This is a genomic window from Xanthomonas sp. NCPPB 2866, from assembly GCF_041475745.2.
In the GTDB taxonomy this organism is placed as follows: Bacteria; Pseudomonadota; Gammaproteobacteria; order Xanthomonadales; family Xanthomonadaceae; genus Xanthomonas; species Xanthomonas arboricola.
On the sequence record NZ_CM192975.1, the window covers coordinates 229,013 to 283,295 of the forward strand.

Annotated in this window: 55 protein-coding genes (2 of these 55 cut by a window edge); 38 read left to right on the forward strand and 17 right to left on the reverse strand. The window is 66.8% G+C overall.

Going from position 1 to position 54,283, the window contains the following annotated elements; all coding sequences use genetic code 11:
- A protein-coding gene (locus ACCQ04_RS00915; RefSeq protein WP_102255369.1) for a YbhB/YbcL family Raf kinase inhibitor-like protein crosses the window boundary here: on the forward strand, window positions 1-89 show its 3' portion. Its footprint begins 523 nt before the window's first position; 89 of the gene's 612 nt are visible here — the last part of the coding sequence; its start codon lies off the left edge, out of view; it ends in the stop codon at window positions 87-89.
- Window positions 90-197: 108 nt separating this feature from the next.
- Here ACCQ04_RS00915 and ACCQ04_RS00920 read toward each other — a convergent pair whose 3' ends face one another.
- Together ACCQ04_RS00920 and ACCQ04_RS00925 are read right to left on the reverse strand one after the other, a co-directional pair.
- The gene (locus ACCQ04_RS00920) at window positions 198-1,010 is read right to left on the reverse strand and encodes an META domain-containing protein (protein WP_226427066.1); all 813 of its coding nucleotides are present in this window, start codon (window positions 1,008-1,010) and stop codon (window positions 198-200) included.
- A 136-nt stretch (window positions 1,011-1,146) separates the two neighbouring features.
- On the reverse strand, window positions 1,147-1,941 hold the full coding sequence (locus ACCQ04_RS00925) for an undecaprenyl-diphosphate phosphatase (protein WP_016903412.1): 795 nt from the start codon (window positions 1,939-1,941) through the stop codon (window positions 1,147-1,149).
- A gap of 221 nt (window positions 1,942-2,162) precedes the next feature.
- Between ACCQ04_RS00925 and glnA the strand changes: the two genes are divergently transcribed.
- From glnA to ACCQ04_RS00960, 7 genes are all read left to right on the forward strand, one after another.
- Window positions 2,163-3,572, forward strand: coding sequence for a type I glutamate--ammonia ligase (glnA, locus tag ACCQ04_RS00930; protein ID WP_016903411.1), 1,410 nt, complete (start codon window positions 2,163-2,165; stop codon window positions 3,570-3,572).
- 276 nt (window positions 3,573-3,848) lie between these two features.
- Window positions 3,849-4,187, forward strand: coding sequence for a P-II family nitrogen regulator (locus ACCQ04_RS00935; RefSeq protein WP_002808480.1), 339 nt, complete (start codon window positions 3,849-3,851; stop codon window positions 4,185-4,187).
- A gap of 22 nt (window positions 4,188-4,209) precedes the next feature.
- On the forward strand, window positions 4,210-5,652 hold the full coding sequence (locus ACCQ04_RS00940; protein ID WP_024940499.1) for an ammonium transporter: 1,443 nt from the start codon (window positions 4,210-4,212) through the stop codon (window positions 5,650-5,652).
- 264 nt (window positions 5,653-5,916) lie between these two features.
- Window positions 5,917-6,972, forward strand: coding sequence for a two-component system sensor histidine kinase NtrB (locus tag ACCQ04_RS00945; RefSeq protein WP_016903409.1), 1,056 nt, complete (start codon window positions 5,917-5,919; stop codon window positions 6,970-6,972).
- Complete coding sequence (ntrC, locus tag ACCQ04_RS00950) at window positions 6,965-8,395, forward strand: nitrogen regulation protein NR(I) (RefSeq protein WP_102255371.1); 1,431 nt, start codon at window positions 6,965-6,967, stop codon at window positions 8,393-8,395. The genes ACCQ04_RS00945 and ntrC overlap by 8 nt, the downstream gene beginning before the upstream one ends.
- Before the next feature lie 403 nt (window positions 8,396-8,798).
- Window positions 8,799-9,398: a superoxide dismutase family protein gene (locus tag ACCQ04_RS00955; protein WP_039516513.1), complete on the forward strand. Its 600-nt coding sequence runs from the start codon at window positions 8,799-8,801 to the stop codon at window positions 9,396-9,398.
- Window positions 9,399-9,447: 49 nt separating this feature from the next.
- Window positions 9,448-10,095 carry a superoxide dismutase family protein gene (locus ACCQ04_RS00960; protein ID WP_024940497.1) on the forward strand — a complete coding sequence of 216 codons (648 nt, stop codon included), beginning with the start codon at window positions 9,448-9,450 and terminating at the stop codon, window positions 10,093-10,095.
- 253 nt (window positions 10,096-10,348) lie between these two features.
- On the opposite strand, the gene ACCQ04_RS00965 is transcribed toward ACCQ04_RS00960, so the two are convergent.
- Together ACCQ04_RS00965 and ACCQ04_RS00970 are read right to left on the reverse strand one after the other, a co-directional pair.
- Window positions 10,349-10,786, reverse strand: a complete 438-nt coding sequence (locus ACCQ04_RS00965; RefSeq protein WP_226427065.1) for a VOC family protein — start codon at window positions 10,784-10,786, stop codon at window positions 10,349-10,351.
- The gene (locus ACCQ04_RS00970) at window positions 10,783-11,667 is read right to left on the reverse strand and encodes a hypothetical protein (protein ID WP_184515371.1); all 885 of its coding nucleotides are present in this window, start codon (window positions 11,665-11,667) and stop codon (window positions 10,783-10,785) included. The genes ACCQ04_RS00965 and ACCQ04_RS00970 overlap by 4 nt, the downstream gene beginning before the upstream one ends.
- Window positions 11,668-11,755: 88 nt before the next feature.
- On the opposite strand from ACCQ04_RS00970, the gene ACCQ04_RS00975 reads away from it, so the two are divergent.
- Both ACCQ04_RS00975 and ACCQ04_RS00980 read left to right on the forward strand, forming a co-directional pair.
- Complete coding sequence (locus ACCQ04_RS00975) at window positions 11,756-13,051, forward strand: acetyl-CoA C-acetyltransferase (protein ID WP_226427064.1); 1,296 nt, start codon at window positions 11,756-11,758, stop codon at window positions 13,049-13,051.
- A 123-nt stretch (window positions 13,052-13,174) separates the two neighbouring features.
- Entirely contained in the window at window positions 13,175-13,717 is a 543-nt protein-coding gene (locus ACCQ04_RS00980; protein WP_226427063.1) for a hypothetical protein, read from the forward strand.
- A 184-nt stretch (window positions 13,718-13,901) separates the two neighbouring features.
- Here ACCQ04_RS00980 and ACCQ04_RS00985 read toward each other — a convergent pair whose 3' ends face one another.
- The 3 genes from ACCQ04_RS00985 to ACCQ04_RS00995 form a co-directional block, all read right to left on the reverse strand.
- Complete coding sequence (locus tag ACCQ04_RS00985; protein WP_226427062.1) at window positions 13,902-15,167, reverse strand: heme biosynthesis protein HemY; 1,266 nt, start codon at window positions 15,165-15,167, stop codon at window positions 13,902-13,904.
- Window positions 15,164-16,141 carry a uroporphyrinogen-III C-methyltransferase gene (locus tag ACCQ04_RS00990; RefSeq protein WP_065033162.1) on the reverse strand — a complete coding sequence of 326 codons (978 nt, stop codon included), beginning with the start codon at window positions 16,139-16,141 and terminating at the stop codon, window positions 15,164-15,166. The genes ACCQ04_RS00985 and ACCQ04_RS00990 overlap by 4 nt, the downstream gene beginning before the upstream one ends.
- Before the next feature lie 103 nt (window positions 16,142-16,244).
- Window positions 16,245-17,021 carry a uroporphyrinogen-III synthase gene (locus tag ACCQ04_RS00995; protein ID WP_255618496.1) on the reverse strand — a complete coding sequence of 259 codons (777 nt, stop codon included), beginning with the start codon at window positions 17,019-17,021 and terminating at the stop codon, window positions 16,245-16,247.
- Window positions 17,022-17,233: 212 nt separating this feature from the next.
- On the opposite strand from ACCQ04_RS00995, the gene ACCQ04_RS01000 reads away from it, so the two are divergent.
- The 6 genes from ACCQ04_RS01000 (at window position 17,234) to ACCQ04_RS01025 (ending at window position 21,284) form a co-directional block, all read left to right on the forward strand.
- Window positions 17,234-18,043, forward strand: coding sequence for a glycosyltransferase family 25 protein (locus ACCQ04_RS01000; RefSeq protein ID WP_226427060.1), 810 nt, complete (start codon window positions 17,234-17,236; stop codon window positions 18,041-18,043).
- A gap of 138 nt (window positions 18,044-18,181) precedes the next feature.
- The gene (locus tag ACCQ04_RS01005; RefSeq protein ID WP_024940488.1) at window positions 18,182-18,652 is read left to right on the forward strand and encodes a YiiD C-terminal domain-containing protein; all 471 of its coding nucleotides are present in this window, start codon (window positions 18,182-18,184) and stop codon (window positions 18,650-18,652) included.
- A gap of 28 nt (window positions 18,653-18,680) precedes the next feature.
- Window positions 18,681-19,103, forward strand: a complete 423-nt coding sequence (locus tag ACCQ04_RS01010) for a hypothetical protein (protein ID WP_039518349.1) — start codon at window positions 18,681-18,683, stop codon at window positions 19,101-19,103.
- A gap of 76 nt (window positions 19,104-19,179) precedes the next feature.
- Complete coding sequence (locus ACCQ04_RS01015; RefSeq protein WP_016903395.1) at window positions 19,180-19,617, forward strand: rhodanese-like domain-containing protein; 438 nt, start codon at window positions 19,180-19,182, stop codon at window positions 19,615-19,617.
- Between the two features lie 110 nt (window positions 19,618-19,727).
- The gene (gene secB / locus ACCQ04_RS01020; protein WP_016903394.1) at window positions 19,728-20,243 is read left to right on the forward strand and encodes a protein-export chaperone SecB; all 516 of its coding nucleotides are present in this window, start codon (window positions 19,728-19,730) and stop codon (window positions 20,241-20,243) included.
- A gap of 15 nt (window positions 20,244-20,258) precedes the next feature.
- Complete coding sequence (locus ACCQ04_RS01025) at window positions 20,259-21,284, forward strand: NAD(P)H-dependent glycerol-3-phosphate dehydrogenase (protein WP_026064544.1); 1,026 nt, start codon at window positions 20,259-20,261, stop codon at window positions 21,282-21,284.
- Between the two features lie 272 nt (window positions 21,285-21,556).
- On the opposite strand, the gene ACCQ04_RS01030 is transcribed toward ACCQ04_RS01025, so the two are convergent.
- The gene (locus tag ACCQ04_RS01030; protein ID WP_016904049.1) at window positions 21,557-22,153 is read right to left on the reverse strand and encodes an OmpO family porin; all 597 of its coding nucleotides are present in this window, start codon (window positions 22,151-22,153) and stop codon (window positions 21,557-21,559) included.
- 364 nt (window positions 22,154-22,517) lie between these two features.
- Here ACCQ04_RS01030 and poxB point away from each other — a divergent pair, with 364 nt between their 5' ends.
- From poxB to ACCQ04_RS01045, 3 genes are read left to right on the forward strand one after another with little or no spacing between them, the layout of a single operon-like run.
- Complete coding sequence (gene poxB, locus ACCQ04_RS01035; RefSeq protein WP_226427154.1) at window positions 22,518-24,227, forward strand: ubiquinone-dependent pyruvate dehydrogenase; 1,710 nt, start codon at window positions 22,518-22,520, stop codon at window positions 24,225-24,227.
- Window positions 24,228-24,273: 46 nt separating this feature from the next.
- On the forward strand, window positions 24,274-25,716 hold the full coding sequence (locus ACCQ04_RS01040) for a sensor histidine kinase (RefSeq protein ID WP_065033157.1): 1,443 nt from the start codon (window positions 24,274-24,276) through the stop codon (window positions 25,714-25,716).
- Entirely contained in the window at window positions 25,701-27,047 is a 1,347-nt protein-coding gene (locus ACCQ04_RS01045; protein ID WP_226427059.1) for a sigma-54-dependent transcriptional regulator, read from the forward strand. The genes ACCQ04_RS01040 and ACCQ04_RS01045 overlap by 16 nt, the downstream gene beginning before the upstream one ends.
- Window positions 27,048-27,180: 133 nt before the next feature.
- On the opposite strand, the gene ACCQ04_RS01050 is transcribed toward ACCQ04_RS01045, so the two are convergent.
- Window positions 27,181-27,315 (reverse strand): hypothetical protein, encoded by a 135-nt coding sequence (locus ACCQ04_RS01050; protein WP_255618495.1) that lies wholly within the window; start codon window positions 27,313-27,315, stop codon window positions 27,181-27,183.
- Between the two features lie 167 nt (window positions 27,316-27,482).
- Between ACCQ04_RS01050 and ACCQ04_RS01055 the strand changes: the two genes are divergently transcribed.
- The 3 genes from ACCQ04_RS01055 (at window position 27,483) to ACCQ04_RS01065 (ending at window position 30,375) form a co-directional block, all read left to right on the forward strand.
- On the forward strand, window positions 27,483-28,280 hold the full coding sequence (locus ACCQ04_RS01055) for a hypothetical protein (protein WP_102255380.1): 798 nt from the start codon (window positions 27,483-27,485) through the stop codon (window positions 28,278-28,280).
- Window positions 28,281-28,414: 134 nt separating this feature from the next.
- On the forward strand, window positions 28,415-29,047 hold the full coding sequence (locus ACCQ04_RS01060; protein ID WP_226427058.1) for a hypothetical protein: 633 nt from the start codon (window positions 28,415-28,417) through the stop codon (window positions 29,045-29,047).
- Between the two features lie 104 nt (window positions 29,048-29,151).
- Window positions 29,152-30,375, forward strand: coding sequence for an MFS transporter (locus tag ACCQ04_RS01065; protein WP_046345326.1), 1,224 nt, complete (start codon window positions 29,152-29,154; stop codon window positions 30,373-30,375).
- A 159-nt stretch (window positions 30,376-30,534) separates the two neighbouring features.
- On the opposite strand, the gene ACCQ04_RS01070 is transcribed toward ACCQ04_RS01065, so the two are convergent.
- Window positions 30,535-31,011 (reverse strand): tRNA (cytidine(34)-2'-O)-methyltransferase, encoded by a 477-nt coding sequence (locus tag ACCQ04_RS01070; RefSeq protein WP_039517704.1) that lies wholly within the window; start codon window positions 31,009-31,011, stop codon window positions 30,535-30,537.
- A 25-nt stretch (window positions 31,012-31,036) separates the two neighbouring features.
- Entirely contained in the window at window positions 31,037-31,498 is a 462-nt protein-coding gene (locus ACCQ04_RS01075) for an XAC0231 family protein (RefSeq protein ID WP_102250741.1), read from the reverse strand.
- A 395-nt stretch (window positions 31,499-31,893) separates the two neighbouring features.
- Here ACCQ04_RS01075 and ACCQ04_RS01080 point away from each other — a divergent pair, with 395 nt between their 5' ends.
- The 4 genes from ACCQ04_RS01080 to ACCQ04_RS01095 all read left to right on the forward strand — a co-directional run bounded on the left by ACCQ04_RS01080 (window position 31,894) and on the right by ACCQ04_RS01095 (window position 35,647).
- Window positions 31,894-32,214 (forward strand): DUF4156 domain-containing protein, encoded by a 321-nt coding sequence (locus ACCQ04_RS01080; protein ID WP_016903993.1) that lies wholly within the window; start codon window positions 31,894-31,896, stop codon window positions 32,212-32,214.
- A gap of 101 nt (window positions 32,215-32,315) precedes the next feature.
- Entirely contained in the window at window positions 32,316-33,332 is a 1,017-nt protein-coding gene (locus tag ACCQ04_RS01085; protein ID WP_016903994.1) for a 3-oxoacyl-ACP synthase III, read from the forward strand.
- A gap of 115 nt (window positions 33,333-33,447) precedes the next feature.
- The gene (locus ACCQ04_RS01090; RefSeq protein ID WP_181141022.1) at window positions 33,448-34,617 is read left to right on the forward strand and encodes a Fic family protein; all 1,170 of its coding nucleotides are present in this window, start codon (window positions 33,448-33,450) and stop codon (window positions 34,615-34,617) included.
- A 127-nt stretch (window positions 34,618-34,744) separates the two neighbouring features.
- A complete protein-coding gene (locus ACCQ04_RS01095) occupies window positions 34,745-35,647 on the forward strand; it encodes an alpha/beta fold hydrolase (RefSeq protein ID WP_226427057.1) in 903 nt (300 codons plus the stop codon).
- Between the two features lie 145 nt (window positions 35,648-35,792).
- Here the strand turns inward: ACCQ04_RS01095 and ACCQ04_RS01100 are convergent, their stop codons facing one another.
- Window positions 35,793-36,176, reverse strand: coding sequence for a YkgJ family cysteine cluster protein (locus tag ACCQ04_RS01100; protein WP_226427153.1), 384 nt, complete (start codon window positions 36,174-36,176; stop codon window positions 35,793-35,795).
- A gap of 312 nt (window positions 36,177-36,488) precedes the next feature.
- Here ACCQ04_RS01100 and oleC point away from each other — a divergent pair, with 312 nt between their 5' ends.
- Together oleC and ACCQ04_RS01110 are read left to right on the forward strand one after the other, a co-directional pair.
- Window positions 36,489-38,141 carry an olefin beta-lactone synthetase gene (oleC, locus tag ACCQ04_RS01105; protein ID WP_226427056.1) on the forward strand — a complete coding sequence of 551 codons (1,653 nt, stop codon included), beginning with the start codon at window positions 36,489-36,491 and terminating at the stop codon, window positions 38,139-38,141.
- A gap of 14 nt (window positions 38,142-38,155) precedes the next feature.
- Entirely contained in the window at window positions 38,156-39,703 is a 1,548-nt protein-coding gene (locus ACCQ04_RS01110) for a winged helix-turn-helix transcriptional regulator (protein ID WP_226427055.1), read from the forward strand.
- A gap of 374 nt (window positions 39,704-40,077) precedes the next feature.
- Here ACCQ04_RS01110 and ACCQ04_RS01115 read toward each other — a convergent pair whose 3' ends face one another.
- A complete protein-coding gene (locus ACCQ04_RS01115; protein WP_226427054.1) occupies window positions 40,078-41,259 on the reverse strand; it encodes a serine hydrolase domain-containing protein in 1,182 nt (393 codons plus the stop codon).
- Window positions 41,260-41,457: 198 nt separating this feature from the next.
- Here ACCQ04_RS01115 and oleD point away from each other — a divergent pair, with 198 nt between their 5' ends.
- On the forward strand, window positions 41,458-42,468 hold the full coding sequence (oleD, locus tag ACCQ04_RS01120; protein ID WP_226427053.1) for a 2-alkyl-3-oxoalkanoate reductase: 1,011 nt from the start codon (window positions 41,458-41,460) through the stop codon (window positions 42,466-42,468).
- A 64-nt stretch (window positions 42,469-42,532) separates the two neighbouring features.
- Window positions 42,533-42,691, forward strand: coding sequence for a DUF1328 domain-containing protein (locus ACCQ04_RS01125; protein ID WP_003468167.1), 159 nt, complete (start codon window positions 42,533-42,535; stop codon window positions 42,689-42,691).
- Between the two features lie 117 nt (window positions 42,692-42,808).
- Here ACCQ04_RS01125 and ACCQ04_RS01130 read toward each other — a convergent pair whose 3' ends face one another.
- Both ACCQ04_RS01130 and ddlA read right to left on the reverse strand, forming a co-directional pair.
- The gene (locus ACCQ04_RS01130) at window positions 42,809-43,291 is read right to left on the reverse strand and encodes a GNAT family N-acetyltransferase (RefSeq protein ID WP_184609805.1); all 483 of its coding nucleotides are present in this window, start codon (window positions 43,289-43,291) and stop codon (window positions 42,809-42,811) included.
- Window positions 43,288-44,394, reverse strand: a complete 1,107-nt coding sequence (ddlA, locus tag ACCQ04_RS01135) for a D-alanine--D-alanine ligase (RefSeq protein ID WP_226427052.1) — start codon at window positions 44,392-44,394, stop codon at window positions 43,288-43,290. Before ddlA ends, ACCQ04_RS01130 begins: the two co-directional genes overlap by 4 nt.
- 193 nt (window positions 44,395-44,587) lie before the next feature.
- Between ddlA and ACCQ04_RS01140 the strand changes: the two genes are divergently transcribed.
- From ACCQ04_RS01140 to ACCQ04_RS01155, 4 genes are all read left to right on the forward strand, one after another.
- A complete protein-coding gene (locus ACCQ04_RS01140) occupies window positions 44,588-45,232 on the forward strand; it encodes a ubiquinone biosynthesis accessory factor UbiJ (RefSeq protein WP_226427051.1) in 645 nt (214 codons plus the stop codon).
- Entirely contained in the window at window positions 45,229-46,902 is a 1,674-nt protein-coding gene (ubiB, locus tag ACCQ04_RS01145) for a ubiquinone biosynthesis regulatory protein kinase UbiB (protein WP_065033144.1), read from the forward strand. Before ACCQ04_RS01140 ends, ubiB begins: the two co-directional genes overlap by 4 nt.
- A gap of 98 nt (window positions 46,903-47,000) precedes the next feature.
- The gene (locus ACCQ04_RS01150; protein ID WP_226427050.1) at window positions 47,001-47,588 is read left to right on the forward strand and encodes an O-methyltransferase; all 588 of its coding nucleotides are present in this window, start codon (window positions 47,001-47,003) and stop codon (window positions 47,586-47,588) included.
- 76 nt (window positions 47,589-47,664) lie between these two features.
- Window positions 47,665-48,435 carry a pseudouridine synthase gene (locus ACCQ04_RS01155; RefSeq protein WP_345778021.1) on the forward strand — a complete coding sequence of 257 codons (771 nt, stop codon included), beginning with the start codon at window positions 47,665-47,667 and terminating at the stop codon, window positions 48,433-48,435.
- Window positions 48,436-48,671: 236 nt separating this feature from the next.
- Here the strand turns inward: ACCQ04_RS01155 and ACCQ04_RS01160 are convergent, their stop codons facing one another.
- Window positions 48,672-49,256 (reverse strand): DUF2059 domain-containing protein, encoded by a 585-nt coding sequence (locus ACCQ04_RS01160; protein WP_039529037.1) that lies wholly within the window; start codon window positions 49,254-49,256, stop codon window positions 48,672-48,674.
- Window positions 49,257-49,312: 56 nt separating this feature from the next.
- Between ACCQ04_RS01160 and arfB the strand changes: the two genes are divergently transcribed.
- The 4 genes from arfB (at window position 49,313) to dcp (ending at window position 53,768) form a co-directional block, all read left to right on the forward strand.
- Window positions 49,313-49,744 carry an alternative ribosome rescue aminoacyl-tRNA hydrolase ArfB gene (gene arfB, locus ACCQ04_RS01165; protein ID WP_006449817.1) on the forward strand — a complete coding sequence of 144 codons (432 nt, stop codon included), beginning with the start codon at window positions 49,313-49,315 and terminating at the stop codon, window positions 49,742-49,744.
- Window positions 49,745-49,746: 2 nt separating this feature from the next.
- Window positions 49,747-50,376 (forward strand): lysophosphatidylcholine acyltransferase, encoded by a 630-nt coding sequence (locus tag ACCQ04_RS01170; protein ID WP_024939028.1) that lies wholly within the window; start codon window positions 49,747-49,749, stop codon window positions 50,374-50,376.
- A 98-nt stretch (window positions 50,377-50,474) separates the two neighbouring features.
- Entirely contained in the window at window positions 50,475-51,491 is a 1,017-nt protein-coding gene (locus tag ACCQ04_RS01175; protein ID WP_226427049.1) for an isoaspartyl peptidase/L-asparaginase family protein, read from the forward strand.
- 108 nt (window positions 51,492-51,599) lie between these two features.
- Entirely contained in the window at window positions 51,600-53,768 is a 2,169-nt protein-coding gene (gene dcp, locus ACCQ04_RS01180) for a peptidyl-dipeptidase Dcp (protein WP_226427048.1), read from the forward strand.
- A gap of 119 nt (window positions 53,769-53,887) precedes the next feature.
- Here dcp and ACCQ04_RS01185 read toward each other — a convergent pair whose 3' ends face one another.
- Window positions 53,888-54,283, reverse strand: the 3' portion of a protein-coding gene (locus ACCQ04_RS01185; RefSeq protein WP_226427047.1) for an MBL fold metallo-hydrolase. The gene runs 660 nt beyond the window's last position; only the last 396 of its 1,056 coding nucleotides appear in the window; its start codon lies off the right edge, out of view — the gene reads right to left on this strand; its stop codon occupies window positions 53,888-53,890.

Below are 54,283 nucleotides of genomic sequence, written 5' to 3' on the forward strand. Positions count from 1 at the left end.
CAGCCGATGTGCTGTCGGCGATCCAGGGCCACGTGCTGGCCGAGGCGGCGTTGCACGGCACCTACACGCTGAATCCGGCGCTGCGCTGACGGCAACGCACGGTCCTGCGCCACCGGTCAGGTCGGCGCGGGGCCGGTTGTGGCCAACGGCGACCTTGGTGCGTGCTGCGTCAATCGCACGATCGCCGCCACACCGGGTCAACCGTTGGCTTCGATCATCTGCTCGAGCACGTACACCGGCGCGCCGTCCGTGCCTGCGGCGGCCGGGTAGCGGGTGACGCGCAGCAGGGTGCGGATGCCGGCCTCGTGCTCGAAGCCTTCGATCTTGCCCTCGAAGACTTGCCAGGTCTGGGTGACAGGCTGCCCTGCCGCATCCTGTTCGCGCAGTTGCAGGCATTGGCGCGCCGGGTCGGACCCGCATGCCACGGTATCGGCCGCCACTTCGATCAGCAGCGTCTGGCCGCGGCCGCCGTAGCGGGTGTCGGCCGTGGCGACACCGCCGAACACCAGCCGGGTGCCGTCGCTGCGGGTCAGGGTCAGCTGCGGCGAGGTCTGCGCGGTGTTCAGCGCCACCGCGAAGCGGCCGGACAGCAACTCGCTGGCAGCGCGCTCCTGGGCCATCCGCCGCGGTTGCGCGCACAGGCGTTTGCTCGACACCACCCGGCCGATCTGCAAATGCGCCTGCGCCACGCTGTAGTCGGCGCCCAATGCGTTGCAGGTCTGGCTGACCTGGATGCGGTGATCGCTGAAATCCAGCTGCAAGGGCGGTGTGCCGGCGACGAACAGGCTGCGCAAGGCAGTGCCGTGCGCATCGCTGGCCTGCTGCAGCTGCCAGTGTTGCGCCCGCAACGCGGCCTGCAGTGGCGCGTTGTCGGCGGCGATTGAGCTGGTCGTGGCCGGCTCGGCGGCAGCGGCGTCGGCGCTGGATCCGGGCGCCTGCGGCGGCGCGCTCGACCCGCAAGCCGTCACGCCCGCTGCCAGCAGTGCAGGGGCAAACAACACGGCACGCATGCGGCGGCTCCCGGTGATCGATATGTCAGTGATACCGCCACCGCGCGGCCAGGGCAATGACGCAAGTCACTGCCCGGCCATGTGCCTCGCATGCCGCGCCGGCTCACCCGGCACGACACGCGACCGCGTGGCCGTCTCAGGCCAGCGCCGGCAGCCACAGCAGCAGGGCCGCGCCCAGCACGATGCGGTAGACCGCAAACACCGTGAAGCGGTGCTTCTTGATGTAGCCCAGCAACCACTTCACCACCACAAAGCCGGTGATGGTCGCCGCCACGAAGGCCACCGCCACATCGGCCCAGTTCTCGCTGCCGAAGCCGCCTTCCTTGTACATCTCCAGCAGGGCATACCCGCTGGCCGCGAACATGGTCGGGATGCCCACCATGAACACGAAATCCGCCGCCGCCGAGCGCTTGCTCAGGCCCAGCAGCATGGCCAGGAAGATCGCCGAGGCCGAGCGCGAGGTGCCGGGGAACACGCCGGCGACGACCTGCGCCAGACCGACCGCGATGGCCACTTTCCAGGTCACCACATCGCGCTCGGGCAGTTTGCCGGCAAAGTGCTCGGCCACCAGCATCCACAGCCCGCCGATCAGCAACGCCCAGGCCACCGGCTGCACGGTTTCCGGCAGCTGCCAGCCGGCCTTGCGCACGATCAGCCCGACCACCGCGGTGACCAGGAAGGCCACACCGATCTTGAGCACGTAGTCGCGGTTGTCGCGCTGGCCCAGGCCGGTGGCCAGGGTCCACAGCTTCTGCCGTAGCGCCAGGCAGATCGCCAGGATCGCGCCGGCCTGGATGACGATGTTGAAGAAGTCAGAACGGCGTCCGAGCCATTGTTCGGCGATCAGCAAGTGGCCGGTGCTGGAGATCGGCAGGAATTCGGTGAGGCCTTCGAGAATGCCCAACAGCAGGGCGGAAATCAGATCGGACATCGGACTGGAGAGGGGATGGGGGACGCGTCAGGATAGTGCATTGCGGCATGCACCATATCGGTGCACCATGCGATTGCTTAGCACCTAAAAGGTGCTAGCTAGACGTGAGCGGCCTCAAGCGATGCAAGCAAAATCAAGGACTTGTGAAGATCCGGCGCTTGGCATGGTCCCTGCTGTAGTTCCGCTCACGAGCCACTTAACTCCTGCAGAGGTTTCTTCCGATGTCCGTGGAAAATGTTGAAAAGCTGATCAAGGACAACAAGGTCGAGTTTGTCGACCTGCGCTTCGTCGATATGCGTGGTGTACAGCAGCACATCACCTTCCCGGCCAACATCATCGAGCCGGCGCTGTTCGAAGAAGGCAAGATGTTCGACGGCAGCTCAATCGCGGGTTGGAAGGGCATCAACGAGTCGGACATGGTCCTGCTCCCGGACGCCGGCACTGCGTATCTGGATCCGTTCTTCGCCGATCCGACCATCGTGCTGACCTGCGACATCCTCGATCCGGCCACCATGCAGAGCTATGAGCGCGACCCGCGCGGTATCGCCAAGCGTGCCGAGGCCTACCTGAAGTCCTCCGGCACCGCCGACCAGGCGTTCTTCGGCCCGGAGCCGGAATTCTTCATCTTCGATTCGGTGCGCTTTGCCAACGACATGGGCCACACCTTCTTCCAGGTCGGCTCGGAAGAGGCTGCCTGGAACACCGGCGCCAAGTACGACGGCGGCAACAGCGGCTACCGTCCTGGCGTGAAGGGTGGCTACTTCCCGGTTCCGCCGACCGACACGCTGCACGACCTGCGCGCGGAAATGATCAAGACGCTGGAACAGGTCGGCATCGAGACCGAGGTGCACCACCACGAAGTGGCCACCGCTGGCCAGTGCGAGATCGGCACCAAGTTCAGCTCGCTGGTGCAGAAGGCCGACGAACTGCTGACGATGAAGTACATCATCAAGAACGTTGCCTACCGCAACGGCAAGACCGCGACCTTCATGCCCAAGCCCATCGTGGGCGACAACGGCTCGGGCATGCACGTGCACCAGTCGCTGACCAAGGGCGGCGTCAACCTGTTCTCCGGCGACGGCTACGGCGGCCTGTCGCAGATGGCGCTGTGGTACATCGGCGGCATCTTCAAGCACGCACGTGCGATCAACGCCTTCTCCAACTCCGGCACCAACAGCTACAAGCGCCTGGTCCCGGGCTTCGAGGCGCCGGTGATGCTGGCCTATTCGGCCCGCAACCGTTCGGCCTCGTGCCGCATTCCGTGGGTCACCAACCCGAAGGCGCGCCGCATCGAGATGCGCTTCCCCGATCCGTTGCAGTCCGGCTACCTGACCTTCACCGCGCTGATGATGGCCGGCCTGGACGGCATCAAGAACCAGATCGACCCGGGCGCGCCGAGCGACAAGGACCTGTACGACCTGCCGCCGGAAGAAGAGAAGCTGATCCCGCAGGTCTGCTCCAGCCTGGATCAGGCGCTGGAAGCGCTGGACAAGGACCGCGAGTTCCTCAAGGCCGGCGGCGTGATGAGCGACGACTTCATCGACGGTTACATCGCGCTGAAGATGCAGGAAGTGACCAAGTTCCGTGCTGCGACCCACCCGTTGGAGTACCAGCTGTACTACGGCAACTGAGTTCCACCGCGGTGATGGCGGAGGCCCCCCCTCCCACCTCCGCCATCGCCGCACATGTTTGATCGCTCCACGGCACCGGCCGGGGAGCGAAGGGGTATTGAGAGAGCACACAGTTCGCGACGCGCGGGCCTGACCTCTCCCACGGGGCGGATGCATCTGCATCGGCCGAGGTCTGCGTAATCGCGAACGCGCGGATGCCGGGGTTGGCATCCAGGTGAATGACACCGCCGGGCGGCGCAATGCCGGCCGGTCTTTTCCACCATTCGGGGTATGCGCATGAAATTGATCACCGCCATCATCCGGCCGTTCAAGCTCGACGAGGTCCGCGAGGCCCTGTCCGCAGCAGGCGTGTCGGGCATCACCGTGACCGAGGTCAAGGGTTTCGGGCGCCAGAAAGGCCACACCGAGCTGTACCGCGGCGCCGAGTACGTCGTCGATTTCCTGCCCAAGATCAAGATCGAGACGGTGGTGACCGACGACCGGCTGGACGCAGTGGTCGAGGCGATCCAGAACGCCGCCGGCACCGGCAAGATCGGCGACGGCAAGATCTTCGTGACCGCGATCGAGCAAGTCGTGCGCATCCGCACCGGCGAGATCGGCGCCGATGCGCTCTGAGTCCCCCACCCCCGGAGTTCTTATGAAGACAGCCCTTTTTGCCGGGTGGAAAGCCCGGTTCTACAGTGTCTGCATGCTGATGCTGTTCAGCGCGCTGGTGGTGGGCGGCATGGGCAGCGCGCACGCGCAGTCCACCCCGCAGGTCACCCCGCTGCCGACCGAACCGGTCACCACCGAACCGCTGCCGTCGGCGCAGCCGCCCGCCGCACCGGTGGCCGCCGCCGAAGCCGCGCCGGTGGTGGAGAAGGGCGATGTCGCCTGGATGCTGACCTCCACGCTGCTGGTGCTGCTGATGGTGGTGCCGGGCCTGGCGTTGTTCTACGGCGGCATGGTGCGCGCCAAGAACGTGCTGTCGGTGCTGATCCAGGTCGCGGTGGTGTTCTCGCTGCTGACCATCCTGTGGGTGGTGTACGGCTACAGCCTGGCGTTCTCCGGCGAAGGCCCGTGGATCGGCAATCTGGACAAGGCGCTGCTCAAGGGCGTGACCATCGAGACGCTGGCAGCCACCTTCACCAAGGGCGTGAGCCTGCCGGAATACGTGTTCGTGGCGTTCCAGGCGACCTTTGCCGGCATCACCGGCGCGCTGATCGTCGGCGCCTTTGCCGAACGCGCCAAGTTCGCCGCGGTGCTGCTGTTCTCGGTGATCTGGTTCACCTTCGGCTACCTGCCGCTGGCGCACATGGTCTGGGCCACCGGCGGATACCTGTTCGGCCTGGGCGCGCTGGATTTTGCCGGCGGCACCGTGGTGCACATCAATGCCGGTATCGCCGGCCTGGTCGGCGCCTACTTCGTCGGCAAGCGGGCCGGCCTGGGCCGTGAGGCGATCAAGCCGCACAACGTGACCCTGACCTTCGTCGGTGCCTCGCTGCTGTGGGTGGGCTGGTTCGGCTTCAACGCCGGCTCCAACCTGGAAGCCAATGCCGGTGCGGCGCTGGCCTTCCTCAACACCTTGCTGGCCACCGCGGCCGCCATCCTGGGCTGGTCGCTGACTGAGAAGATCATCAAGGGCAAGTCGTCGGCGCTGGGTGTGGCTTCGGGCATGGTCGCCGGCCTGGTCGGCATCACCCCGGCCTGCGGCACCGTGGGTCCGTTCGGTGCGATCGTCATCGGCCTGGCCGCCGGCGTGCTGTGCGTGTGGGGCGTCACCGGCCTGAAGCGCCTGCTGGGCGCCGACGACAGCCTGGACGTGTTCGGCGTGCATGGCCTGGGCGGCATCATCGGCGCCATCCTGACCGGCGTGTTCTCGGCGGCCTCGCTGGGCGGCCAGAAGGGCGGCGATTACGACATCGTGCATCAGGTCGGCATCCAGGCGCTGGGCGTGGGCATCACCCTGGTGTGGATCGGCGTGGTGTCGGTGGTGGGCTTCCTGGTCGCCAAGCTGGTGTTCGGCCTGCGCGTCACCGAAGAAGCCGAGCGCGAGGGCCTGGATATCACCTCGCACGGCGAAGCGGCATACGAGTCCTGAGCATGCACACCCGCGGCCACGCTGCCGCGGGTGGCGCAACGACCCGGCCGGGACAGCCGTGCCGGGTCCGTTTTCCCCGTTGCCCGACTGGGCGCGGACCAACTGCCGAGGTGCCTGCATGACCAGCCCCACGCCTGTGACTGTCGGCGCGGATGCCCGCTGGATCGGTGCGACCTGCTGCCATCCGGCCCCGATTCCTTGCCTGCATGCTTCGTTCTGCGCGCCATATGCGCAGGCCGATCGTGCTTGCACTAAATTGGTGCAATGCTGATGTCGTCCATTCTCCCGTCGCTGGACAGCCTGGGCACACCGGTGGCCTGGGCCGACCGCGAGGGCCGCGTGCTGGGCGTCAATCCGGCCTTCGCGCGCTGGCTCGGGGTCAGTGCGCGGCGTCTGGTCGATCAACCGCTGGCCGCGCTGGAAGTGCAGGGCGATGCGCTGGCCCGTTTCCTGCTCAACGACGAGCGCGACGTGCTGCGCCTGCATCGGCTGGCATTGGGCCTGCCCAATGACGCGCCGCGCTTTGCCGAAGGCTGGCTGTCGCGGCTGGACGACGGCGGCTGGCTGCTGGAAACCCATCCGGTCGACGAATTCCCCGCGCTGGATCCCACCCACGCGCTGCCCAATGCCTTGAGCGCCGCGCTCAAGGGGCTGGCGCACGAACTGCGCAATCCGTTGGCCGGGCTCAAGGGCGCGGCGCAGTTGCTGGCGCGGCGCTCGGCCGGGCGCGACGAGGACGAGCGCGAGCTGATCGAGTTGATCGGCACCGAGATCGAACGCCTCAATACCTTGCTCGAACGCCTGCTCTCGCCCACGCCGGCGCGCCCGCACGACCGCCTCAACATCCACGTCGTGCTCGAGCGTGTGCTGCGCCTGGCCGAGGCCGAGGGCGGCTGGTCGGTGCAGGTGCAGCGCGATTACGACCCCAGCATTCCCGACATCCTCGGCGATGGCGACCGCCTGACCCAGGCGGTGTGGAATCTGGTGCGCAATGCGTTCCAGGCCGGCGCCACGCGGGTGACCCTGCGCACCCGCGTCGAGCACGGCCAGCGCATCCGCGACCGCGTGCATGCGATGTCGCTGCGGCTGGAGATCATCGACGACGGCGGCGGTGTGCCGGAGGAACTGGCCGAGCACCTGTTCCTGCCGCTGGTCAGTGGCCGCGCCGAGGGCAGCGGCCTGGGTCTGGCGCTGGCCCAGCAGGTCTCGCGCGAACACCACGGCACGCTGACCTACCGCTCGCGGCCGGGACATACCGTTTTCACCCTGCTGTTGCCCGAGCTGGCCGGCGATCACGACAAGGAGCATCTGCATGGCTGAGGCCGCCGCCGCATCCCACCACATCTGGGTGGTCGACGACGACCGTTCGGTCCGCTTCGTGCTGTCCACCGCCTTGCGCGATGCCGGCTACGCCGTGGATGGCTTCGAGAGCGCCGCCGCCGCACTGCAGGCACTGGCCATGCGGCCCACCCCGGATCTGCTGTTCACCGACGTGCGCATGCCCGGCGAAGACGGCTTGAGCCTGCTCGACAAGCTCAAGTCCAGGCACCCGCAACTGCCGGTGATCGTGATGTCGGCCTACACCGACGTGGCCAGTACCGCCGGCGCCTTCCGCGGCGGCGCGCACGAGTTCCTGTCCAAGCCCTTCGATCTGGACGATGCGGTGGCCTTGGCCGCACGCGCGCTGCCGGATGCCGATGCCGGTGTCGAGGAGATCATCGGGACGCCCTTTGCAGAAGGCTCGGCCTCGCTGATCGGCGACACCCCGGCGATGCAGGCGCTGTTCCGCGCGATCGGCCGGCTGGCGCAGGCACCGCTGTCGGTGCTGATCAATGGCGAGACCGGTACCGGCAAGGAACTGGTGGCGCGCGCGCTGCATAACGAATCGCCGCGCGCGCGCAAGCCCTTCGTCGCGCTCAACACCGCCGCCATTCCCGCGGAACTGCTGGAAAGCGAATTGTTCGGCCACGAAACCGGCGCCTTCACCGGCGCCACCAAACGCCACATCGGCCGCTTCGAACAGGCCGACGGCGGCACGCTGTTCCTGGACGAAATCGGCGACATGCCGCTGCCGCTGCAGACCCGTTTGCTGCGCGTGCTGGCCGAGAACGAATTCTTCCGCGTCGGCGGGCGCGAGTTGATCCGCGTCGATGTGCGCGTGATCGCCGCCACCCACCAGGACCTGGAGGCGCTGGTCGAACAAGGCCGCTTCCGTGCCGACCTGTTGCATCGCCTGGACGTGGTGCGCCTGCAATTGCCGCCGCTGCGCGAGCGCCGCGGCGATATCGCGCAGCTGGCCGAGAATTTCCTGGCCATGGCCGGGCGCAAGCTCGACATGCTGCCCAAGCGGCTGTCCTCGGCTGCACTGGAACAACTCCGCCAATACGATTGGCCCGGCAACGTGCGCGAGCTGGAAAACGTCTGCTGGCGTCTGGCCGCCCTGGCCACTGCCGACATCATCGACGTGGTGGACGTGGAATCGGCACTGGCGCGCGGCGGCCGCCGCCAGCGTGCCGGCCGCGGCGACGGGCAATGGGACGAGATGCTCTCCAGCTGGGCTGCGCAACGCCTGAGCGAAGGCGCCCAGGGCCTGCATGCCGAAGCCCGCGAACGCCTGGACAAGACCCTGCTCGAAGCCGCCCTGCAACTCACCCAGGGCCGCCGTGCCGAAGCCGCCGCCCGATTGGGTCTGGGCCGCAACACCGTCACCCGCAAACTCGGCCCAGGCCGCAAACGCCGCTGATCTGGCGCTAAAGCCCCTCTCCCATGGGAGAGGGGGTGGGGTGAGGGTCGCTGTGCCGATGGAAGCGCTACTGCACGCGCATCTATCCCAACGATGCCTCGATCGAGCTGAGGCTGCCCGACATTGCCTGCGGCAAGCGTTGCTGAGTGGCACGCCGCCGCATCCTTGCGCTCGATGACGCCATCGCAGTTCTAACGTGCCGACGCCATCGTCCAAGCAGCTCACGACACGTGTACTCGGCGCCTCGCACACCATCCCAACAACCTGCGTCCCATCGACCCGCACCTCCAACAACCCGAGCATCCACACCAACCCCGTAAACTCCTGTGCTGCCAGCGGCGCATTTCATGACATGTGAACATGCGCCCGCATAGGTTTTCAGCCTGATCAGGAGAACAGCTCGATGCGTTACCGGTCGTCCACGATCGTTGCCCTCACCGCGCTGGCGCTTGCCGCCTGCAGCAGCACGCCACCGCCTCCGCCACCACCGCCCCCGGCGGCGCGGGTGGTGCCCGTGCGTCCGGTCCAGCAGGCCGAAGCGGCGCTGGCATCGGCATCGGGCAGCCTGGTCAGCGGTCGGGTGGTGCTGGTCCCTGCGCTGCAAGGCATCCGTATCACCGGCACGGTCGGTGGTCTGCGCCCGGGCGGCGTGGCCGGTTTCCATGTGCACGAACGCGGCGATTGCAGCGCCGCCGACGCCAGCAGTGCCGGTGCGCATTTCAATCCGACCGGTGCGGCGCACGGACGTGCCGGCAACACTCCCCACCACGCCGGCGACATGGACAATCTGCGTGCCGATGCCGAAGGTGTCGCACATCTGGACATGATCGTTGCCGGCATCACCCTGGGCGATGCCGCGCCCACCGACGTGGTCGGCAAGTCGCTGGTGGTGCATGCCGACGCCGACGACTATCGCAGCCAACCCAGCGGCAATGCCGGCGCACGTCTGGCCTGCGGCGTCATCCGCGTCACCCAGTGGCGCACACCCCCTTCGCAGCCCTGAGTCGGGGCACCCCTGGCTGCAGCTGCGGCCTTTCCACAGGAGTTTTCTCATGCGCATTCTTCCAACGACGTTGTTCCTGGCCACCGCGCTGGTGCTGACCGCGTGCAAGCGCGACGAACCCGCTCCGGCCGATCCTGCACCCGCACCGCAGGCCGGCGCAGCGGCCGAAGCGGCGCATGGCGGTGAGCACGCCGCGTCCATGGTCACCGAAGCGGCGGCCACCACCACCGCCACCGCCGAGCTCAAGCCGACCAAGGGCAGCGACGTCAAAGGCACGGTGAGCTTCAAGATCGTCGACGGCGCGCTGCGCGTCACCGGCCAGCTCAGTGGCCTCAAGCCCGACAGCGAACACGGCTTCCATATCCACGAAAAGGGCGATTGCAGCGCACCGGACGGCAGCAGCGCCGGCGGCCACTTCAACCCGGCCCAGTCCGATCACGGCGCCGTCAGTGCCGATCCGCACCACGGCGGCGACATGCCCAACATCAAGGCCGATGCGCAGGGCAATGCCAGCATCGATGGCCCGGTGTCGAGCAACGTCAATCTGGGCAAGGCCGACCAGTTCGATATCGCCGGCCACGCGGTGATCGTGCACGCCGATGCCGACGACTACAAAACCCAGCCCACCGGCAACGCCGGCGGCCGTCTGGCCTGCGGTGTGATCACCACCGACAACGCCCCAGCTGCAGCCAAGTAAGCAGGAAAGGCCAGCAGCCAGGCAAAACGCCGCGGTGATCGATTACCGCGGCGTTGTTGTTTCTGGGCTGCGGTGGGGAGCGATCCGGTCCTGCGGCGTGCCGGCACTAGTGCATCCGGCACGCCGCATGTCGCGTGCTGCATGCTTCCTGTTGAATTGTCGGTACATCTCGAACCGTCGATACACCGCACACCGGGTACACCGCACAGGCGACCAACGTCGTTGGCTTGCGCAAGACCCGCGTCATCGGCACTCAGTAATTCGGCCACAGCCCCGGCGTCGCCAGCTCCAGCAGATGCGCATCCGGATCGCGGAAGTACAGGCTGTGCCCGCCGCCCGGCCATTGCGTGCGGCCCTCGATGGGCACGTCGCAGGCCTGCAGGTGTGCCTCCCATCCAGCCAGCGCATCGGTGGCGATGGCAAATGCGAAATGCGCGCGCCCGCTGCCATCGTGCGGCGGAATCGTGCCGCCCGGCAGCGTGACCGTGGCGGCGGTGCTGCCCTGCAGGAACAGCAGCAGCACCTGCCCGGGTGCGATTGCGTACGCGGCCATGCGCGTGTCGCGATACATGGCTGCCAGTCCCAGTACGTGGGCATAGAACGCGCATGCGCGCTCCAGGTCGGCCACATACACGCCGGTTTCCAGTACGCCCTGCAACGCCGGCGCTGTGGAAGCCGGCGTCTGGCTCACGCGGCCAATGCCTGGCGCGGATCCTGGCCCGGTTCCACATGCACGTACAGTACCGGCAGGCCATGCGCTTCCAGCACTGCGGCCATCTGTCGCTGACGCGAGAGGAATTGTTCGTAGACGCCGCGCAGGCGTTCGCAATTCTCGCGGTCGTGCGCGTAGTAATCGCACCAGCCGGCCGGGTCGAACAGCGCAATGCGCACTTCGCCCTCGACATAGCGCAGCACCGGCTCGGGCGGCTGTTCCAGCCACTCTTCGGTATGCGGCGCCAGCAGGGCGGCTTCGATCAGCGGCCACAACGGGGCCAGGCCCTGGTTGTCGTACTGCATCGAAATCATCGCCGCCAGATCGTTCGCGGTGAGATACCGCGCATGTTCGATGCGTGCGCCGAAGCTTTCCTGCGCCAGCAGCGCGGTATCGGCCTGCGCCATGCCCTGGGCCAGCAGCACTTCTTCCATCGCATCGGCCACCGTCGCCACGATCAGCGGATCGCCGGAGAGCAGGAACGGCAGCACGCGCAGGCCGCCGCCGGTCAGCTGCGCGTCGGCCTGGAAGGGCAGGGGGATCTCGCCCTGCGCATCGGCGCCGAACGCCAGCACACGCGGGCCCTGATCGCGCCCGGGCGCGCGCGCATGCAGCTCGTCCAGCCGGCGATGCAGCGGCCAGCCCGGCCGCAGTACCTCGGCCGGGTCGAAGTGCGCCATTGCCACGCTGAGCTCGAGCTCGCGGACTTCGGGGATCCACTGCGCCAGGTCGCGGCCGATGCGTTCGGCCAGCATGCCGGCCTGCTCGGGCGCCAGGGCGCCGCGCTCGGGGGCGGTGCCGCCCGTCAATTCCAGCGCCATCACACCCATGGCGGTCACGCCGTGTTCGGTCTTGCTCATGATTCGCGGTTGGCCCATCACGGGGTCGAAGCTACACTGCGGCCATTATGCCTGCCGGCCCTGTGCAGGCCATGTCCCCGAGTCCTCCATGCCAGGTCAACCGATGCCCGCAGCCCGTCCCGTCGCCATTCTGGGCGGCGTTCGTATCCCGTTCTGTCGTCAGAACACCGCTTACGCGGACGTGGGCAACCTGGGCATGTCGGTGCGCACGCTGGGGGCGCTGGTCGAGCGCTTCGGGCTGCACGGGCAGCAACTGGGCGAAGTGGCGATGGGGGCGGTGATCAAGCACTCCTCGGACTGGAACCTGGCGCGCGAGGCGGCGCTGTCGTCCGGGCTATCGCCGCTGACGCCGGGCATCACCCTGCAGCGTGCCTGCGGCACCAGCCTGGATTCGGTGATCACCATCGCCAACAAGATCGCGCTGGGCCAGATCGATTCGGGCATCGGCGGCGGCTCGGACACCACCTCCGAAGTGCCGATCGTCTACGGCAAGAAGCTGCGCGCGCGGCTGATGGCCGCCAACCGTGCCAAGGCCACCGGCGACAAGCTCAAGGCGCTGCTGCGCGGCTTCAAGCTGAGCGAGCTCAAGCCCGAATTCCCCGGCGTGGCCGAGCCGCGCACCGGCAAGAGCATGGGCGACCACTGCGAGGACATGGCCAAGGAATGGAACATCTCGCGCGACTCGCAGGACGAATGGGCGGTGTCCTCGCACCACAAGTTGGCCGCCGCCTATGAGCGCGGCTTCTTCGACAGCCTGATCGCGCCGTTCCGCGGCGTCTCGCGCGACAACATCCTGCGCGCCGACACCTCGCTGGAAAAACTGGCCACGCTGCGTCCGGCCTTCGACAAGATCTCCGGCCGCGGCACGCTGACCGCGGCCAATTCCACCCCGCTCACCGATGGTGCGGCCGCGGTGCTGCTGTCCAGCGAAGCCTGGGCGCTGGCGCATGGCCACACCCCGATGGCCTATCTGCGCGATGCGCAGGTGGCGGCGGTGGATTTCGTGCATGGCGAAGGCCTGTTGATGGCGCCGACCATTGCGGTGCCGCAGATGCTGGCGCGTCAGGGCCTGACCCTGCAGGACTTCGACATCTACGAAATCCACGAGGCCTTCGCCGCGCAGGTGCTGTGCACGCTGCGCGCCTGGGAAAGCGAGGATTACTGCCGCAATCGCCTGGGGCTGGAAGCGCCGCTCGGCCGTATCGACCCGGACAAGATCAACCCGCTGGGCTCGTCGCTGGCCACCGGCCACCCCTTCGCCGCCACCGGCGCACGCGTGGTGGCCACCGCCGCCAAGCAACTGGAAGAACGTGGCGGCGGCCGTGCATTGATTTCGATCTGCACCGCTGGCGGCATGGGCGTGGTGGCCATCGTCGAGCGCTGACGCTGCTGCGCAGCGTGGGATTGGGCATTCGGGATTGGGGATTCGCAAAAGCAGAAGCGGACTCCTGGTTTTTACGAATCCCCAATTCCCAATCCCGAATCCCCAACCTGCAAGGACGCATGGATGTTTACTGATGGATCCCGCGAGCCGCCCAGCCTGTACCTGCCTCCGGCCAATGGCGATGTGTGGCGCGAAGGCGATGTGCTGGTGTGCACGCCGGGCGCCGATCTGCCGCCGCGTTGCGTCAAGTGCAATGCGCCGGCGGACATCTCGCCGCGCCGCTACATCTTCCATTGGCATCACCCGGCGATCTATCTGGCCCTATTGATGGGGGTGCTGCCGTATCTGATCCTGGCCATCGTGCTGCGCAAGCGCAGTGCGCACGTGCTGAGCCTGTGCGCGTGGCATGAGCGCCGCCGCGTGCAGTGTGTCGCCATCGCGATGGCGTCAATCGTGCCGTTGTTGGTCGGGGTGCTGTGGATCGGTGGCGCGACCGGCTGGCTGACCGGTGCCGGTGTGATGGCGGTGATGCTGTTGATCGGCAGGCGCGGTTCGCGCGTGCTGTCGGCGCAATCGGTCGATCACGAGCAGGCACGTTATTTCGGTGCCTGTGATGCGTTTTTGCGCGCATTGCCAGCGCCGCCCCGGGAATCGCGCGATTGGTGATCTGCGCCGCTATGTTTGCAGATAGCTTTGTAACGTCCATGCGTTGCCATCTCCGCGGACGTGAGGACGGGCCGGCAAACGTTGCCGACGGCGCTTCTGCCCTGATCTAGAAAACCAAAAGCCCCGGACATGCCGGGGCTGATGGTGAGTCCACGCATCGCCGCAACGGCGATCAGACCTCAGATCAAAGCACGCGATCGTCCGGTGCGAGCGGATCGGCCGGCGGCGTTGCATACGCCGATACGATCGGCCCGCGCAGCGATTGCTGCGGCAAGCCCTCGTGCACCGGCTCGCCGCGTGCGGCGCGCAGGGCGTTGGCGTAGCAATGCTGTGCAGACAGCAGGTCGCCCGCGGCGGCAAAGCCGTGGCCGAGTTCTTCCCAGGCCTCGCTGCCCGCGCCATTGGCCACCGCGCGATGCAGGAACTCTTCGGCCTGCGACCACTGCTGCTGGTGACGGGCCAGGCGCGCCAGGGTCAGCAACAGGCCCGGGCTGTCCGGGTACTGGGCCAGCCAACGCTGCGCACTGGCGCGGCGCGAATCGTATTTTTCCAACGCCAGCACGCCATACAGGCGCACCAGCGATTCGTCCCACTGCGTGTCCAGCGCCTGCTCCAGGCTGTGCACTGCCGCGTCGTCCCAATGCAGCGCCGCGGCGCGCTGTGCATAGGCGCCTACCACCGCAGGATAGGTACGCAGCGGTTTGGGCAGCGCTTCCCAGCGTTCGGCCAGGGCATTGGCATCGCCGGCCTGCAACAGCGTCTGCTCGGCCAGCGTCGCTTCCAGGGCGCTGTAGGCCTCCGGTGCCAGTACCGCCTGCTGACGCAATGCGCCCAGCTGGCCGTAAGCCTCGTCGGCGCGGCCGATCTGCGCCAGGGCGTGCGTGCGCAGCAGCAGGCCGCGCGCCGGCAGCGGCTGGGCGTTGGCATGATCGAGCGCATTGATGGCCTCGACCGGGCGTTGCCGCGCCAGATGCCGCTCGCCCTGCAGCAACGCATGCGCGGTGGGGTCGCGCTCTGCCAATTGCTGGGCCAGCGCGTTCGCCGCCACTTCGTCGCCGCGTGCATCGGCGACCCGCACTGCGCTGGCCAGGGCGATGCCGCTGACCTCCGCATCCTCGCTGGCGTTGACCAACAGGCGCTCGGCACGCTGCCACTGGCCGTGATCGGCTGCGCGCAGGCCTTCGATCAGGCGGGCGCGGCCCTTCCTGCGACGGTACTTGCCCCAGACCCGGAACGGCAGGCTGACCAGCGTCCACACCAGCCACAGCACCAGCAGCGCGATGACCAGGATCAGCAGCGCCTGCGGCATGGCGGCGCGGTAGTCGTTGCCGCCGACGCTGACCACCACATTGCCCAGGTCGTAACTGGTCTGATGCGACAGCCATTGCGCACCGAGCACGCCCAGCGCCACGGCAACCAACAGGATCAAGACGGTACGCAACACTTTCATTGGGTGGATCTCCCTTCACGCATGGCCTGCAGTTGCAGCAGGGTGGTGCCCAGTTCCGGCAGGCGCGGACGCAGTGGCGCTTGTTGCAGCGTGCGCAGGCGGGTACGTGCCTGGCGACGTTGTGGCGAATCCGGCCATAGCCGGGTGGTCCAGGTGTCCACCCGGCGCAGCGATTGCGCAAAGCCGGCGGCATCGCCGCGCTCGGCCGCAGCGCGGGCCAGGCTGACTTCGATCTGCAAGGCGTCGCGCGCGGCGTGGCGATCGCCGCCGGTCAGCAGCGCATCGCCACGGCTGGGACGGATGTCCACCAGCGGTGTGAGTGCTTTCTGCCACCACGGCTGCGCTGCTTCGCTCTCTTGAGCGGTCTGTTCGGGCAGGCGCAGCAGGTCGCCGGCCAACTGGTCCAGGGTGTTGCCGGCCTGCGCCTGCGGACCGGCGCCCAGGCGATCCAGCGCGTCGCGTTCCTGTACCAGCGCCTGGCGGAGGTTGAGATAGCCGGGATCGTCGATGCCATTGAGTGCGGCATTGGCCAGTGCGTAGGCGCGGCGCGCACCGTCGGCGTCGCCGGCGATGCTCAGCCGCTGCTGGCCCAGCCGCAGCAGCAGTTCCACTTCATCCAGCCGCAGCGCCTGTGCACCGTGGCGGTTGGGATCGGCAAGCTTTTGCACGGTTTCTTCGAGCAAGGCGCTGCGTTGGCTCAGGCCGAGCATCTCGTCGCGCAGCACGCGGTTGGTGGCTGCCGCATCCGCCAGGCGTTCGTTGGCCAGGCGTTGGTCGCGGCGCAAGGTCTCCAGCATCTGCTGCGTGCCATCCCAGCGCTGCTGCTGCGCTTCGGCGGCCTGCAGTTGCGCACTTTGATAGCCCTGCCATGCGCGCCAACCGAAGAACAGCGCCACGCCCACGGCGGCCAGCGCGACGACGAGCAGCAGCCATGCCAAGGGAAAGCGTCGCGTGGAAGCGGGCATTTCGGTCATTCGTCCATCCTCGCGCGGTCACGACGGGTGCAGGTGCCGCAGTCATCTGCCACAGCATGGCGTGCAGCGGCAGACAGCCGCAAGCCGTGCTTGAGTTCGAAGTTCAGCAAGATCGCGATGGTGTCACGATCGCGGCGGCGGCAGCGGCCAATTGCTCGGGCAAGGGACCTGCGGCGCGCAGCACCTGCTGGAAGCCGGCGGCGTGTGCGGCTTGCAGCATGCGCTCGCTGGAGGCCACCAGCGGGCGTTGCCGTAAGGCGTCGATCAGCGGTCCAGGCAGTTGCTGCAGCACCAGCGTCAGCGCTTCGGCGCTGCTCAGCGCCAGCACGCTAGCGGGCAGCGCGTCCGCCAGGGCACGCACTGCCGATGCGCGCAGGCGCAACGGCACGCGCTGATAGACATCGGCGCGCAGGATGCGGGCGCCCCGCTGCTCCAGCGACGGCGCCAGCATGCCGCGCCCGCCCGGGGCGGTGACCAGCCCGACGGCCTGCAGCGGTTGCCGGAACAGCGGCAATGCGAGCAGGCCCTCGCTGTCCATGCGCGCCGGGCGTATCACCGTGTCGATGCCGCAGGCCTGCAGCGCGCGCGCAGTGCCGTCTCCCACGCTCACCCACTGCGCCTGCGCCGGCCGCTGCAGCGGCGCCAGACGATGCGCCGCGTGCACTGCGGCCGGGCTGGTGAACACCGCGATCGGCGCGTGCAAGGCCTGCCGCAATGCAGCCCGTGCCTGCGGGGTGTCGTTGGTCTGCAGCCGCCACGGCGACAGCGCCAGCAGCCGTCCGCCGTGCCGCGCGGCGGCCCGCCGCAGTGGCGCGTGTTCACCGCTGGGCCGCAGCGAAATCAGGGTCCAGGCGTCGGCAGCTGGGGCGGGAGGTGTCATCCAGTGATTATGCGAGAGCCGTGCGTTATCGGGGGCGGGTGTCGCGCGCTGCGCTGGCGCTGGCGGCGATTCGATCCTCGCGCGCTGTCTGGCCTTTGCGTGCCTGCTCGACGCCATGCCTGCGTTTCTGCGGCCAGAACCTCGTCTCCGGGTCTGTGCCGATGACCGCTACCGCCCACGATCCGCCACGACGATCGAGCTGGAGTGGCGCCGTGATCAAGTCCTACCTCATCAACATGCAGCGCAGCGGCGAGCGCCTGCAGGCGATGTCGACGCGGTTCCAGGCACTGGGCCTGCCGTTCGAGCGGATTCCCGCAGTCGATGGCGCCACCCTGACGCCTGCGCAGATTGCCGACTTCGCACGCGAGCGGCCGCTGGAAGGCTCCGGGGATGCCTTCAGCACCGGCCCGCGCAAGTGGACCGCCTCCAACATCGGGTGCTTTCTGAGCCATCAGGCCGCGTGGCGCATCGCAGCCCACTCCGACGACGCCTACACCGCCATCTTCGAAGACGACATGCATCTCTCCGACGCGCTGCCGGCGCTGCTGCGCAGCAGCGAGTGGCTGCCGGGCGGCAACAGCATCGTGCGGCTGGAACCGTCCTACAACCGCATCAAGCTCGATGCCAAGGTTGCCGAAGTCGGTGGCCGGCAGCTGCGCCTGGTGCGTCCCTCGACCCACCAACACTGCTGGCCGGTCTGCGCCGGTGCGCTGATCCTCAGCCGCGATGCGGCGCGCCTGCTGCTCGCGGCCGACGCGCGCTGGCACACCATGGCCGACATTTTCCTGTTCGGCTGGAACGAATCGCCGGTCGCACAGCAACTGTCCACCTATCAGCTGGCGCCGGCGGCCTGCATCCAGGACAAGTTCTTCCACGCCGCCCCGGAGCAGATCGTGTTCACCAGCACCATCGATGCGCCGTTGACGCACGCGCAACGGCAGCGCAGCGCGCATTGGAAGGCCAAGGCCACCGCGTTGCTGCGGTTGGCGCAGGGCTATCGCAAGGTCGTGTTCGCGCCCTGAGCCGGGCAAGACCCAGGCATGCGGCGACGCGATGCCGTACGCGTTCACCATGCGGTACCGCATGTCATTCCAGTGCACAAGACGCTCGCGGAACATTGCGGCATGATGCCGCCCTTCGCCGTCTTCCAGCCTTCGCCGATGACTCCTTCGTGCACGCTCGCATCCGCCCTGCAGTCGCTGCAGCAACAGTTCGTCGCCATGCCGCCGGTCCTGTCGATGGGCATTGCCGTCGACGGCTTGCATGACGGCGCCTTGCGCTTGCGTGCGCCGCTGCAGGCCAACGTCAACGACAAGGCCAACGCGTTCGGCGGCAGCCTGGCTTCGTTGATGACGCTGGCCAGCTGGGGCTGGCTGACGCTGCAACTGCAACTGGCCGGGCACAGCGCCGATGTCTACGTGGCCGACAGCCAGCTGCGCTACGTCGCCCCGGTCTATGAAGACCTGGTGGCCAATGCCGAGCCGTCCGAACTCGGCAGCTGGGAGGCGTTCCTGGCGACCTTCCGGCAGCGCGGCAAGGCGCGCATCGGCATGCGTGCGCAGATCGCGCTGGGATCCGGTGCGGCGGCGGCCACCCTGAGCGGGCGCTTCGTGGCGTTTCCAAAACGGTAGGATGCGCGCTGGACTTGGGGGAATGCGCATGCGTGCAGTGATCGGGGCAATGCTGTTGCTCGGGCTGGCGATGGTCAGCGGGGTGGCGTCTGCCGGCAGCCGTGCCCAGGCACGCGCGCTGGAAACCACCCAGGCCGCCTACACCGCTGCGGTGCGCTGGAGCGATTTCGATGCCGCGCAGGGCTTTGTCGAGCCGACCTACGCCCAGGCGCATCCGCTCAGCGATCTGGAACGCTCGCGCTACGAACAGGTGCAGATCTCCGGCTACCGCGAGCTGCGGGTGGGCGAAGATGGCAACGGCGACCTGCGCCGCGAGGTCGAGCTGCGGGTGATCAACCGCAATACCCAGGCCGAGCGGCTGGTGCGCAGCATCGAGCTGTGGCGCTGGGATGCCGAGCGCAAACGCTGGTGGCTGGCCAGCGGCCTGCCCGATCTGTGGCAAGGCCAGTAGCCCGTGCCACCAGTGCCTGGCCGTCGCGCGCGCCAGCTGTGCGACAATTCCCGCCCGCTTGACTGACCCTGACCCCGTGAATTTCGAAGAGCTGCAGGCCTTTGTCGGCCGCAACCCCATGTTGTCACTGGCCCTGGTGGGCCTGACCATCGCCCTGATCGTCACCGAGGTCGCGCGCCTGTTCCGTGGGTATCGCGCACTCAAGCCGGCCGAGCTGACCCGTTTGATCAACAGCGAGAACGCGCTGGTGATCGACCTGTCGCCGACCGCCGATTTCGAAAAAGGCCATATCGCCGGCAGCCGCAACGTGGCGCTGGCCAAGTTCGACCCGGCCGGCAAGCTCCTCGCCAACGCCAAGTCCTCGCCCGTGGTGGTGGTGTGCCGCAATGGCAATGCCTCCGCGGGCGCGGCCAAGACGCTGAAGAAAGCCGGTTTCGAGCAGGTCTACTGGCTCGATGGCGGCGTGGCCGCCTGGCAGATGGCCGAGCTGCCGCTGGTCAAGGGCCGCGCCTGACCGCACCTTGTGAGGCGCCGGGCAAGTCCCCATTGCTGGCGTGAGAGACTCGCACTTTCACGTCTGCATCATTCAACGCTGCATCCACCGAACCGTTTCTGGAGTTAGGAATGTCCGACGAAATCATCAACGGCGCGGTTGCGCCGGCCGACGCCGCTGCTGGCCCCGCTTTCACCATCGAGAAGATTTACGTCAAGGACGTTTCCTTCGAATCGCCGAACGCGCCGTCCGTCTTCAATGACGCCAACCAGCCCGAGCTGCAGCTGAACCTCAACCAGAAGGTGCAGCGCCTCAACGACAACGCCTTCGAAGTGGTGCTGGCCGTGACCCTGACCTGCACCGCCGGTGGCAAGACCGCCTACGTGGCCGAAGTGCAGCAGGCCGGCGTGTTCGGCCTGGTCGGCCTGGAGCCGCAGGCGATCGACGTGCTGCTCGGCACCCAGTGCCCGAACATCCTGTTCCCGTACGTGCGCACCCTGGTCAGCGACCTGATCCAGGCCGGCGGCTTCCCGCCGTTCTACCTGCAGCCGATCAACTTCGAAGCGCTGTATGCAGAAACCCTGCGTCAGCGTTCGCAGGGCGAAGGCACCTCGCTGGCCGATTCCGAGCCGGCTGGCAACGCCTAAGCCTTGCGTGCGCCGATGAGCGATTCGACGCAGAAGATCGCCGTTCTCGGCGCCGGCTCCTGGGGCACGGCCCTGGCCGCGCTGCTCGCCAGGCACGGTCACCCGACCGTGCTCTGGGGACGCGATGCGGCGATGGTGGATACCATCGACCGCACCCACGAAAACGCGCGTTATCTGCCGGGGATTGCACTGCCCGAGAGCCTGCGCGCGACCACCGACCTGCAACTGGCCATTGCCGATGCCGGCTGGATCCTGGTCGTGGTGCCCTCGCACGCATTCACCGAGACGATCCGGTTGATCGCCCCGTTGCGTCCGGCCGGTGCCGGCGTTGCGTGGGCGACCAAGGGCTTCGAGCCCGGTTCCGGGCGGTTCCTGCACGAAGTGGCGCGCGACATCCTCGGTCCCGGCGTTCCGCTGGCCGTGGTGACCGGGCCGTCCTTCGCCAAGGAAGTCACGCTCGGCCTGCCGACCGCCATCACCGTGCACGGCGACGATGCGGCGTTTGCGCAGGTCGTGGCCGATGCCATGCATGGCCCCACCTTCCGCGCCTACACCGGCGATGACATGGTGGGCGCCGAGCTCGGTGGTGCGATGAAGAACGTGCTGGCGGTGGCCACCGGCGTGGCCGATGGCATGCAGCTCGGCCTCAACGCCCGTGCCGGCCTGATCACGCGCGGCTTGAATGAGATGCTGCGCCTGGCGGCGGCGATCGGTGCGCGGCCGGAGACATTGATGGGCCTGGCGGGTCTGGGCGATCTGGTGCTCACCTGCACCGGCGACCTGTCGCGCAACCGACGGCTGGGGCTGGCCCTGGGACGCGGACAGAGCCTGAACGATGCGATCCGCGAGATCGGCCAGGTGGTGGAATCGGTGCAGACCGCCGATGAAGTCATGCGTCAGGCCGAGCATCACGGCATCGAGCTGCCGATCTCCAACGCCGTGCGTGCGGTATTGCATGGCGAGATCACCCCGGAAGCAGGCTTGAAGGAATTGCTGGCACGCGAGCGCAAGCCCGAGTACCCGCAGACCTTGTTCACCTGATCGCGGCATCGCGCGTTGACGCGCTGCGCAGAAACAACAAAAAGCCCGGCATTGCCGGGCTTTTTGTTGGTGCCGATCGCAAAGGTTGGCGGCAAGCCGTAGCCGCTTGAGCGCGCTGGATCGTGCTTCTACAGCAGCCGCATTGCGCACATGCCGCTATAGCGCGATGTGCGCAGCGCCAGCCGATCGCCCAAAAGAAAGAAGCCCGGTCGGGGGACCGGGCTTCCAATGCAACGCGGGAGAGAGAGTCGCGTTGCAGTCAAACGTGCGGCTTACCAGCTGAAGCGCGGGCCGACCGACCATTCCTTGTTGCCGTCGCCATCCATACGGATGTCGCCGTTGATGCCCCAGTTCTGGTTCAACTTGACCTGGGCGCCGAGGCGGCCGTAGAAGTTGTCGCCGATGTCGATGCCGCGCTTCTTGGAGAAGTCTTCGTAGCCAGCCAGGGCGTAGACTTCGAAGTGCTCGCCGAAGGCGTTACGCAGGCCGGCTTCAACGCTGTAACCGTCGAAGCTGATGTTCGGGGTGTCCAGGTCCAGCTTGCGGTAGGCAACGCGAGCAACGAAGTCGGTGCTGGTGGCGATTTCCTGGTTGTAACCCACGCCGACGCCCCACTGCTGGAAGTCGGAGTTGGAGCTTTCGAACACGTTGTCGTTGTCGTCAGCGTTCTGCTTGCTGTAATCGCCGAACACGTGGAAGTTCGGAGCGACGGCGTAGGACGCCTTCACGCCCCAACCATCAGCGTCGCGGCCTTCGGTCGGGGTGCGCACGTAGTCGCCTTCGACGAAGTTGTAGGAGAGGTTTTCAGCAGCGGAGGCCGCAAACGGCAGGGCTGCGAGAAGGCCGAGGGCCAGCAGGGAATTCTTCATGATCGATACCTGTACTTATGGTTTGGGCCGGCGCTGAGGCGGATGCCGTTCGCTGCCGAGATGTAAATTCTCCGTTATTCGATGGAACGCGACATGAATTTTGGACTGACTGGTCCATGAATCATCGCGCCCAGTTCAGCTCCGCTTCCTTGTTATCAAATTGCAATGCGCGTAGCGCACGCGCAAAGCGTGATGCATTGGCGGTTACATCGCGTCGATGTGATGCGCATGTATAGAAGCGGCTGTTTTTCAGTGATTTTTACTGCGTTTGGAGCGTGCAAGCACATTGCGCTGACACTGTGACTGGGAGCATGCCAGGCTTGTCGAACAAGCGTGGAGCTGCATCGTGGCGAAGAAAAAGACGTTGGCGCGGTTTCTGGCCGAGACGCTGCAGAGCGCGGGGGTGGAGCGGATCTGGGGGTTGACCGGCGACAGCCTCAACGGCCTGACCGATGCCTTGCGCGAGATGCAGACGATCGAATGGATGCACGTGCGCCACGAAGAGGTGGCCGCGTTCGCTGCCGGCGCCGAGGCGGCGGTGACCGGCAAGCTGGCGGTGTGCGCGGGTAGCTGCGGGCCGGGCAACCTGCACTTGATCAACGGGCTGTTCGATTGCCATCGCAGCCGCCAGCCGGTGCTGGCGATCGCCGCGCATATTCCCTCGTCCGAGATCGGGCTGAACTATTTTCAGGAGACGCATCCGCAGGAACTGTTCCGCGAGTGCAGTCACTTTGTGGAATTGGTGACCAATCCGGCGCAGCTGCCGGAAGTGCTGCACCGGGCGATGCGTGCGGCCATCCTGCAGCAAGGCGTAGCGGTGGTGGTGATCCCCGGCGATATCGCACTGCTGGAAGTGGACAAGCACATTCCCACGGCCTGGCCGCAACTGCGCCAACCGCGCGTACTGCCGGCTCCCGAAGATGTGCAGCAACTGGCCACGCTGCTGCAGCAGAGCGAAGCGATCACGCTGTTGTGCGGCAGCGGCTGCGCGGGCGCACACGATGCGGTGGTGGCATTGGCCGACACCCTGGGCGCGCCGATCGTGCATGCCTTGCGCGGCAAGGAACACGTGGAGTGGGAGAACCCGTTCGATGTCGGCATGACCGGCCTGATCGGTTTCAGCTCCGGCTACCACGCAATGCTCAACTGCGACACCTTGATCATGCTGGGCACGGATTTCCCGTATCGGCAGTTCTACCCGAAGGACGCGACCATCGTGCAGGTGGACCGCGACCCGAGCGCGCTGGGGCGGCGTACGCCGTTGCAGCTGGGCATCGCAGCGGATGTGGGCGAAACCATCGCCGCCTTGCTGCCGCAGCTGCAGCGACGCGAGAAACGCGACTTCCTGGACAAGGCGCTGGCGCACTATCGCAAGGCGCGCGAGGGGCTGGACGATCTGGCGGTGCCGGCCGATCCAGGCGAGCCGCTGCATCCGCAATTCGTGGCGCGCATGATCAGCCAGATCGCCGACCAGGATGCGGTATTCACCTGCGATGTCGGCACGCCAACGGTGTGGGCCGCGCGCTATCTGCGCATGAACGGACAACGCCGCTTGCTCGGTTCGTTCAACCACGGTTCGATGGCCAATGCGATGCCGCAGGCGTTGGGTGCGCAGTCGGCGTATCCGGGCCGTCAGGTAGTTGCGCTGTCAGGTGATGGTGGTTTTGCGATGCTGATGGGCGATTTCATCTCGCTGGCGCAGCTGCGCCTGCCGGTGAAGATCGTGGTGTTCAACAATGCCTCGCTGGGATTCGTGGCGATGGAGATGAAGGCCGCCGGCTATCTGGACACCGGCACCGAGTTGCGCAATCCGGACTTCGCAGCGATGAGCAATGCGATGGGCATCCTGGGCATCCGGGTCGATGAGTCCGCGCAACTGGAGCGGGCGTTGCGGCAGGCCTTCGCGCACTCTGGTCCGGCGCTGGTGGATGTGCGCATCGCCACGCAGGAACTGGCGGTGCCGCCGGCAATCAAGCTGGAACAGGCCAAGGGCATGGGCCTGTATCTGCTCAAGGCAGTGATGAGCGGGCGTGGCGACGAGGTGATCGATCTGGTCAAGACCAACATGCGCTGACACAGTTACCGCGTTCTGAAACCGCACGTCTTTACCGGACCCTCGCATGCCTCGTTCGTTGTTACGCCAGTTGCTGCTGATTTGGGTGGTGATCCTGGCTGCCTGCGTGGGCGTGGCCACGATGTTGTATGGCCTGTACCGACAGACCGAAGGCGTGCGACTGGACGATGCGCGCCAGCAATTGACCGCGCAATGCGCACGCATCGTGCAGCGCTACGCCGGCGCGAGCGAGGCGGCGCGCAGCGGCGACAACGGCGCCGGGCTGGCCGCGGTGGTGGTGCAACTGGTGCTGGCCGATGCGCCCGGGGTGGAGGGCGGGGTGTGGAACCTCGACAAGGGATTCGTTGCCTACGCCTATCCCACCTACGACGGCAGCGATCACAAGACCGATATCCCGGCCGCCGAGTGGACCACGATCGTCAGTACCGCGCGGCAGAGTGCGGTGGGCAACAAGGCCGTGGATTTTCGTCGCGACGGCAGCCGCGAAGTGGTGTTGATCAGCGCCTGCCCATTGGCCGCGGGAACCGCCGCTTGGACCATGTCGCGGGTGCCGGCCAGCACCTCCGATGCCTGGCGGCCACTGGCGATCGGCATGCTGCTGATCTTCGCCATGGTGGCAATGTCGGCGATTGCCCTGGGCGTGGTGGTGCGGCGCTGGAGTCAGCGCCTGCAGCGCATCCAGCAGGCGCTAGCCGCCGATACCGAACTTCCGCAGATTCCGGTCACCGGCGCACCTGAGCTGGACCGGCTGGGCGCTGCGGTCAGCGATTACGCACAGCGCAATGCGCAGGCCTTGGCGCAGACGCGGCGGCTGGCCGACGAGCTGGCACGGCACGAGCGGCTGGCCGCACTCGGGCGCCTGACCGCCACGGTGGCGCATGAGATTCGCAACCCCATCGCCACGATGCGCCTGGCCGTGGAGAACGAAATCGCCACGCGCCAGGGCACGCCGGACGATGCCGCGCACGCTGAGCTGATGCTGGGGCAGATCCGTCGCCTGGATGGGGTGGTCGAAAGTCTGCTCGGCATGGTGCAGCCGATCCGGCTGCAGCTGGAGACGGTGGTGGTGCAGGACTGGCTGGCGAGCTTGCTCGATCCTGCCGTGCTGCCGCCGGGCGCGCCGGCGCCACAGCTGCGCGTCCCGGACGCGCCGCTGCAGTGGATGCTCGATCCGCAGCAGCTCGGCCGTGCCGTACACAATCTGCTGCGCAACGCGCTCCAGCACGCCGATGCAGGCAGCGCGGTGACACTGGAGGCCAGCGCCAGCGATGGGTTGCTGCAACTACGGGTGAGCAATCGTGGCGCGGCCATCGCCGATGCCATCGCTTCGCAATTGTTCGAGCCGTTCGTCAGCGGTCGCGCCGACGGCAATGGCCTGGGGCTTGCGCTGGTGCGCGAGATCGCCCGTGCACATGGCGGGCAGGTGCGTTATGCACACGCCGACGGTATGACCCATTTCATTCTGGAGCTGCCATGGCGCGCATCCTGATCATCGACGACGATGCGGCGTTTCTGGCCACCTTGCAGGCAACGCTGCGCTCGCTCGGCCATACGGTGATCGCGGTCGACAACGGCGCCGATGGTTTGCTGCGCCTGAACGAGGGCGGCATCGAGCTGGCGTTCGTGGACTTCCGCATGCCCGGCATGGACGGAATCCAGGTGCTGCGTGCGCGTGCGGACGATCCCCGCGCGCGCCAGGTGCCGCTGGTGATGCTCACCGCGTACGCCTCCAGCGGCAACACCATCGAAGCGATGACGCTGGGTGCGTTCGATCACCTGGTCAAGCCGGTGGGGCGTGCGGATATCGTCGAGGTGGTGGAGCGTGCATTGGCAAGTCGCGCCGATGCCGATGCCGATGCCGATGCCGCAGCGAGCGGACCACCCGACGACGACGACGGCCTGGTCGGCCACAGTCCGGCGATGCGTACCGTGCATAAACGCATCGGGCTGGCGGCAGCTTCCGATCTGCCGGTGTTGATCACCGGCGAAACCGGTACCGGCAAGGAGCTGGTCGCGCGCGCCCTGCATCGCGCCAGCGCACGCGCAGATGCGGCGTTCGTGGCAGTCAATTGTGCGGCGATCCCGTTGGAGTTGATGGAAAGCGAATTGTTCGGCCATCGCAAGGGCGCCTTTTCCGGGGCGACCAGCGACCGCATCGGCCTGATTCGCGAAGCCGATGGCGGCACGTTGTTCCTGGACGAGATCGGCGACATGCCGCTGCCGATGCAGGCCAAGTTGTTGCGCTTCCTGCAGGAAGGCGAAGTGACGCCGCTGGGCGGGCGCGGCGCGCAGAAGGTGGATGTGCGCGTGCTGGCGGCCACGCATCGCGATCTGGCGGCGTGGGTGGCGGCAGGACAGTTCCGCAGCGATCTGCGCTATCGCCTCAATGTGGTGCCGATCGAACTGCCGCCGCTGCGCGAACGCGGGCAGGACATCGTGCTGCTTGCGCAGTATTTCCTGCGCAGCGGCGAAGGCGCGGCGCGTGCGTTGTCGGCGGACGCGCAAGCGCGGCTGCTGGCCTACCCGTGGCCCGGTAACGTGCGCGAGCTGCGTAACGTCATGCAACGCAGCCAGCTGCTGGTGCGCGGCCACGGCATCGTTGCCGCGGATCTGGACGACGCGCTCGAGTACGATGCCGAGCAGCACACGACGACAGCGCCACCGGAAGGCACCTTGCCCGAGGCGGTGGCGCGGCTGGAAAGGCAGATGATCCAGGACGCCTTGGCGCACAGTGGCGGCAACCGCGCCGAAGCCGCGCGCCGGCTCGGCATTCATCGCCAGCTGCTGTACCGCAAGCTCGATGAGTACGGCCTGCAGTAGGCGCAGCGATCACCGGACGCGATGGTTGCAGGCTGCCGCCTCGGTCACGACGCAATACGCGCACAGCAGCACGTGCACCTGTTGTCATGCGCACCTGTTGGTTGCATGTCGCCGCTGCCACTCGCAGCATTGGCTACGGCCTTGCACCAGCAACCGGCGCAGCCGGAAAGCGCAGCACCACGCGTTCGAAATCCAGCCCGGACATCGGCACGCGCACCCCGCCGACGAGCGTGCCCGGCACATTCTTGTCTTGCAGGGTCGGACGCACAACCGAGCTGCAAAGTGTCTGCAAAGCGGACAGTGGTGGATGAAACGCAGACGACTGTCCGCGCGCGTGCAGACAAAAAACCCTTATAAAACAACGGACTCGCCGTTGGCACGATTGCTGCTTTATCTCCAGGGCGAGCGGCGCTCCTGCCGCGTTGGAGACATCACATGATTCGTCAGACCGCACTTGCTTTCGCACTGGCCTGCAGCGTGGCGACCGCTGCCGCGCAGGCTCCCACACCGCCGGCAGCACCGATGGCGCCGCGCGCGCCGGTCGGCACGCCACCGCCGGCTCCGCCGGTGCCGCCCGCACCGCCTGCGCCGTTGGCCGCCACCCCGGTGCGCATCACCGGCACGGTCGAGCGCTTCATGCTCAATCCCAATGGCGAGGTCGACGGCCTGTGGTTGCGCGATGGCACCCAGGTGGCGTTTGCACCGCATCTGTCCGCACAGTTGCAGGCTGCGGTGCGCCGGGGCGATACGGTGAGCGTGCAGGGCTATCGCCTGGGCAGCCTGCCGGTGCTGCGCGCCAGCAGCATCCGCTCCAATCGTGGTGGGCGCGAAGTGGTCGACCAGCCGCCGGCGGGCGCCATGCCGCCGGCGCCGCCAGCGCCTGCTGCGTTGACGCCGTTGCAGGCGGAAGGACGCATCGAGCGCTTGGTCTACGGCCCGGGTGGCGAGACCAATGGCGCGTTGCTGAGCGATGGCACGCTGGTGCGGATGCCGCCGCATCTGGCGCTGCAGTTCGGCGATCTGTTGCGGGCCGGCGCGCCATTGAGCGTGAGCGGCTTCGGGGTTGCCACCGCCAACGGCCGCGCCATCGAAGCCACCCAACTGGGCCGCGATCGCGCCTCGCAGCGTGCGCTGTTCAGCCCGCCGCGCCCGGACGGCCCGGTGCCGCCCGCACCACCTGCCCCGCCTGTCCCGCCGGCCGCACCGCCAGCGCCGGCTCCGGCGCCGCGTTGATCCAGGGCGCCGCCGTCCGCGCGGCGGCGCTTACCCGTCGCGTTCCCCTCTACGCGCCTGTTCACCACGCCGCGTGCGTGGCGACGGACGCGGCTTGCCGGCATCGGCCGGTTCTCACTTCTCTGGAGTTTTTCATGCATTGGGTCGACCCTGATTTCCTTCCCGAAACCCGCGGCACGCTGGCGCGCTTTCTGCTCAATCCCAAGGCCGATATCGACGGCCTGCTGCTGACCGACGGCACCGAGGTGCACACGCCGCCGCACCTGTCCGCCGCCTTGCTCAAGGCACTCAAGCCCGGCAGCGCCTTGAGCGTGCGTGGCCTCAAGCCGCGCGATGTGGACATGCTGGTGGCCCTGGCGATCGATCCGGAGGGCGGCAAGCGTATCGTCGATGAGGGCCCGCACGGGCCGCATGCCAAGCCCAAGCCCAAACCGCCCGCCGGCAAGCCGCCCAAGCCGCAGCTCACCCAGCACAGCGGCACCATCGCGCGCCTGCTGCACGGCCCGCACGGGCAGGTGCATGGCGTGTTGCTGGACGACGAGGTCACGGTGCGGTTCCCACCGCATGCCGGAGAGGACTTCGCCAAGCAGCTGGTGGTCGGCAAGACGCTGGTGGCCGAAGGCGATACCAGGACGACCCCGCACGGGGTGCTGGTCCACGCGCATGCCTTGGGCGCCAAGGCCGCGTCGCTGAAGCAGATCGAGCATCCGCATGGTCCGGGTGCGCATAAGCCGAAGCCGAAGTCGAAGCCGAAGCCGAAGCACTAGCAGCCTGCAATGCGACTGCCGTGCTGGCGCCGTGCGACTGCAATTGGGTCGCACATGCAGGCCGGCGCGCGCAGTCGCCTTTCATCGTTTCGTGGAGAGCGCCGATGCGCATGAGCACACCGCGTCCCCGTGGCAGCCGCGCACTGGAGGCGCTGCATTTCAGCGTGGCCGATGTGCAGGACGGGCTGGGGCCATTTCTCAGCGTGTTCCTGCAATCCAGGGGCTGGTCGGTGGCGGCGATCGGCACGGTGATGAGCGTGGGCGGCATCGCCGGCATGCTCGCCACCACCCCGGCCGGTGCACTGGTCGATAGCACCCGGCGCAAGCGCGCCGTGGTGGTGGTCGGTTGCCTGGCGATCCTGTTGGCCACGGCGCTGATCTGGCTGCATCCGACCTCCTCCGGTGTGGTCACCGCGCAGATCGTCTCGGCGTTGGCGGCAGCCGGCATCGGCCCGGCACTCACCGGCATCACCTTGGGGCTGGTGCACGCGCGCGGATTCGATCATCAACTGGCGCGCAATCAGGTCGCCAACCACGCCGGCAACATGCTGGCCGCGGTGCTGGCCGGCTGGCTGGGCTGGCGCTACGGGTTTGCGGCGGTGTTCGTGCTCACCGCCGCGTTCGGTGTGCTGGCGATCGCGGCGGTGCTGCTGATTCCGTCTGCGGCCATCGACCATCGTGCCGCGCGCGGCCTGGGCCACGCCGACGGCGCGGACACCCTCAGCGGCTGGCGGGTGTTGCTGACCTGCCGGCCACTGGCCTTGCTGGCCATCACCCTGGGGCTGTTCCACCTGGGCAATGCGGCGATGCTGCCGCTCTACGGCATGGCCATCGTGGCCGCGCATGCGGGCGATGCGAGTGCGCTGACGGCGACCACCATCGTGGTCGCGCAGGCCACGATGGTGGTGGTGGCGTTGCTGGCGATGCGCTGGATCCGCGTGCACGGGCATTGGTGGGTGCTGCTGGTGGCCTTCATGGCTTTGCCGCTGCGTGCATTGGTGGCAGCGTCGCTGATCCATGGCTGGGGCGTGTTTCCGGTGCAGATCCTCGACGGACTCGGCGCCGGCCTGCAGGCCGTGGTGGTGCCGGCACTGGTGGCGCGATTGCTGCAGGGCACCGGGCGCGTCAATGTCGGCCAGGGCGCGGTGATGACGGTGCAAGGTGTGGGCGCGGCGCTGAGCCCGGCCTTGGGCGGCTGGCTGGCGCACGCCTTCGGCTATCGCATCGCGTTTCTGGCGCTGGGCGCCATCGCCTTGCTGGCGGTGGCGCTCTGGGCAGGCTGCCGCGGCATGTTGCAGGCAGCGACCGATGCCCAGGTGATGCAGTGAGGTCATGGCAGCGGCGCGGAGCAGCACGCAAACGGCAACGCCCGCGACTGACGTACGCGCGGAGCACGCGTTGAGTGACAGACCGGTACGGGAACCATGCTGCGGGCCGGGATCGGGGCGGACGGTGCCGCAGTCAGCCAGCCGTCTGCATCGCCACGGTTATCGGCCGCCGCTGAAGTCCCACTGACGCCACGCTTCGAACACCATCACCGCAACGGTGTTGGACAGATTGAGGCTGCGGTTGTCCGGGCGCATCGGCAGGCGCAGCCGGTGCTGTGGCGGGATCGACTCCAGCACGTCGGCGGGCAAGCCGCGTGTCTCCGGGCCAAACAGGAAAGCATCGCCATCGGCAAATTGCGGTGTGTCGTAACGCACGGTGCTGCGCGTACTCAGTGCAAACACGCGCTTGGGCGCGATCGCGGCCAGGGCGGTGGGCAGGTCGGCATGCACCTGCAGGCTTGCGTATTCGTGATAGTCCAGGCCGGCGCGTTTGAGCTGCTTGTCGCTGAGGTCGAAGCCGAGCGGCTCGATCAGGTGCAGGCGCGCGCCGGTGTTGGCGCACAGGCGAATCACATTGCCCGTATTGGGCGGAATTTCCGGCTGAAACAGGATGACATCGAGGACGGGGGCTGACATGCGCGCAGTGTAGCTGCGCGCGTGCTCAAAGGCTGATGGCGGCGTTGACCAGCGCTTCCAGTTCGACCGGCGACGGCTGCAGCTGCGGCACCGGCAGGTTGACGATGACCTGGCCCATCAGCGCGCCGATGGCGGCAGCAGCCTGGCCGGCGGTGCTCTGCGCGCTGGCAGCGGCGTTGCGGGTCACCAGGTCGGCGCGCTGGTCGGCGGACGGACGCACCTGCACCGCAGCGAGGGTGAGGATGCGCGGGCCGGCCTGCTCGGCGGCGAGGGCGGCCAGCTGCTCGGCCGACGGACGCACCTGCACGGCGGCCAGGGTAGGGATGTCGCTGTTGCGCTCCAGCGCCTGCTGGGCGATCTGGTCGGCAGACGGGCGGACCTGCACGGTGTCCAGCGTGGTCAGGCTGGCGGCCTGGGCGAAACCGGCCAGGGCGGTACCGGCAAACAGGGCGGCGGAGAGGGCGATGCGCAGGGTCTGGGTCTTCATGGCGAGGTCTCTTGGTGTGGGTGATCAGTGGTGTGGTAGTAATGTAGTACACCGTTTCGGTAAGTGCAATAACTTTCGCGGCGCAGTTTTATTTATTCAGCTGGCAGTCATTTTAATTGATCGAGGTCGCTTCCCGCTGCTTGCCCATGCCATGCAGCAAACCGCGTGCCAGTTGCAGTGGATTGTTTTTAAAGGGATTTGTGCGCCGCAGCGGTGTCCGCGTCCGGACACCCGGACGCGGTTGCGGGCGCCGGACACCGGCCGAAGCGAGAGAACACGACGATCTGCTTGGTGTTCAGCGCGCTGAATGCGTGGCATGCGGCGGCGCAGCGCACGCCGATCGCCGGCCGGCAACTGCGGCACAATCCGGCTTCGTCCTCAGGTGTCTAAGACTTATGCGCGTGCTGATGCTGTCTGTTCTGGTTGCCACCACTGCCACGGCCTGTACCTGGGTGCCGATCGAGCAAAGCGGCAAAGGCGTGCAGGTGCTGCCCGCAGGCCCTGTGCCAGCTGGCTGTCAGCAGCAGGGCGAGGTGGTGGTGTCGGTCAAGAGCAAGGTCGGCTTCTACAACCGCAACCCATTGCGGGTGCAGGAAGAACTGGAAACGCTGGCACGCAACGAGGCGCCGGGCGCCAATGCCAATACGGTCCAGGCGCAGGGTCAGCCGGCCGATGGCAGCCAGCGCTTCAACGCCTTCCGCTGTCCGCCGCGCTGAACCGTTGGGCTGGGGCGCGGCCGCTGCAATTGTAAAGATGCGGTAAAACCAGCCAGCGGCTAGACTAGCGCCCCCTCGCCTGACGCCATGGCGCTACTTCGATGCTCTTCCAGAATGTCTCCATCGCGGGACTGGCGCATATTGATGCGCCGCACACGCTGACTTCCAAGGAAATCAACGAGCGCCTGCAACCGACCTACGACCGCCTCGGGATCAGAACCGACGTGTTGGGCGACGTTGCCGGCATCCATGCACGGCGCTTGTGGGACCAGGATGTCCAGGCCTCGGACGCCGCCACCCAGGCCGCGCGCAAGGCACTGCTCGACGCCGGCATCGGCATCGAGAAGATTGGCCTGCTGGTCAACACCTCGGTGAGCCGCGACTACCTGGAGCCGTCCACCGCCTCCATCGTGTCCGGCAACCTCGGGGTCGGCGACCATTGCGTCACCTTTGACGTCGCCAACGCCTGCCTTGCCTTCATCAACGGCATGGACATCGCCGCCCGCATGCTTGAGCGCGGCGAGATCGACTATGCGCTGGTCGTCGATGGCGAAACCGCCAACCTGGTGTACGAAAAGACCCTCGAGCGCATGACCTCGCCCGACGTCACCGAAGAAGAGTTCCGCAATGAACTCGCTGCGCTGACCTTGGGCTGCGGTGCCGCAGCGATGGTGATGGCGCGCACCGAGCTGGTGCCCGACGCCCCGCGCTACAAGGGTGGCGTGACCCGCTCGGCCACCGAATGGAACAAGCTGTGCCGCGGCAACCTGGACCGCATGGTCACCGACACCCGCCTGCTGCTGATCGAAGGCATCAAGCTGGCACAGAAGACCTTCCTGGCCGCCAAGCAGGCGATGGGCTGGGCAGTGGACGAGCTGGACCAGTTCGTCATCCATCAGGTCAGCCGCCCGCATACCGCCTCGTTCGTGAAGTCGTTCGGCATCGACCCGGCCAAGGTCATGACCATTTTCGGCGAACACGGCAACATCGGCCCGGCTTCAGTCCCGATCGTGCTGAGCAAGCTCAAGGAGCTCGGCCGCTTGAAGAAGGGCGACCGCATCGCGTTGATGGGGATTGGTTCTGGCCTGAACTGCTCGATGGCGGAAGTGGTCTGGTAATGCGTGTGATAGTGCCCGGCCGATGCTCTTGCACGCCGGGCAATATCGCTGCTTAAGTAAAAAAGTGGTATCTAAGTTTCCTTGCAGGAATAGTTGCGGTCTGTAAGGAAAGACGATGGCTCAGCGCATCACTGGACACTATGTTGCTGGCGCTCTCGCAGGGAGCCGTTACCAGGCGTTCGTCCCTGATCCGTTGCCGCCAGTGCCGGCACTGGATTTCGCACAGGCCGAACTGGTGGCGCGCAAAGAGCGCGCCGACCAGGCATTGGGGCGACTGGACGGCATCACGCTGATGCTGCCGGACCCGGAGCTGTTTCTCTATCAGTACATCCGCAAGGAAGCCTTGCTGTCGTCCCAGATCGAAGGAACCCAGTCATCGCTCTCGGACCTGTTGCTGTTCGAGATGGATGCGGCACCGGGCGTGCATGTCGACGATGTCGAAGAAGTGTCCAACTATGTCGCGGCCCTCAACCATGGTTTGCGGCGCCTGCGCGAGGACGATTTCCCGCTGTCGCTGCGTTTGATCCGCGAGATGCATGCGCTATTGCTGCAGGGCGGGCGTGGAGCCGGCAAGCAGCCAGGTGAATTCCGCCGGAGTCAGGTGTGGGTAGGCGGGGCCTCGCCTGCACTTGCGCACTTTGTTCCGCCACCGCCAGATGCATTGCCCGACGCGCTGTCGGCACTCGAACAGTTTCTGCATGCGCCGCAGGGGCAGATGCCGCCGTTGGTGAAGGCGGCGCTTGCCCACGTGCAGTTCGAAACCATCCATCCCTTCAGCGATGGCAATGGGCGCCTGGGACGGCTGTTGATTACCTTGATCCTGTGCAGCGAAGGCGTGCTGCGGGAGCCCAGCCTGTATCTGAGCCTGTATTTCAAGCGCCGTCGTGCCGATTACTACGATCGCCTCAATGCGGTGCGACTCAACGGTGACTGGGAAGGATGGCTGGGTTTCTTTCTGGATGGTGTGGCAGAGACCGCGCAACAAGCCGTCGACACCGCGCAGCGCCTGCTGGCACTGTTGGCACGTGATCGGGCCCGCATTGCGGCTTTGGGCCAGCGAGCAGGTAACGTCGGCCTGGTGTTTGAGCAGTTCGCGCGGCGCGTGGTGTTGGCAGTGCCGCAGGTGGCGCCCGCCCTGTCGTTGAGTGCGCCCACCATCCGTGCTGCGGTACGCACCCTGCAGGAGCTGGAAATCGTCAACGAACTCACCGGCCAGCAGCGGCATCGTATTTTTGCCTATCACGCCTATCTCGACATCCTCAGCGAAGGGGCGCAGCCGCTGTGAGCGATGCGTTTGCGCACGGCTGTTGCCGACGATGCAGAGACATCCAGCGTATTTTCGATACTGTCGTGGCGATGTAGCTGGCGACTTGCCACTCACCCAGTCCAAGCTTCAGCAAATAGAGAGATCCATGAACTACCCCGGCTATCCCTTCACTCCCCAGCGCCTTGAGGTGCGTCCCGGCATTGCGATGTCGTATCTGGACGAAGGTCCGCGCGATGGCGAGGTGGTCGTGATGCTGCACGGCAATCCGTCGTGGAGTTATCTGTGGCGGCACCTGGTGAGTGGCCTGTCGGATCGTTACCGCTGCATCGTGCCGGACCATATCGGCATGGGGCTGTCCGACAAGCCGGACGATGCACCCGACGCGCGGCCGCGTTACGACTACACGCTGCAGTCGCGCGTGGATGATCTGGACACGCTGTTGCGGCATCTGGGCATCACCGGCCCGGTCACGCTGGCGGTGCACGACTGGGGCGGCATGATCGGGTTCGGCTGGGCGTTGTCACATCATGCGCAGGTCAAGCGGCTGGTGATCACCAATACCGCTGCGTTCCCGTTGCCGCCGGAAAAACCGATGCCGTGGCAGATCGCGATGGGTCGGCATTGGAGGCCGGGCGAGTGGTTCATCCGCACGTTCAATGCGTTTTCCTCCGGCGCGTCCTGGTTCGGCGTGTCGCGGCGGATGCCGGCGGAGGTGCGTCGCGCCTATGTGGCGCCCTACAACAATTGGCGCAACCGCATCTCCACCATCCGCTTCATGCAGGATATTCCGCTGTCGCCCGCCGACCAGGCCTGGTCACTGCTGGAGCGCTCGGCGCAGGCATTGCCGTCGTTCGCCGATCGCCCGGCGTTCATCGCCTGGGGCCTGCGCGATATCTGCTTCGACAAGCACTTCCTGGCCGGCTTTCGCAAGGCATTGCCGAATGCCGAGGTCACCGCGTTCAACGATGCCAATCACTACGTGCTGGAAGACAAGCATGAAGTGCTGGTGCCGGCGATTCGTGCGTTTCTGGAGCGCAATCCGCTGTAAGCGCTGCTGGCATCGCCGCGCAGGCGCTCGCTAGGTGAGGGCCTGCGGTGTGCAGAACGCGGATGCACTAGTGGATGGGACCGGCAATGCCGTCGCTCTATTGGACGTTGCGAGCGGATGGCGTAGTCACTCGCAGCGGTGGCCGTTACAACGGCGGCAGCGGATTGCGTTGGGCCTCGTCGACGCCCAGCCAGTCGGCGTCGGTCAGCACGTGCAGGCCGTGCGCAAGCCGGGATTTGTCGCATTGTGCGCTGCGCTGGCCGAATTCCAGCGACGCCGGCACAGCGGCGCAGGCGGAGGGCCGGCGATCATGGATGCTGCAGCGGCTGTAGCGGCCGATGTCCGCATCCAGCGCGATGCAGCGCGGCTGCGATTGCGAGGTGCCGCGCATGACGCGCTCGTGCGTGCGCAGCGCATCGGTCAGCTCGATCGGTACCCTGCCGCCTAACGCGGGATCGGCCTCGCTCCAGTGAAAACTGACGCGGAAGTAGGCGCAGCAGGCGCCGCAGGTAAGGCAGGGATGTGCCATGGAATGCCGGGCCTTGCGCGGCGAAACAACGTGGTGAGCGCGGCATTCTGACCGAACCACGCTGCGATACAAGTGGCACGGGCGTGCGCCGGTTAGCGGTTCATCTGCGTCGCTCGACGCAGCGTGTGTGTGCAAGGCGCTGCGCCTCGCGCAGGGCAGGGCATGTCGCGCGAATAGCGTGCGGCAACGTTGCGGCTCGATGACGCGCAATCACCGCGTCAGCCATCGCTGCGATGGGAGCACGCACCAGCCCAGGCGCTTTGAGCGCGATCAAGCGGCCGGCACCGTCGGCGCATGGGTGATAATGCGGCAATGACTACGACGACTCTCTGCAATATCGCCGCCACCCTGCCGGAACTCGCGCGCGAGCGCCCCGAGCAGATCGCCATCCGTTGCCCGGGCCGCCGCGCCGCCAACGGGTTTGCCGCCTACGATGTGACCTTGAGCTATGCCGAGCTGGACGCGCGCAGCGATGCGATCGCTGCCGGCCTGGCCCTGCACGGCATCGGACGCGGCGCGCGCGCGGTGGTGATGGTGCGCCCGTCGCCGGAATTCTTCCTGCTGATGTTTGCCTTGTTCAAGGCCGGTGCGGTGCCGGTGCTGGTGGATCCGGGCATCGACAAGCGCGCGCTCAAGCAATGCCTGGACGAAGCGCAGCCGCAGGCGTTCATCGGCATTCCGCTTGCGCAGCTGGCGCGTCGTCTGCTGCGGTGGGCGCGCTCTGCAAAGCAGATCGTCAGCGTCGGTGGCCGTTACGGCTGGGGCGGGGTGACACTGGCGCGCGTGGAGCGCGATGGCGCCGGCGCCGGCAGTCAGCTGGCCAACACCGGGCCGGACGATGTGGCCGCAATCCTGTTCACCAGCGGCTCGACCGGCGTGCCCAAGGGCGTGGTGTACCGCCACCGGCATTTCGTCGGCCAGATCGAATTGCTGCGCAATGCCTTCGGCATGCAGCCCGGTGGCGTGGATCTGCCGACGTTTCCGCCGTTTGCCCTGTTCGATCCGGCATTGGGGCTGACCTCAGTGATTCCGGACATGGATCCGACCCGCCCGGCCACCGCCGATCCGCGCAAGCTGCACGATGCGATCGACCGCTTCGGAGTCACGCAGTTGTTCGGCTCGCCGGCATTGATGCGCGTATTGGCCGACTACGGCCAGCCCTTGCCAAACGTGCGCCTGGCCACCTCTGCCGGTGCGCCGGTGCCGCCGGACGTGGTGGCCAAGATCCGCGCGTTGCTGCCGGAAGATGCGCAATTCTGGACGCCGTATGGCGCCACCGAATGCCTGCCGGTGGCAGCGATTGAAGGGCGTACGCTGGACGCCACCCGTGCGGCCACCGAGGCCGGTGCCGGCACCTGCGTCGGCCAGGTCGTCGCGCCGAACGAGGTGCGCATCATCGCCATCGACGATGCGGCCATTCCCGAGTGGAGCGGCACGCGCGTGCTGGCGGTGGGCGAGGTCGGCGAGATCACCGTCGCCGGCCCCACCACCACCGACACCTACTTCAATCGCGACGCGGCCACGCGGATTGCCAAGATCCGCGAGCGCAATGCGGATGGCAGCGAACGCATCGTGCATCGCATGGGCGATGTGGGCTACTTCGATGCCGAAGGACGCTTGTGGTTCTGCGGGCGCAAGACCCACCGCGTGGAAACCGCCACCGGCCCGCTCTACACCGAGCAGGTGGAGCCGGTCTTCAACGTGCATCCGCAAGTGCGGCGCACCGCCTTGGTCGGTGTCGGCGCACCCGGACAACAACAGCCGGTGCTGTGCGTGGAATTGCAGCCTGGCGTGCCGGCATCGGCATTTGCACAAGTGGAAACCGCATTGCGCGCGCTGGGCGCTGCGCACCCGCACACGGCTGGAATCACGCGTTTCCTGCGCCATTCCGGATTTCCGGTGGATATTCGCCACAACGCCAAGATCGGCCGCGAAACGCTGGCGATCTGGGCGGCGCAGCAGTAGCGCCGAGCCTCACGATGCGCGCGCGTTATCGACTGGATGACCTGCGCATCGATGTGGCGCGCCAGCGTGTGGAGCGTGACGGCGTCGCACTGGAGGTCGGCGGGTTGAGTTTCCGCCTGCTGCACTATTTGCTGCAGCAGGGGCAGCGGGTGGTCGGTTTCGACGAGTTGATCCAGAAAGTGTGGGCACCTGCGCTGGTCAACGAAGAAACCGTCACCCAACGTGTGCGCCTGCTGCGGCAGGCCTTGGGCGACGACTCGCGTCAGCCGCGTTACCTGCGCTCGGTGCGCGGGCAGGGCTATCAACTGTGCGTGCCGGTACAGTTGGAAGAGGCTTCACCTGCATTTGGGGTGCGGTGGCGTGGTGCCTGGATCATTGCGACAGGCGTGCTGCTGCTCTGCGTTGGCGCGACCTGGCGGCTGCAGTCGCGTGACACCCCGCCAGCACAATCGGCCTTGTTGCAGCGTGCCGACTACTATGCCGGCATCGGTCAGCGCGACGACAACGAACGCGCCATCGGGCTGTATCGGCAACGCTTGCAGCAAGCACCGGACGATCGGCAGGCACAACTCGGCCTCAGTCGCGCCTACAGTGCGCGCGTGTGCCAATACGACGCCGATGCGGCGTTTGCGCAGCAGGCCTTGCAACTGGCCGATGTGGTGCTGGCCGTGCAGCCGCGTCTTGCCGCGGCATACGCGGCGCGTGGCTACGCACTGGATTGTCAGGGTCGCAATGGCGATGCGCTGGCGGCCTACGAGCAGGCGTTGCAGCTGGATCCCGCTGCCGATGCGGTGCGCGGCTCGGCCGCCTATCTGTACGAACGCCAGGGGAAACTGGTGCAGGCGCTGGTGGCCAATCTGGCGGTGCGCGATCCCTCGCGCGTGCGGTTCTTGCGGATCCAGATCGCCAGCAATCTGAGCCTGCTCGGCTATGCGAGTGCCGCCGAGGCGCGCTACCGAAAGAATTTTCAACTGTATCCGGACGACCCGTTCTCCAATCTGGCCTGGCCCAGGTTCCTGTTCGACCATGGCCGCGCGGCTGAAGCGCAGACCGCCTTGAGCGAGGCGCTGGGCCGCGGCACCGAGTATGCGGGGCTGTCGTTGCTACAGGCCGAACTTGCCTGGGTGCGTGGTGACAAGGCGCTTGCACATGCAGCGGTGCTACGGGCGGCGCAGCTGCGTCCACAAGGCAGCTTTGCGCAGACCGTGGCGTGGACGCTGCAGGCGCAGCCGCCACCGGCAGCCGCGACGCTGCAGGCGCGCGCACAGGAATTGCTGGTCAGCGTGGAGCGCGGTGGCGATCCGTTCGATGCAGTCGATGCGGCGGTATTGCTGCTGTGTGCAGAGGCGCCAGATGCAGCGATGCGCGCCCTGCAGCGTGCCGAAGCCGCCGGCTACCGCAATGCCGGCTATCTGCGGCAGTCACCGCTGCTGCAACCGCTGCGCACGCTACCGGAGTTTGCTGCGCTGCTGGCACGCATCGATGCCGATCTTGCTGCCCAGCGTGCGCAGCTGCGTGCGCGCAATCTGCCGCCGGCAGAAGCGACGTCCGAGCGGGGCTAAGACACTGCAATGTGTCGTCTGTGCGCTGCATGCTCAAATCGCATTGCATGCGCTGCGTGCCTCATAGAACAACTGCGCTTGCTGGTTGCGCAGTCGTATGGTGAGCCGCCTTGGAAAACTGCTAAGCACGCCGCCAGCCGGGCGCAGCCGGCTTGTGGTTCCCATCCGCACACGACCATGTTGGCAGGTGAGATGTCCTTACCGCTTGCGGGGCCCTTGGCGGCATGGATGCTGCCAAGGAGCCTCTGGGGACGGAGTTACGGCGTGTCCCGCAAGCGTTAGGGCATTGGACTCCCGTGGCAGCATCCAAACGACGCTAAAAGCGCAAACCCTTGGCCACGTCGAGAAGTGATCGAGCGGTGTGGATGCGTCTGTCAGTTGCTTTCGGGGAGCGCCTTGAGCACATAGTCGGTCAGCAACCGGTGTGATTGCTGGTGCATCTGCCGGGTGTTGTAGGCACGGCGGGTGAGCACGACCACTAACCGCTCTTCGGGCACGACGAATACGTAGTTGCCGCCATTGCCGGACATCGCCCAGGTGTCGCGTTGTACGCCGCGTACAGGAAACAGGAAGTGCCAGAGTTGATAGCCATAATCGGCATCCTCGCGTGCCTGCGCATGCACGCTGGTCATCGCCCGCACCCAGTCTGCGGGAATGACCTGGCGGCCTTGCCAACGCCCCTGTGCGAGCAACAGTTGACCGAGTTTGGCCAGGTCGCGGCTGCGATAACGGGTGCCGCCACCGCCCATACCCACTCCTTCGGACGAGACGTTCCATTGCGCCTGCGTGATTCCGAGCGGCGTTTCGAGGACCTGGGCTGCGAATGCCTGCAACCGCTGTCCTGTGGCTCTTTCCAGCAATGCACCGAGCAGGAAGGAGCCTGCCGTGCAGTACGAAAACGCGCGGCCGTGCGGACTTTGCGCAGGCCGCTGCATCCACGGCGCGTAGCCACGGATCGGCAGATCTAGGGCGAACTGGGTCCAGTCCGCACTCACGTACATGCGCTCTTCGTTGCCGGCAGAAAATTCGTTGTCGTCGTTGCATTCCAGCTGCGAGCTCATCGTCAGCAGGTCCTCGATGCTGATGTCGCGCTTGCGCGGATCGGGATGCTGCCACTGGCGATCGCCAAAGTAGTCGTAGACCTTGGCCTGCGCGTTTGGGATCAGTTTGCGCTCGATTGCCGCACCGACCAGCAACCTGGTGACGCTTTTGGTCAGCGAGCGGGTGTCGTGCAAGATCTGGCGATCGGCACCGCCCAGGTAGTTTTCGTAGACCAGCACACCGTCGCGCACGATCAACACGCTGGTGGTGGATGGCGCCAGATCGGCGGCCAGCGCCTGTTCCATCTGCGCGAGCACGGTGCGGTTCCAGCCATGGGCGGCCGCGCTGGCGACCGGCCAGCCGTCATCCAGAGCAGGTGGCGTGGCGGCCGTTGAAGCTGAAGGTGTCGGAGTGGTTGCCGTCGGCGTGGCAGCTCTGGGCGTGGCACCAGGTGGTGCAGCGTGCAGCGCAGAGATGGCGAACAGCGCGGGTAACAGCAGAGACGGGCGGGTCATGATGGCTCCAGAGATCGACGGAGCCACCATGACGCCAGCGGTGCGAATGAACTGCCTGATGTCTCGATGAAGATTTATGAAGCTCTTTGCGATCAATGGCTTGCGTCTGGCGCAAACGGTTACCTGTCTGCGCCGCGTCGCGATAACGGTCCGGTCCGGCTATTGTGTGCGCCCTGCAGGAGCGATGGGTGTGGCGCAATGAAGGTGTTGGTAACCGGTGGTGGTGGCTTTCTTGGCCAGGCGTTGTGCCGCGGCTTGATCGCGCGTGGGCATGAGGTGGTGAGTTTCCAGCGCGGCGATTATCCGGTGCTGCAGAGTTTGGGCGTGGGCCAGATCCGTGGCGACCTGGCCGATCCGCAGGCGGTACGGCATGCCTTCTCCGGCATCGATGCGGTCTTCCACAACGCCGCCAAAGCCGGTGCGTGGGGCAGCTACGACAGCTATCACCAGGCCAATGTGGTGGGCACGCAGAACGTGCTCGACGCATGTCGGGCCAATGGTGTGCCGCGCCTGATCTATACCTCCACGCCCAGCGTGACCCATCGCGCCACCAATCCGGTGGAAGGCCTGGGCGCCGACGAAGTGCCGTATGGCGAGGACCTGCGCGCGGCGTACGCGGCAACCAAGGCGATCGCCGAGCGCGCGGTGCTGGCGGCCAACGATGCGCAACTGGCGACGGTGGCCTTGCGTCCGCGCCTGATCTGGGGCCCGGGCGACAATCATCTGTTGCCGCGCCTGGCCGCGCGTGCGCGCGCCGGCCGCTTGCGCATGGTCGGCGATGGCAGCAACCTGGTGGACAGCACCTACATCGACAACGCCGCGCAGGCGCATTTCGATGCGTTCGCACATCTGGCTGCAGGTGCTGCGTGTGCGGGTAAGGCGTACTTCATCTCCAACGGCGAGCCCTTGCCGATGCGCGAGTTGCTCAATCGCCTGCTGGCTGCGGTGGATGCACCGGCGGTGACGCGTTCGTTGTCGTTCAAGACTGCGTACAGAATCGGTGCAATCTGCGAGACCATGTGGCCACTGTTGCGTCTGCCTGGCGAAGTGCCGTTGACGCGTTTTCTGGTGGAACAGCTGTGCACGCCGCACTGGTACAGCATGGAGCCGGCACGTCGCGACTTCGGCTATGTGCCGCAGGTCAGCATCGAAGAGGGGCTGCAACGGCTGCGATCCTCATCTTCCAACGACATCGCCATCACTCGATAAAGACCGCCGCATCTTCAGGATACGTCTGCGCCGATTCGGCACGACAACTTCTGGAATCCTTGCCATGCTGCATTACGCCATCATCTTCTTCGTCATCGCCATCATTGCCGCCGTGCTGGGCTTCAGCGGTATCGCCGGTGCGGCGACCAACATCGCCTGGATCCTGTTCGTGGTGTTCCTGATCCTGGCTGTGATCTCGATGTTCCGTCGCGGCAAGGTATAACGCCTAGTTGCGATACGTCACGGCAGCGGCGCTGCCGGTCGACGCTCGCATGGCCCGCTTCCGCAAGGAGGCGGGCCATGTGCGTTATGGACGCTCCATCGTTGAATCGCTTCTGTTTCAAAGCAGTTTTTCGAGATATTGCACGTGCTTGCCGTTGCCCAGCAACGCGTCACCGACCGGCTGGAAACCCAGCTGCAGGTGCAGCGCCAGCGATGCCGGATTGGGTGGGAGCAGGTTGACCTCGCAGACCAGGCGCGGTTGCCCCGCTGCACGCGCGGCATGGATGAGCTCGTCATACAGCTGCCTGGCAAGCCCGCGCCGCTGCGCATGCGCGGCGATCACGATGCGGTCGATGTAGACAAAGCGCGCGAAGCGTTGCGCCATCCATGCAAAGTTCGGATTGGCGTAGGCCGCGCCTTGATCCAGCGCGATCAGCAGGCCATCCGCCGGCGCGACGAGGCGTGCGTGCCACGCCAGTTGCAGCAATGCAGCCAGCCCGTCGGCATCCAGTAACGACAGCTCGGTGGCATGCGCATTGTTGAGCGCAAGCAATGCGCTGTGGTCGTGCGGTTGCACCGCACGTATACGGGCCTGGCTCATGCGCCTGGCTCGGCCGCGCTGCGCAGCAGCTGATCGTCAGCATGCCGTTGCAGTGCCAGCTCGATCAGTTGCGTGATCAAGCTGCGGTAGTCCAGCCCGCTTGCCTGCCAGAGCTTGGGATACATGCTGATCCGGGTGAAGCCCGGCAATGTGTTGACCTCATTGATCACGATGCGGCCATCGGCGCATAGGAACACGTCCACACGCGCCATGCCGGCGCAGTCCAGCGCCTGGTAGGCCTGCACCGCAATCTGCTGGATGCGCTGCTGCGTCTGCGCATCGATGTCGGCCGGGATCACGATGTCGGCGCCGTGTTCGCTGATGTACTTTGTCGCGTAGGAGTAAAACGCGTCGTGCACCACCACTTCGCCGCACACGCTGGCCTGCGGGGTGGCATTGCCCAGCACGGCGCATTCGATCTCGCGCCCGGCGATTGCCGCTTCCACCAGCACCTTGTGGTCGTATGCCAGCGCCAGTGCGAGCGCGTCGGCAAACGCATCGGCACTGCGCACCTGGCTGACACCGACCGACGAACCCTGGTTGGCCGGTTTGACAAACAACGGCAGACCCAACTGCGCGATCAACGCATCCACGTCGGCATGTGCGGCGGTGTGGCGGTTTAAGCAGGCGAACGGCGCCACCTCAAGCCCGGCATCGCGCAGCACGCGCTTGGCCAGGTCCTTGTCCATCGCCAGCGCCGAGCCGAGCACACCTGAGCCGACGAATGGCAGATTGGCCATGCGCAGCAGCCCTTGCAGCGAGCCGTCTTCGCCGAGCGTGCCATGCACGATCGGAAACACCACATCGATCTGCGCCAGCGCCTGCTCCGGCTGAGTCGGGCGCAGCTGTTGTTGCTGCGCGCCCGGTAGCAGGGCCACGCCGCGACCGCTGCGATGCAGGGCGATGCGGGCCGGGTCGTCGGCATTGAGCAGGAAGCTGTCGGGGTCGTTGACGTGCCACTGGCCCTGCTTGTCGATGCCGATCAGCACCGGCTCGAAGCGCTGCGGATCGAGCGCATCGAGAATGTTGCGCGCCGATTGCAGCGAGACCTCGTGCTCGGCCGATTTGCCGCCGAAGATGAGACCGACCCGGATCTTGCGCATTGCCTGCTCCTGCCACCTGCGTGATGAGGTCGCCAGCATGCCCGCGGCAGGGGCGCCGAAGGAAGTCCTGCATGATCGACGCACGCGGCCTGGCCGCAAGGCGCCCTGCCATGATCGCCACCCCGGCCTCCGGCTTGCACGTGCCACACCACCGTCAAGCAGTGGCGACATGCGGGGACGGTAGAATGCGCCCATGCCCGGATCCCTGTTCAACTCACTCAAGCCGCTCGCCGGCCAGGCCCTGCAAGCCGCGCTCAACCGCGCGCTGGCACTGGACCCCGATACCCGTGATGCCCTGCTGCCACTGGAAGGCCAACGCATCGCACTGACCCTGGAGGCGCCTGCGCTGGCCCTGCAGATCCGCGTGCACGAGCGCCGCTTGCTGGTCGGCCCGGTGGACCAGGCGCAGGAGCCGGACCTGGCCGTGCGCAGTAGCCTGGCCGGCTTGCTCGGCCAGCTGCCGTTCCTGCCCAACGCGCGCCGCAGCGGCGCACCGGCCGGGCGGCTCAAGGTCTCCGGCGATGCCGAGCTGGCGCGCCAGCTGCAGCAACTGGCCGGCCGCTTCGATCCGGATTGGCAACTGCCGTTCGTGGCGGTGTTCGGCGAGATCCTCGGCGTACAGATCGCCAATGCGGTGCGTGCAGCGCTGCAGCAGGCACGCCGCAGCGCGGTGGATCTGGCGCATAGCGCGGCAGAATTCGTGACCGAGGAATCGCGCGACGTGGTGCCGCGTGCCGAACTGGACGCCTTTCACGACGATGTCGACGAACTACGCGACGACGTCGAACGGCTGGCCGCACGCGTGGCGCGCCTGCGCGCGGCCGGAGGTGCGGCATGAAGGCGCTGCTGCGGGCCAGCCGCATCGGCCGGGTGATCCTGCGCTATCGCCTGGACGACCTGCTGCAGGACACGCCGGCCGAGCGCTGGCTGCGCCTGGCCAAGCCGTTCGTGCCGCGCGCCAGTGCCGAAATCGCCGCGCAATCGCGCGGTGCGCGGCTGCGGCTGGCGTTGCAGGAACTGGGGCCGATCTTCGTCAAGTTCGGGCAGATCCTGTCGACCCGGCGCGACCTGATTCCGGCCGATGTGGCCGATGAACTGACCCTGCTGCAGGACCGCGTCAAACCCTTCGACGGCGAAGCGGCGCGGCTGATCGTCGAGCGCGCGCTGGGCCTGCCGGTGAGCGTGGCGTTTGCCGCGTTCGACACCGTGCCGCTGGCCTCGGCTTCGATCGCGCAGGTGCACGCGGCCACCTTGCCGCCGGATGCCAGCGGCGTGCGCCGCGAGGTGGTGGTCAAGGTGCTGCGCCCGGATATCGAGCGCCAGATCGATGCCGATATCGCGTTGCTGCAGTCGCTGGCCACGCTGGTCGAACGCACCCACCCGCGCGCTGACAAGATCCGGCCCCGCGAAGTGGTGGCCGAGATCGAAGGCACCCTGTCGGCCGAACTCGACCTGCAGCGCGAAGGCGCCAACGCCAGCGTGCTGCGCCGGTTCTGGGAAGGCTCGGACGATCTGTACGTACCCGAGGTGATCTGGTCGCACACCGCCGAGCGTGCACTCACGCTGGAGCGCGTGTACGGCATTCCGTCCGACGATATCGCCAAGCTCGATGCGGCCGGTATCGACCGCAAGGCACTGGCGGCCAAGGGCGTGCGGGTGTTCTACACGCAGGTGTTCCGCGACAACTTCTTCCATGCCGATGCGCACGCCGGCAACATCTGGGTCGACAGCGACCCGGAGCGCCGGCTCAATCCGCGTTTCATCGCGCTGGATTTCGGCATCATGGGCCAGCTCTCGCAGGAAGATCAGTACTACCTGGCCGAGAACTTCATGGCGATCTTCCACAAGGATTACCGCCGCATGGCCGAGCTGCACGTGGAGGCGGGCTGGATGCCCGACAACGTGCGCATCGACGAACTGGAAGCGGCCGCGCGCTCGGTGTGCGAGCCGTACTTCACCCGGCCGTTGTCGGAGATTTCGCTGGCCGAAGTGCTGATCAAGCTGTTCCGCGTCGCGCAGCGCTACGAACTGACGCTGCAGCCACAGCTGATCCTGTTGCAGAAGACCTTGCTCAACATCGAAGGCGTCGGCCGCCAGCTCGACCCCAGGCTGGATATCTGGGCAGTGGCGCGGCCGGTGCTGGAACGCATCCTGCGCGAGCGTTACAGCCCGCGCCGCGTGCTCGGCGAGTTGCGCAAGCGCCTGCCGGAAATCATGACCCATGCGCCGGACATGCCGCGCCTGGTGCACAGCTGGTTGAAGCAGCAGGTGGAAGGCCGCCACCAGCTCGACATCCGCTCGGCCGAGCTGCGCGCGCTGGACCTGAGCCTGCGCAAGCTGCAGACGCGCGTGGTCACTGCCATCACCGGCAGCGGCCTGCTGGTGGTGGCTGCCGTGCTGTATGGCCTGCACCCGAATGGCTGGTACCTGGGCACGGTGCCGGTGTGGAGCTGGGTCAGCGGCGGCGCCGGCTCGGTGGCCCTGCTGGTCGCCTGGCTGCGGCGCTGAAGCACTAAGACACTGCGACAGGTGGCCTGCCGCATCCGGCTGGGTAGCGGCAGCGCCTGCAGCGGCACGATGACGAAGCCGTCCCCGGCGAGGTAGTGATGATCGATCTGCACGCATTGAAGGACGAACTGGCACGCTTCGGTAGCGACAACGATGCGCACCAGCCGGAGCGTGGCCGGCGCATGCTCAACATCACGCCCGACACCGGGCAATTGCTGGCCGTGCTGGTACGCGCCACCGCTGCGCGGCGCGTGCTGGAAATCGGCACCTCCAACGGTTATTCGACGCTGTGGCTGGCCGAAGCGACCGCCGCAATCGGTGGGCACGTCACCACGGTGGAGCTTGCGGCCGACAAGGTGGCCCTGGCGCGGGCCACGCTTGCACGCAGCGGCCTGGCCGCGTCGGTGGAGGTGGTGCACGGCGACGGCGGCACGTGGCTGACCCAGGCGGCCAGCGCCAGCATCGATCTGGTCTTCCTGGATTCGGCGCGTGGCGAGTACGTGCGCTGGTGGCCGGCACTGCGCCGCGTGCTGCGCGGCGGCGGCCTGCTGGTGGTCGACAATGCGCTGTCGCATGCCGACGAACTGGCGCCGTTCACCGCGCTGCTGGCTGACGATCCGGCAGTCACCTGCAGCGTGGTGCCGGTGGGCAAGGGCGAATTGCTGGCGGTGTGCGGCGCGGCTTGAGGGTGCGCCGCCGAGCTGCCACGCCCTCAGGCCTCAAGGCGCGTGGTCGGCATGCGCCATACGGCGCGGCGGCGCAGTGGCATGCGGTGTCGACGATGCGGATAATCCGCCGGTGAGCACATCCCCCAAGCACTTGCAGATTCTCTTCCAGGACGAGCTCCTGGCCGTCGTCGACAAACCCGCCGGGCTGATGGTCCACGACAGCAAGCTGGCGCGCGGGGAGGACGACTTCCTGGCCGACCGCCTGCGCGAACAGCTGGGCCGGCCGATCTTTCTGGTGCACCGGCTCGACCGAGCGACCAGCGGCTGCCTGCTGCTGGCGTTCGACCGCGAGGCCGCCAGCGCGCTGGGCAAGGCCTTGATGGCCGGCGAGTTGGAGAAGGACTATCTGACCGTCTGCCGCGGCTGGCCGGCCGAGGAGCGCTTCATCGTCGACCACGATCTGGACGGCGGCCCCGGCAAGCCGGTCAAGAAGCCGGCGGTGACGCACTTCCAGCGCCTGGCCACCGGCGAGCTGGAGATCCCGTCCACCGGCTTTGCCACCTCGCGCTATGCGCTGCTGCGCTGCCAGCCGCAGACCGGGCGGTTCCGGCAGATCCGCCGGCACATGAAACACCTGTCGCACCACATGATCGGCGACACCAGCCACGGCGATGGCCGGCACAACCGCAGCTTCCGCATGCTTGGCATCCACCGCATGCTGCTGCACGCCGAGCGGCTGGGGTTTCCGCATCCGGCCGATGGGCGGCGCATCAGCGTCACCGCGCCGCTGGATGTGGAATTTTCCAAGGCCTGCGCGTTGCTCGGGTGGGAGATGGCCGCGCCGGGAGCGGTGCAGACGGCTTGATGCGGTGCGCGCGGCTAACGGTCAACACGCCCACACGATCTGCTGGAAATCCGCACAACCGTACCTCACCTCAACCCCTCTCCCTCAGGAGAGGGGCCAAGCGCCTCCTCACCGAGTGGGACAAGCGGGTTGGCGCAATCGTCGTCAGCGCCACCACCGCCACCGTCGCAAGCAGCAACCGCCACGGCAGGCACGCTGTTCCGATTCCCCAATCCCGATTTCCCCATCCCCGCCCTTCAGGGCTTCTGCGGTGCCGCCGCCGGCGTATTGACGATCTTCTCCAGATCCTTCTGCAGGTCGGCAAACAGCGGCAGCATCTTCTGCTGGATCGCGCCCATCAGGTTCTGGGTCAGTGCCGGGGTCTTGTCCAGCAGGCTCTGGCCGGCCGAGCTCTCGTAGAACTCGGCCATGGCCAGCACGTCCTCGCGTGAGAACGAGCGCTTGTAGATGTCCACATACATCGGCCGCAGTTCCGACCACGACAGCGCCTTGCGCACGGTCTGGCGGGTGCGCTCCTGGATGCGCTGCAGCTGGGCCTGCTGGTCGGCGTCGAGCTGGCGCTGGGCGGTGAGCTGGGCGAACTGTTGCTGCTGCATCGCTTCGATCTGCGGCAGCATCGTGTCCAGCATGGTCTGCGCGCGCGAGGCGGCCAGCAGGCGGTTGATGTCGGCATCGCTGGGTGCCTGCGCAAACGCGGCGGGCGTGGCCAGTGCCAGCGCGGCCAGCACGATCAGGCGGCGCGCCAAGGCGCGGGCGGCGGCAACGGAACGGGGCGGTGTCATCGGAGCATCCTGCACAGTCGGGGGAACCGGCCGCAGCATACGGGAAGCCGGCGTTCGCGCGCGCGTCCATGCCGGTGCCGATACAATCGGGTTGAATGGCCAGCGACCCGATCCAGATCACCCCCAGCCTGACGATCCCGCCCAGCGAGATCGTCGAGCGCTTCGTGCGCGCCAGCGGCGCGGGCGGGCAGAACGTCAACAAGGTCTCCACCGCGGTGGAACTGCGTTTCGACGTGGCCGGGTCGCCGTCGCTGCCCGAACCCCTGCGCGCGCGGCTGCTGTCGCGGCGCGACCGGCGCATGACCGCCGATGGGGTGCTGGTGATCGACGCGCAGCGCTTCCGTACCCAGGACCGCAACCGCGAGGATGCGCGCGAGCGGCTGGTCGAGATCATCAGTGCCTGCCTCTCGGTGCCCAAGCGCCGGGTCGCCACCAAACCGAGTCATGGTGCCAAGCTGCGGCGGCTGGATGCCAAGCGTGAGCGCAGCCATATCAAGCGTGGACGCTCTGCGTCCCACTGGGAGTAAGCGTGAGTCACACCGACCCGTCGTTGCCACCGGTAACACAGGCCAACATCCTGCTGCAGCCCTCTCCACCCAGAATGCCACGCGCCCATGGCCGCTTCGGCCGCTGGCTGGGGCGCACGGCACTGCGCCTGACCGGCTGGCGCCTGCTCGGGCGGCTGCCCGACGAACCCAAGCTGGTGATGATCGTCGCCCCGCATTCGTCCAACTGGGACGGCTTCCTGGGCTTTGCGGCCAAGTTCGCGCTGGGCTTCGACGTGCGCGTGCTGGGCAAGGCGCAGCTGTTCTGGTGGCCGCTGGGTCCGCTGCTGCGCAAGCTCGGCGCCATCCCGCTGGACCGCAGCTCGCCGCAGGGCACCATCGGCCAGGCGGTGCGGCTGATCCGCAATTCCGAACAGATGTGGTACGTGATCACCCCCGAGGGCACCCGCAAGCGGGTGGAGCACTGGAAGGCCGGCTTTTGGAAGATTGCCTCCGATTCCAAGGTGCCGATCCTGCCGGTGTATTTCGACTACCCCAGCAAGACCGTGGGTATCGGCGAGCCGTTCTGGACCGGCACCGACATGGCCGCCGATATCGCCGCCATCCGCACCTGGTACCGGCCGTGGCGCGGCAAGCATCGCGATACGCTGTGAGGATGCGGCCGCGTGCTTGAAAGGTTTTGTCGCTGCCGGTCGCCTGCAGTTATGACCGGCGCCGCCGGGCACCTCGCTGCCTCCACCGAGGAAACACCATGATGGGCTCGTCCGCACGCGCACTGTGTTTGTCGCTTTCCCTCCTGCTTGCTGCCGGCCCGGCGCTGGCGGCCACGCCGATGCTGGTGATCCACGGCGGCGCCGGGGTGGAGAAATCCAGCCTTTCCAGCGAGGAACAGGCGCAGGCGCGCGAGGCGATGCAACGCGCACTGCGTGCCGGGCACGCGGTGCTGCAAGGTGGCGGCAGTGCGGTGGATGCGGTGGCGGCCACCATCTCCGTGCTGGAGGATGCGCCGCAGTTCAACGCCGGGCGCGGCGCGGTGTTTACCCATGACGGCAAGAACGAACTGGATGCCGCAATCATGGACGGCGCCACCGGCAAGGCCGGCGCGATTGCCGGCGTGCACACGGTCAGGAACCCGATCCAGCTGGCGCGCAGCGTCATGGACCATTCCAAGCACGTGATGCTGGTCGGTGACGGCGCCGAACAATTCGCGCGCGAGCAGGGCGTCACGTTGGTCGACCCCAGCTATTTCCGCACCGACAAGCGCTGGCAGCAACTGCAGAAAGCGCGCAAGGCCGAAGCCGGCGACCGTCAGGCGCAGGCCGAACTGGATCTGGAAACCGCCAAGCATTTCGGCACGGTGGGCGCGCTGGCGCTGGATCGCGCGGGACACCTGGCCGCCGGCACCTCCACCGGTGGCATGACCAACAAGCGCTATGGCCGCGTCGGCGATGCGCCGATCATCGGCGCCGGCACCTACGCCAACAGCCAGTGCGCGGTGTCCGGTACCGGCTGGGGCGAGTTCTACATCCGTGCGGTGGCCGCCTACGACATCTGCGCACGCATGAAATACGCCGGGCAGTCGTTGCAACAGGCCGCCGACACGGTAATCGACCAGGAGATTCCCAAGGCCGGCGGCGACGGCGGTGCCATCGCGCTGGATGCGCAGGGCAACGCCGCATTCCCGTTCAATACCGAAGGCATGTACCGCGGCTGGATCGGCGCCGACGGCAGCCCGCACGTGGCGATCTTCAAGGACGAGACGCTGTAGCGCGCGCATCCCCAACCGCACCCATCTTCCCAATCCAACGGCACATGCCGACGCTGCGCAAACCCGCTAGCGTGACCGGCTGCGCTACCCACTCAGGAATCACACGCCATGTCGCGTACCGTCGTTCTGGCCGCTGCCATCACCCTGGCACTGGCTGCTTGTTCTGGAAAAGATTCGTCCGGTAAGGAGTCCACCACCGTGCCCGAAAAGACCGCCACCACCCCGGCCGCGGATGCTGCGCCGAACCCGCTGCTGACCGCCAGCACGCTGCCGTTCCAGGCGCCGCCGTTCGACAAGATCAAGGACGCCGATTACCTGCCGGCTTTCGAAGAAGGCATGCGCCTGCACCTGGCCGACATCCGCAAGATCGCCGACAACCCCGAGCCGCCCAGCTTCGACAACACCATCGAGGCGATGGAGCGCAGCGGCGAAACGCTCACACGCGTGTCGCGCATCTTCTTCGGGCTGGTGCAGGCCGATACCAGCGATGCACGCCAGAAGATCCAGGAAGATATCGCGCCCAAGCTGGCTGCGCACCAGGACGAGATCAATCTCGACCCGAAGCTGTTCGCACGCGTCAAGACGATCTACGACCAGCGCGACACGCTGAACCTGGAGCCGGAGCAGAAGCGTCTGGTCGAGCGCGACTACGAAGAGCTGGTGCGTGCCGGTGCGCAGCTGTCGGAGGCCGACAAGGCCAGCCTGCGCAAGCTCAATATCGAAGAAACCACGCTCTCCACCCAGTTCCATACCCGTCTGGTGGCCGCCTCGGCCGCCGGTGCGGTGGTGGTGGACGACAAGGCCAGGCTCGACGGCCTGAGCGAGGGCGACATCGCCGCCGCCGCCGATGCGGCCAAGGCGCGCAAGCTCGACGGCAAGTATCTGCTGACCCTGCAGAACACCACCCAGCAGCCGGTGCTGGCCTCGCTGAAGGACCGCCAGCTGCGCGCCGAAGTGCTCAAGGCCTCGGAAACGCGCGCGGAAAAGGGCGATACCAACGACACCCGCCAGACCATCCAGCGTCTGGCGCAGCTGCGCGCACAGAAGGCCAAGCTGCTCGGCTTCGACAATTACGCCGCCTACAGCCTGGGCGACCAGATGGCCAAGAGCCCGGACGCCGCACTCAAGCTGCTGACCGACACCGTGCCGGCCGCCACCGCCAAGGCGCGCCGCGAAGTGGCCGAGATGCAGAAGGTGATCGACGCGCAGAAGGGAGACTTCAAACTCGCCGCCTCCGATTGGGACTTCTACGCCGAGCAGGTGCGCAAGGCCAAGTACGACCTGGACGAGGCGCAGATCAAGCCGTATTTCGAGCTGGACAACGTGCTGCAGAACGGCGTCTTCTACGCGGCCACGCAGCTGTATGGCATCACCTTCAAGCAGCGCACCGACATCCCGACCTATCACGCGGACATGAAGGTGTATGAAGTGTTCGACGCGGACGGTACCTCGATGGCGCTGTTCTACACCGACTACTTCAAGCGCGACAGCAAGTCCGGCGGCGCCTGGATGGACGTGTTCGTCGAGCAGGACGGTCTCACCGGTGCCAAGCCGGTGGTCTACAACGTCTGCAACTTCACCAAGCCGGCCGCCGGCCAGCCGGCGCTGCTGAGCTTCGACGACGTCACCACGCTGTTCCATGAGTTCGGCCACGCGCTGCACGGCATGTTCTCCAAGGTGAAGTACCCCTCGATCGCCGGCACCAGCACCTCACGCGACTTTGTCGAGTTCCCCTCGCAGTTCAACGAGCACTGGGCGTCCGATCCCAAGGTCTTCGCCAACTACGCCAAGCACTACCAGACCGGCACGGCGATGCCGGCCGAGCTGGTGGAGAAGATCAAGAAGGCCAAGACCTTCAACAGCGGCTACGCCACCACCGAGTACCTATCGGCCGCGTTGCTCGATCTGGCCTGGCACACCCAGCCGGCCGATGCGCCGCTGCAGGACGTGAGCAAGTTCGAAGCCGACGCCCTGAAGCGCTTCAAGGTGGATCTGGCCGAAGTGCCGCCGCGTTATCGCAGCAGCTATTTCGACCACATCTGGGGCGGCGGTTATTCGGCCGGGTACTACGCGTATTTCTGGTCGGAAGTACTCGACGACGACGCGTTCGAATGGTTCAAGGAAAACGGCGGCCTGACCCGCAAGAATGGCGACACCTTCCGCGCCAAGATCCTTTCGCGCGGCAATACCGTCGACCTGGCCACGTTGTATCGCGATTTCCGTGGCAAGGATCCCAGCGTCAAGGCGCTGCTGGAAAATCGTGGTCTGACGGAGTGAGCCACTGGATGACGCGCCTGCGTCGTTGGCGCATGCGTGTGCAGTAGCTGCAACAGCAATCGAAACGGGATGGCCACGCGCCATCCCGTTTTTGTTTGTGGATGCGTGCACCGCACTGGCTAGCGCGGCGCCACCAGGCCATCCGATGCCTGAGTCGTAGCATCCTGTCGCCACCAGCGCAGGCGATTGCCGGGCGCATTCAGATCCACCCGCTCGCCCATGCGCGGCGTCGCCAGCGCAACACCGGCGCTGTCGGCCAAGGCCACGATCCGGTCCAGCGGTTCCTGCCACGCGTGCATGGCCAGGTCGAAGGTGCCGTTGTGGATCGGCAGCAGGGTCTGCCCGCCGACGTCCAGGTAGGCCTGCAGGCTCTGCTCCGGCTGCATGTGCACATGCGGCCACTGCTGGTCGTAGGCGCCGTTTTCGATCAGCGCCACGTCGAACGGACCGAGCTGTTGGCCGATGGTCTTGAAGTGCGGGCCATAGCCGCCGTCGCCGCTGAAGAACACGCGCAG

What these genes read in the sequence shown, in the direction of transcription:
- ubiB (WP_065033144.1), top strand. Translation starts at nt 45,229, where the DNA reads ATGAAGGCGCTGCTGCGGGCCAGCCGCATCGGCCGGGTGATCCTGCGC.
- ACCQ04_RS00970 (WP_184515371.1), bottom strand. Translation starts at nt 11,667, where the DNA reads ATGAGCAAGACCGAACACGGCGTGACCGCCATGGGTGTGATGGCGCTG.
- secB (WP_016903394.1), top strand. Translation starts at nt 19,728, where the DNA reads ATGTCCGACGAAATCATCAACGGCGCGGTTGCGCCGGCCGACGCCGCT.
- ACCQ04_RS01080 (WP_016903993.1), top strand. Translation starts at nt 31,894, where the DNA reads ATGCGCGTGCTGATGCTGTCTGTTCTGGTTGCCACCACTGCCACGGCC.
- ACCQ04_RS01075 (WP_102250741.1), bottom strand. Translation starts at nt 31,498, where the DNA reads ATGAAGACCCAGACCCTGCGCATCGCCCTCTCCGCCGCCCTGTTTGCC.
- ACCQ04_RS01090 (WP_181141022.1), top strand. Translation starts at nt 33,448, where the DNA reads ATGGCTCAGCGCATCACTGGACACTATGTTGCTGGCGCTCTCGCAGGG.
- ACCQ04_RS00955 (WP_039516513.1), top strand. Translation starts at nt 8,799, where the DNA reads ATGCGTTACCGGTCGTCCACGATCGTTGCCCTCACCGCGCTGGCGCTT.
- ACCQ04_RS01005 (WP_024940488.1), top strand. Translation starts at nt 18,182, where the DNA reads ATGACTCCTTCGTGCACGCTCGCATCCGCCCTGCAGTCGCTGCAGCAA.
- dcp (WP_226427048.1), top strand. Translation starts at nt 51,600, where the DNA reads ATGTCGCGTACCGTCGTTCTGGCCGCTGCCATCACCCTGGCACTGGCT.
- ACCQ04_RS01070 (WP_039517704.1), bottom strand. Translation starts at nt 31,011, where the DNA reads ATGTCAGCCCCCGTCCTCGATGTCATCCTGTTTCAGCCGGAAATTCCG.
- ACCQ04_RS00940 (WP_024940499.1), top strand. Translation starts at nt 4,210, where the DNA reads ATGAAGACAGCCCTTTTTGCCGGGTGGAAAGCCCGGTTCTACAGTGTC.
- ACCQ04_RS00920 (WP_226427066.1), bottom strand. Translation starts at nt 1,010, where the DNA reads ATGCGTGCCGTGTTGTTTGCCCCTGCACTGCTGGCAGCGGGCGTGACG.
- ACCQ04_RS01175 (WP_226427049.1), top strand. Translation starts at nt 50,475, where the DNA reads ATGATGGGCTCGTCCGCACGCGCACTGTGTTTGTCGCTTTCCCTCCTG.
- ACCQ04_RS01100 (WP_226427153.1), bottom strand. Translation starts at nt 36,176, where the DNA reads ATGGCACATCCCTGCCTTACCTGCGGCGCCTGCTGCGCCTACTTCCGC.
- oleC (WP_226427056.1), top strand. Translation starts at nt 36,489, where the DNA reads ATGACTACGACGACTCTCTGCAATATCGCCGCCACCCTGCCGGAACTC.
- ACCQ04_RS00935 (WP_002808480.1), top strand. Translation starts at nt 3,849, where the DNA reads ATGAAATTGATCACCGCCATCATCCGGCCGTTCAAGCTCGACGAGGTC.
- ACCQ04_RS00925 (WP_016903412.1), bottom strand. Translation starts at nt 1,941, where the DNA reads ATGTCCGATCTGATTTCCGCCCTGCTGTTGGGCATTCTCGAAGGCCTC.
- ACCQ04_RS01150 (WP_226427050.1), top strand. Translation starts at nt 47,001, where the DNA reads ATGATCGATCTGCACGCATTGAAGGACGAACTGGCACGCTTCGGTAGC.
- ACCQ04_RS01095 (WP_226427057.1), top strand. Translation starts at nt 34,745, where the DNA reads ATGAACTACCCCGGCTATCCCTTCACTCCCCAGCGCCTTGAGGTGCGT.
- ACCQ04_RS01055 (WP_102255380.1), top strand. Translation starts at nt 27,483, where the DNA reads ATGATTCGTCAGACCGCACTTGCTTTCGCACTGGCCTGCAGCGTGGCG.
- ACCQ04_RS00990 (WP_065033162.1), bottom strand. Translation starts at nt 16,141, where the DNA reads ATGACCGAAATGCCCGCTTCCACGCGACGCTTTCCCTTGGCATGGCTG.
- ACCQ04_RS01040 (WP_065033157.1), top strand. Translation starts at nt 24,274, where the DNA reads ATGCCTCGTTCGTTGTTACGCCAGTTGCTGCTGATTTGGGTGGTGATC.
- ACCQ04_RS01045 (WP_226427059.1), top strand. Translation starts at nt 25,701, where the DNA reads ATGGCGCGCATCCTGATCATCGACGACGATGCGGCGTTTCTGGCCACC.
- ntrC (WP_102255371.1), top strand. Translation starts at nt 6,965, where the DNA reads ATGGCTGAGGCCGCCGCCGCATCCCACCACATCTGGGTGGTCGACGAC.
- ACCQ04_RS00945 (WP_016903409.1), top strand. Translation starts at nt 5,917, where the DNA reads ATGCTGATGTCGTCCATTCTCCCGTCGCTGGACAGCCTGGGCACACCG.
- glnA (WP_016903411.1), top strand. Translation starts at nt 2,163, where the DNA reads ATGTCCGTGGAAAATGTTGAAAAGCTGATCAAGGACAACAAGGTCGAG.
- ACCQ04_RS01115 (WP_226427054.1), bottom strand. Translation starts at nt 41,259, where the DNA reads ATGACCCGCCCGTCTCTGCTGTTACCCGCGCTGTTCGCCATCTCTGCG.
- ACCQ04_RS01140 (WP_226427051.1), top strand. Translation starts at nt 44,588, where the DNA reads ATGCCCGGATCCCTGTTCAACTCACTCAAGCCGCTCGCCGGCCAGGCC.
- ACCQ04_RS00960 (WP_024940497.1), top strand. Translation starts at nt 9,448, where the DNA reads ATGCGCATTCTTCCAACGACGTTGTTCCTGGCCACCGCGCTGGTGCTG.
- ACCQ04_RS00975 (WP_226427064.1), top strand. Translation starts at nt 11,756, where the DNA reads ATGCCAGGTCAACCGATGCCCGCAGCCCGTCCCGTCGCCATTCTGGGC.
- oleD (WP_226427053.1), top strand. Translation starts at nt 41,458, where the DNA reads ATGAAGGTGTTGGTAACCGGTGGTGGTGGCTTTCTTGGCCAGGCGTTG.
- ACCQ04_RS01130 (WP_184609805.1), bottom strand. Translation starts at nt 43,291, where the DNA reads ATGAGCCAGGCCCGTATACGTGCGGTGCAACCGCACGACCACAGCGCA.
- ACCQ04_RS01010 (WP_039518349.1), top strand. Translation starts at nt 18,681, where the DNA reads ATGCGTGCAGTGATCGGGGCAATGCTGTTGCTCGGGCTGGCGATGGTC.
- ACCQ04_RS01160 (WP_039529037.1), bottom strand. Translation starts at nt 49,256, where the DNA reads ATGCTGCGGCCGGTTCCCCCGACTGTGCAGGATGCTCCGATGACACCG.
- ACCQ04_RS01125 (WP_003468167.1), top strand. Translation starts at nt 42,533, where the DNA reads ATGCTGCATTACGCCATCATCTTCTTCGTCATCGCCATCATTGCCGCC.
- ACCQ04_RS01085 (WP_016903994.1), top strand. Translation starts at nt 32,316, where the DNA reads ATGCTCTTCCAGAATGTCTCCATCGCGGGACTGGCGCATATTGATGCG.
- arfB (WP_006449817.1), top strand. Translation starts at nt 49,313, where the DNA reads ATGGCCAGCGACCCGATCCAGATCACCCCCAGCCTGACGATCCCGCCC.
- ACCQ04_RS01030 (WP_016904049.1), bottom strand. Translation starts at nt 22,153, where the DNA reads ATGAAGAATTCCCTGCTGGCCCTCGGCCTTCTCGCAGCCCTGCCGTTT.
- ACCQ04_RS01025 (WP_026064544.1), top strand. Translation starts at nt 20,259, where the DNA reads ATGAGCGATTCGACGCAGAAGATCGCCGTTCTCGGCGCCGGCTCCTGG.
- ACCQ04_RS01065 (WP_046345326.1), top strand. Translation starts at nt 29,152, where the DNA reads ATGCGCATGAGCACACCGCGTCCCCGTGGCAGCCGCGCACTGGAGGCG.
- ACCQ04_RS01060 (WP_226427058.1), top strand. Translation starts at nt 28,415, where the DNA reads ATGCATTGGGTCGACCCTGATTTCCTTCCCGAAACCCGCGGCACGCTG.
- ACCQ04_RS00980 (WP_226427063.1), top strand. Translation starts at nt 13,175, where the DNA reads ATGTTTACTGATGGATCCCGCGAGCCGCCCAGCCTGTACCTGCCTCCG.
- ACCQ04_RS01110 (WP_226427055.1), top strand. Translation starts at nt 38,156, where the DNA reads ATGCGCGCGCGTTATCGACTGGATGACCTGCGCATCGATGTGGCGCGC.
- ACCQ04_RS00995 (WP_255618496.1), bottom strand. Translation starts at nt 17,021, where the DNA reads ATGACACCTCCCGCCCCAGCTGCCGACGCCTGGACCCTGATTTCGCTG.
- ddlA (WP_226427052.1), bottom strand. Translation starts at nt 44,394, where the DNA reads ATGCGCAAGATCCGGGTCGGTCTCATCTTCGGCGGCAAATCGGCCGAG.
- ACCQ04_RS00985 (WP_226427062.1), bottom strand. Translation starts at nt 15,167, where the DNA reads ATGAAAGTGTTGCGTACCGTCTTGATCCTGTTGGTTGCCGTGGCGCTG.